The sequence below is a fragment of the Streptomyces rimosus genome (assembly GCF_008704655.1).
Lineage (GTDB): Bacteria > Actinomycetota > Actinomycetes > Streptomycetales > Streptomycetaceae > Streptomyces > Streptomyces rimosus.
The window spans coordinates 746,045-803,215 of sequence record NZ_CP023688.1 but is presented as its reverse complement, the minus strand read 5'-3'; the positions used below and the strand labels follow the sequence as shown (position 1 = coordinate 803,215).

Sequence of the window (57,171 nt, the reverse complement as noted above, 5' to 3'; positions counted from 1 at the left end):
CGACTGTCCGAGGCGGGAAAGAGCCTGGCGCCCGTCTTCGGGGCCCTGTCCGCCTGGTCCGCCGGACAGCCCCTCGCGCAGGCCGCCCAGCACCCGGTCTGGGGACGCGCGAACGCCGTGACCGTTCCGACGAGGTGGGTCAGCAACCAGGCGCGCCTGCCCGCCCCGGCAGCGCCGGTGCGAGCGGGGAAGACCACCTGGCAGGGCCGTGACCTGTTTTCCCACGCCACGACGGCCCATCCGAAGACGGACCTCGCGGCGGGAGGTCCGCGCCGGTGACCGCCTCCTTCCCCACGGCCAAGCTCCGGGACACCGTCACCATGCTGTCCGCACCTGCCTTGATCCGCCTGATTGCCGAAATCGACGACAACGGTCCGATCCCGCCGCGGGGGATGGCCCGCACGTTCGCCGACCTCTCGGTGCACCAGCTGCGCCAGTCCACCGACGCGGCCCGCACCCTCGGTCTCGTCCGCGGGCGTCCGGGCGCCGGGCTGGGCCTGACCGTGGCAGGTGCGGAGCTCGCCGACGTCTACGACGTGTGCGCCCGGTGGGCCCGGCGCTACGCCTACCCGACCAGGGTTTCGGACTTCACCAGCCGCGTCCAGCACACCCTCAGCCTCCTGGCGGACACGCTCCACCACGCCACGGTCGTCAGGCCGCGGCGTGGCGACCAACAGCCCCGTGCGCAGGCCGACGCCGACCTGGCGCGACCGCGCGACCTGCTGCGGCAGTGGCTCGACGCGTACCCGCAGGCCGCCCGGCTCGCCACGGCCGAGCCGACCGCGTGACCGGACGCACCGCTGCCCGGCACTCCCGCCTCACCGCAGGACTGCTGCGCAGCATCTACCTGCCGCGCACGGCCGATGCCCTCGCGTTCGCCATGGCCACCCATGGCATTCCGCTGCTGGTCCTGGCCACCACCCGTTCCGCTGCGCTCACGGGACTGGCGTTCGCTTTGGAGTGGATACCGAGACTGGCCGTCTTCGGATGGGCCGGCGCGATAGTCGACCGGCGCGGGGCCGCCGTCGTCTTCTTCCTGGCCTCCCTCGGCCGTGCACTGACCGTCGCCATCGGAGCGGTCGTCCTTTTCCTCTGGCCGTCCGGCACCGTGGCGAGCGTCACGGTGATGACCCTCGCGACCATCACGGGGGTGCTCACCGAATGCAGCTACATCGCGGCCGAGACCGCTGGCGCCGCCGTCGGCCGCCGGGCAGGAACGCAGACCCACCGCGTTCAGGCCGTCCTGCTCGCGATCGACCAGACCGCGACGCTGGCCGGCCCGGCGGTCGCAGGCGTGCTGCTGCTAGCCGGCCCGCCCTGGATGCTCACCGTGATTACGGTGCTCTCGCTGCTCACCGCGCTGCTCGTGCTGCGCACCCCGCCGTCGCCCCGCACTCCAAAGAGCAGCACGGACGCAGGGCTGCTCACCGGCTGGCGTACCATCCGCTCGCTGCCCGCGCTGGGCTGGCTGGTTACCGGCCTGGCGCTCTCCAACCTCGCCGTCGGCTTCTTCCAAGCCGCCGGCCCCGTGATCGTCGTCAACCACTACGGGCAGTCCACCACCGCCGTCGGCCTGGTCTGGTCCGCCGCCGCAGCGTCCACCCTTCTGGCCGTCGCCGTCTGCCGGGTCGTGATCGACCGCCTCGGCCTGTGGCCGGTCGGTGCCGCCTGCGCCGCTGTTGCCTCGCTCACTTGCCTGGCCGCCGCCCAGGCCCCCGACTACCTCTCCTACCTGGTCCTCGTCGCGGTGCTGATGGCCGCAGACGGCGGCATGACGGTCGTCCTGCGCACGCTTCGCTCCCGCCTGATCCCCCCGGACCGGTTCGGCAGCACCTTGTCGGCGACCATCCTCATCCTCCTGCTGCCCTTTCCCGTCGCGGGCGTGCTCACCGCCCTCACACCGCCCGACGCCCTTGCGCACGTTCTCACCGGGTGCGCCGTACTGCAGGCCGTCGGCCTGACTCTCGCCTTCGTCCGCCTGCGTACCGACTCCGCCCTGCGCACCTGACCCGATGCTGTTGCCCCCAGCCTGTGGAGAAAACCCCGGGCCCCCTGCCAGCCCCGGAGCGATCCGTGCGAGGAATCGCACCATCACCGAGCAGTTCCTCGCCTTCGACGCCCAGAACCCGCACGTGTACCGCGAGCTGGAACGCATGACCGCCCGCCGACTCGCCGCCGGCGCCACCCGCATCGGCTTGGAGAACCTCTTCGAAGACCTGCGCCGACACCTCCCGTACGGCGTGGCCGGGCTGAACAACAACTTCACCGCCCTCTACGCCAGGCGGCTGATCACCGCGCACCCCGAGTGGGCCACCGCCTTCGAGCTGCGCCGCCGCGCCGCCTGAGTTCCTGCCCGTTCCTCCGCCCTGCCCCACCGATTCGGAGAAGCCCTTCTTGTCCGCACGCCCCCAGGTGCTCGTTGTCGACCCCGGTGACCAGAGCAATCGCGGCTACTGTCTGGAGCAGGTTGCCGCCTCCTACGACGTGGTCCTGCTCACCGGTGCCCAACCGTCGTGGGAGAAGCCGTACATCGTCGACCACGCCGTCGCCGACCTTCACGACAGCAGCGCCCTGCTCGCCGCCGGACGGGCCTTGGCGGCACGGCATGATCTCGCTGGTGTCGTCACCTGGTCGGAGTGGCATCTGGTTGCCACCGCTCGCCTCGCCCGGGCGCTCGGCCTGCCCGCGCACTCCGCCGAGGTGATGCGGGCCTGCCGCAACAAGGCCACCGCCCGCCACCTGTTCGCCCGCCACGGGGTACCGTCGGCCGCCGCGATGACGGCCCGGTTCCTGCCGGAGGCCGAACTGGCGGCAAGGACCGTCGGCTACCCCGCCGTGCTGAAACCCACGGCCTTCGCCGGGAGCATCGGGGTCATCCGTGTCGACCGGCCCGAAGAGCTGCCCACTGCCTTCGCGTTCGCCTCGGCCGGCGCGAGCCGGAGCCGGGAGGACACCGCCGTCCTGGTCGAGCAGTACCTCGACGGGCCGGAGATCTCGGTCGAGTGCGTCACCCACCACGGTGTGACCACCGCCGTCGCCGTCACCCGCAAAAGCCTGGGCCCGGCTCCCCGCTTCTCTGAGACGGGGCACACCGTCGACGCCGACGATCCCCTCCTGGCCCTGGTTGCCCCGGCCGCATCCGCCGCCATCAAAGCCCTGGGCATCACCGATGGCGTCCAGCACGTCGAGATCCGCCTGGTCGACGGCCGGCCCCGCTTGATCGAGGTCAACGCACGGCTCGGCGGCGACCTGATCGGCCACCTCGTCTGCCTCGCTACCGGCATCGACCTGCCGAAGGCCGCCGCCGACCTCGCCTGCGGCCACCGTCCGGACCTGACCCCGACCCGGCGAGGCGCCGCCGGTATCCGCATGCTCTACCCGGCCGCCTCCGGCACCCTCACCGAACAGCAGGTCAACCAGCTGTTCACCGCCCGCACCCCCTGGCTGGAGCAGCTGCAGTGGACCCGCCAGATCGGCGACCGGCTCCTCCTGCCGCCCGACGGCGACCTGTTCACCGCCAGAGCCGGGTTCTACATCGTCACCGGCCGCGACACCGCCGAAGTCAGCGCACGCCTCGACACGGCCGCCGGCGAGATCACCCTGACCACCCAGGCGGCCCGATGAGCCCCCAGCCCGACCCGCGCCACGACATCGACGGAGACGTCTACGTCTCCCCACGCCACCTCGCCAGCACCACGGGGACCGGCGACCCCGCCCTCGCCCCGCTCCTCGGCCTCGGCTGGGACCTTCAGCACGACGACCTCGGCAACGTCTACGTCCACGCCCCCGACCGACGGATACGCCTGGGCTACCTCCCCGAAGGCGAGGACGACGGGCTCTGGCGCATCAACGCCTACACGGATCCGTTCGGGCAGCCGACCTGGGGCGCCTGCTTCAACGACCGCTGCCCCACTGAGTTCGTCCACGCCTTCACCACCGCTCTGGCAGCGGCGTACGAACAGGGGCCGGACACCTGCCTCGCCAGGCCGGTTCCCGGGGCCGACGACCACGACCCCTTTCTCGCCGTCGTCCCTCTCCTCGCACAGGGCTGGCAGGTTGACCGCCCCCGCTGGGGAGTCTTCGCGGTCCAGGCGCCGGACGGCCATGCCGCACTGGAGTTCACCACCGGCGACCTCGATCCGGAAGCCGAACTGAGCACGCGCGACGCCCGCTGGCAGCTGTGGGCCGGGGAATCCGTCGACCGGCCCACCTGGTACGCGACCGCCAGCACCGATACCCCCGTCGCCCTGCTCACCGCCGTCACCCAGTGCGTTGCCGACCCGGCCCCGCTGCCCCGGTGGCGACAGGACACCTCCAGCTACATCCAGGGCATGGCCCAGCTCACCCCCATCCTCCCGTCGCAACCACCGGCCCCCACCCCGCTCGATGTCCAGCGGGCCGCCGCATCCCGCCGCCCGGCCGCGCTTCCCGCACCCAGCGTCCCGCGCTGGAGCACCACCAGCCGACCGGCTCTGCCCGGACCACGCCGATAACGCCAACGTGACCTCGACTGGAAAGCCCCATTGGCCTCTCTGCACGCCCCCGAGTTCTTCGCCGAACTATCCCTTCCCTTCACCGACAGCACTGTCGTGGGCAACACCTACTACGCCACTCCCACCCCCGGAACACCGCTGCGACTGCGGATCGAATTCACCCGCACCATCTACGCGGATACCTACGGCGGCCTGCGCCTGACGGTTCTCCACGCAGACCGGGGTGAGATCGACGCGGTGGCCCTCAGCTTCGCGGATCACGGCACCTTTCGCCGTCGCGACGAAGCCCACGGCACGCCCGCGAATACCAAGGGGTACGGCACATTCGACACATACCACCGCCCCGGCCAGCCACCGTGGGAGGGCGCCGTCACCAACGGCCTGCGCGATGCCATTGAGCAGTACACCGCCGTCTGGTTCCCCGGTGCGTGGACGACAGCCGCACCGCGCCGTACGGCTCACCAGACGCCCGCCCCGCTGACCACCCACAGAGGAGGCCGCTCCCGCTGAGCCCCGACCGCGCCGTCACACCCGGCAGCGGCCGGTGACCCAACCACCGCCCAGTACGAGGCTCGGCCGCACTCGCTGAACCCTCCATGCACCTCCGCCCGCCCACCATCGCCGGATCGCCCGTCCCAGGAGCCCGTTCTTGCACATCCATTCACCCCGCCGTACCACAGCGGCAGCCATCACCGTTGCCGCTGCTGTCGCAGGCCCCCTGGCCTGGGCTCCGGCCGCTGCGGCCCACGCTCCCGAGCCGACCTCGTCCGCCTCCGCACCCGCCGTACGGCACCTGCCCGAGACCGGCGGCGTGAAGATCTTCAAGAAGGACCCCGACGGGGGCCGGATGGCGGGGGCCGCGTTCACCCTGCTCGACGATGCCGGCAAGGAAGCCGCCAGCGGCCGTACGGACGCCGAGGGGCGACTGGCCTTCGAAGACCTTTCCACTGGCGTCTACCGGCTCAAGGAGACCGACAGCGGCAGCCCGCTGCACACCGTCGCCGCTGACCAGGACGTCATCGTCACCCCCGGCACCGCCGTGCCGCTGACGGTCATCGACCCGTTCAAGCCGGCGAACCTGACCGTGAAGAAGACCGACAAGAGCAGCGGCAAACCTCTTCCCGGAGCCATCGTCAACGTCACTCTGGTCGACAGCAGCGGTAAGACTGTCACGGTGACCACGGGCAAGGACGGCACCGCCACGGTCCAACTGCCCGTTACCACCCGAACCGGCACCCCCTACAAGATCACCGAATCCAAGGCCCCCTCGGGGTACGAGCTGGACAGCGCCCCAGCCAAGATCACCGCCAAGCCCGGGGCGTCGGAAACGGTCACCCTCGCCGACACCCCGAAGCGCCACCCGACCCCCACCCCCTCGCCGACCGAGACCGCCCCGACGCCGACGGCACCGGCCAAGCCCGCGCCGGAGCGGACGCCCGGGAAACAGAACCAGGCCACGCCGCGTCCCGAGGCGAGCGCTTCCGGCGCGGCGGCGCCGACGCCCTCCTCCGCAACCCCCACCCCGCAACAGGCAACTGGATCACTCGCCCACACCGGAGCCGATGCCACCCCCTGGCTCCTGGGGACCGCCGGGGTTCTGCTCGCCGGTGGCGCAGCCGTCGTCATCGCAGCCCGACGACGACGTTCGCAGGACGCCGCACCCACCGACGGCAGGTAAGCACCGAGACCCTCAGCCCCCGGCCGGAAGCCGTAAACAGCAGCGCACCGAGGCCCCAGAGAACGGAAGTTCTCTGGGGCCTCGGTGCGCTTTGAGCTGCCATCCTCGCTCCACACGCGCTGGCCTGAACGGGTGGCGGTGTCCACGCACGCGTAGCTTCGGCAGGCGTGGAGGCGGCGAGAGCAGTGCTCCGCTTCCGGTCAGCCCTGCGTGGGCCTTCGTACGCGGAGACCCCTTAGGGCTCGGCGTCCGTGGGCCGCAAAATCTCAGGACGCCGCGTGTGAGTCGGAAGCTGGTATCAGTTCGGACGGCAGAACCGGCGGCGGCCCACCCGCTTGATCGCTCCAGCTGCTTCCAGCCGTGCCAGGTGGTAGGCGACCGACGTTCTGTATCGAGTGACCGTTGTTGCTGCGGGTCGTTGCTCCATTCGTGGGACAGGGCCCGAGCGGTACGCAATGCTGGCAAGTGCATCGGTACGACACTGATCACGATGCCGATGGCTTGGAAGAGCTGTTACGAGATGTGACTCCGCGGCTGGTTTCGCGGCCCCGCGTAATAGCGGGGTTCGAAGGACAGCGGTTCTTCATCGGGCCGGGCGGTCTGCCGGACCTGCGGGTGAACGCGTGTCTCGGTTCCGCGAGGTGGCGGAATCTGGGGTGGCGCTCGTACCGGGACTACACGTACTCGCTCGGGGTGTGGCTGAACTCCTTGGTGACTGCCGGCGTCGAGTGGTGGGAGGCGCAGGAGGACGACGCCGACTGGCCCAAGCTCGTCTTTGCTCGCACGGCCCTGGTGCCTGCCGCGGGACGGCACGCCGTACCGCACCGGTCGAGCCGGCGATCAGCCGCGGTGCACCGGGTTGTCCGGGAGAAGTCCCGCTGCTTTCGTGTGGCGTGCGGATGAGGTGGGTGCGGGGTCAGGGCGGAGGGCGACGAGGGCTTGGCCGGTGTTCTTGCCGGTGCTCAGGCTCTGGAGGGCCTGATAGGCGTTGTCGATGCTGGGGGTGATGGTGGTGGGGCAGGTCAGGGCCCCGGTGGTGAGCCAGGTGGTCATGTCGGTGGCGAACTGCGGGAATTGCTGGGCGTAGTCGAAGACTTTCACGCCGGTGAGGTGGAGGGCTTTGCCGATGACGAGAGGGAAGTTGTCGGGCCAGCGGATGTCTCCTTGGGTGTATTGGGAGTGCAGGCCGCACAGCAGGATGCGTCCGTGGGGGTTGAGGGTGTCGAGGGCGGCGGCGAGGTGGTCGCCGCCGACGTTGTCGAAGTAGACGTCGATGCCGTCGGAGGCGGCGGCACGGAGCTGGTCGGTGAGGTCGCCCTGCCGGTAGTTGAGGACGGCATCGAAGCCGAGGGTGTCGGTGAGAGTGCGGGCCTTGTGAGGGCTGCCGGTGCTGCCGATGATGCGGGTGGCGCCGTAGAGGCGGGCGATCTGCCCGGCGATGGTGCCGACCGCGCCGGCCGCGGCGGAGACGAACACGGTGTCACCGTTGGTGATGTGCCCGCCGTCCTTGAGGGCGCCGTAGGCGGCCAGGCCATTGAGGCCCAGCGGACCGAGGTGCACCGTCGGGTCCAGCCCGGTGTCGGGAAGTTTTTCCACGGCGGCGGCGTCGGCAACGGCGTAGGTGCGCCAGGCCAAATCGTGGCGGACCAGGTCGCCGGGGGCGATGTCCTGGGTGCGGGAGGCAAGGACGGTGCCGATGGCAGGCCCGGTCATGGCCTCCCCGACGACGTAGGGCAGGTAGGAGGACGTCGGGTTGAGGGGGCCGCGGACGCCGCAGTACTGGGCGGCGGGGGTGGGCAGCATGCGGCCGAGCATGGAGGTGTGCACCGACATGTAGGCGTTGCGGATCAGCACCTGCCCCTCGGCGAGGTGCGGCAGCGGGCGCTGTTCGAGCCGGACGTGTGCGTCGCCCAGCAGATCGTCCGGACGGTGGTCGAGGATCCAGACGCTGGTGTGATCCGGCAGGCCAGCTTGCGCAGTGGGCTGGCCGTGCACGGGGGCTGCGTGGGGTGGTGGAGGCTGTTCTGACCGGGTGGTGTGGGCGCGTGCCGGGGCTGCTTCTGCGGCGGGGCGGGGTGTGGGGTGAGGCTGCGGGGCGGGTGTCGGTTCTGTGCTGGGGTGGTGGGGCAGGTGGTCGTTGAGGTGGTCGGCTAGTGCGGTGATGGTCGCTCGGGTGTGCAGGACGCTGCGGGGCAGCGGGATGCCCAGGGTCTGCTGGAGGCGGTTGCGCAGCCGGACGGTGATGAGGGAGTCCATGCCCAGGGCGGGCAGGGGGGTGTGCGCGTCGATGCGGTCGGGCGGGCAGTCCAGGAGTATGGCGGCCTGGTCGGTCAGGAGGTCTTGCAGCAGCTGGCGGCGTCGGCCGGGTGGGGCGTGCAGCAGTTTCTGGAGTGACGCGTCACCGCCGGTGGGGTCGTCGGTCTGGTGGGTGGATGAGGTGGTGGGCAGGAGGGGGCGAGGTAGGGGGAGGCGGTGACGGTGGGGTAGGGCGTGAGCCAGCGGGTGAGGTCGAGGGTGACGAAGCCGGTGTGGGTGCGGGCGTGGGTGAGCAGGAGTTCGAGTCCGGCCAGGGCGTCGTTGAGGGGGATGGTGGCAAAGCCGCGGTCGCCGAGGGTGCGGGCGCCGATGCCGGTCTCGGCCCAGGCGCCCCAGTTGATGCCCGTGGCGGGGAGGTTGGCGGCGGCGCGGTGGGTGATGAGGGCGTCGAGCCAGGCGGAGGCGGCGGCGTACGCACTCTGGCCGGGGGAGCCAAGGAGCGGGACGAAGGAGGAGAAGCCCACCCACCAGTCCAGGGCGAAAGAGGTGCTGGCCTGGTGCAGCAGCCACCCTCCTTGGGCCTTGGGGCGCCAGACCCGCTCCAGCAGATCTTCGGTGAGGCCGGTGGCGGTGGCGTCCTCGACCACGGCCGCGGCGTGGATGATGCCGCGCAGGGGGTGGCCGTGGCGTTCGGCGGTGTGCAGCAGGTGTTCGGCGGTGCCGGGCTCGGCCAGGTCGGCGCAGACCACTTCGATCCGTGTACCGGTGCGCCGCAGTCCGTCCAGAAGAGCGTTGGTGTGCTGGTCGGGTTGGGAGCGGCTGTTGAGGACGAGGGTGCCTGCGCCCTTGTCCGCCAGCCAGCGGGCCAGCACCTTGCCCAGGCCGCCGAGCCCGCCGCTGATCACGTAGGCGCCGTCGGGCCGGACGAGGGGAACGCGGTCGGGCGGCAGGTGGGCGGTGACGGTGCCGGTGGGCCACCGGTAGGCCGTAGACCTGCCGGAAGGGGCTTCGCGGGCCAGGTGCTCAAGGGGGAGCTGGGTGACGGGCAATAGCGGCAGTGCCCCCTGGACCAGGGCCTCGGCGATGTTCCCGAGCAGGGCTGCGACCGCACCGGGCGTCGCGCTCAGCAGCGCCGTGAGGTCCACCGCGCGCGCTGGCGTGCTCCCCGAGCCGTTGCGGGCCGCATGGGAGGTGGTGGCCAGGAGCTGGCCTGCCGGTGCCAGAAGGCGGTGGGCGTGAGGTTCGGGACGGGGGGTGGTGTCGATGATGATGTCCCACAGGCCGCTGCAGTTGGTGATCGCGGTCGTGGTGTGGACCTGGGCCTGGGCGGCGGTGGCCGTGTGCTGGGCGGCCTGGGCCAGGGGGCCGGGGCCGAGGATCAGGACGCGGTCGCCGGGCCGGATACGGGCCAGGTGGTGCAGGCCGTAGTGGGCGGTGAGGTAGGGCAGCAGCGAGCCGGCCAGCCTGGCGGCGTCCAGGTGGGCGGGCACCGGTATGCACCAGCGCTCGTCGACGGTCAGACGGCTGACCGGTTCCGCGTCGGCGAGGACGGCGGCCACCTGCTGCCCGGTGGCCAAGGTGGTCTGGGGACCGGTGGCCGTCACGGTGCCGGCGCAGGCGGACAGCGGTGGCGTGCCGGGGCCGGCACCGGGAGGGCAGGTGGTGTGTACGGCGATACTCACCTGGTGCTCTGCCGGCTCGGGAGGCGGCTCGGTGACAGTGAAGGCCACGGTGGCGCCGTGGGGTTCGGCGCGTACCGGCAGCTGGCCGGTCCGGCAGACGGTGGTGCGGCGCTCGGCCGGGCTCAGCGGCGCGGGGGCCAGGCGGGCGACGTAGCGCCGGCCGCCCCGCCAGGCCACCTCGTCCTCGGTGTCGTCGGCGAGCAGCTGGGCGGCGACAGTGCGGGCGGGGGTGAGGGTGTCGGTGTCGTAGAGGGCGGGGCGCAGTTCGGGGTGCTCGTACAGGAGGGTGCGCAGCGCCCCGCGCAGCCCGGCGTGGCCCAGTGCGATGGTGTCTTGTTCGCCGATGGCCTGGCCGTGGTGGCTGAGGATGTGCAGGCGGGCGGGCGGGTGGCCGTCGGCCAGGGCCTGCACGGCGGTGATGAGGCGGGCGGTGCGGCGGCGGGCCCGCTCCACGGCGCCGAGGCCGGCGCCGGTGTCCGGTTCCAGGACAACAACGGCGTCGGTGAACGGCGCCGGGCCCTGCTGCAGGGCTACGGCGAGGGCCTGGCGGGCCTGGTTGCCTTCTCCGTCCAGGGGCAGGGTGAGCCGGGCGCAGGCGGACGGGGGATGGCCGAGGGTGGCTTCGAGGTCACGGTGCCAGGGGTGGAGATCCTCGGTTTCGGTGATCAACAGCCAGGTGGCGTGCTGTCGGCTGCGGGAGGCGGCCATCGGCTGGGGCTGCCAGCGGTGCTGGATGAGGTAGTGCTGCAGGCGGCCGGCGATCGGATGCCTCGGGGTGTGGGCGAAACGGATGTGCTCGGCGCGGCCGACCACCATCCCTGCGGCATCCAGCAGCCGCAGCGAGCCGGTCACGGTGTGCTCGTCGAGGGCGTCGGCGCGGACGTGGCAGTACACGCCGGTGGCCGTGTCTCCGTGTACCTGCAGCTCGCCGATGCCCTGGGGGTAGGCGGTGCCCTCCGGCAGGGCGATGCGGCTGGTCCACAGGGCCAAGAGCGTCTGCAGACATCCGTCCAGCAGCACCGGGTGCCAGGCGAAGCCGTCGGTGTGCGGGCGGGCCGCGTCGGGGAGGGCCAGGCGGGCCAGGGCCTCGGGCCGCCTGGCATCCGGTGCCAGGTGCAGGCTCTGGACGGCGCGGAAGGCCGGCCCGTAGGCCACGGAGCAGGTAGCCGCCCAACTGCCCCACAGGCGTGTGGTATCCGCCTCGACGGGACAGGAGCGCCGCAGTTGTTCCACCGGCACGGGGGCGGGGCTCGTGCCCTCGGCGGCGGGGGCGAGGGCGGCCCCGGCGTGCGGCTCGAAGCCGTCACCGGCCCGCGCCATCACCCTCCATACGGCCGTACCGCCGTCCTCCTGCGCGCAGGAGGCCAGGTGCACCCGCTCACCGCCGAGCGACAGGAGCGCATCGAAGGTCACATCCCGCACACACACCTGCTGTACCGGCTTGGCGAAGGTGTGGGTGGCGGCGGTCAGGGCCATCTCGCACCAGACGGCCCCGGCCATCGCCGGCTCTCCGGCGGCTTGGTGGTCCTTGAGCCAGCCCTCGCGCTGCGGGTCGACGGTGGCCTGCCACAGGTGCCGCCGGGGCTGGACCGGGTCGAGGACGTGCACGCCCAGCAGCGGATGCTCCCCGAGCACGCTATGGGTGGTGGCGGGCCGGCCCTGGCTCAGCTCCGACGGTGCGATCCAGTGGTGCCGCTCCTCCCAGCAGGTCCCCGGAACGTCCACCAGCCGGCCCCTGACGTGTGTGCTCCAGGGCACGGGGAAACCGGCGCAGTGCACGGCGGCCAGGTGGGCGGCGACGTCCCGCTCCTCGTCCCCGTCCCGCCGCAGCGTGGGCACGACCACCGCCTCCCCGTCGCCGTGGGCGGCCAGCGTTTCGGTCAACGCGCCGGCCAGCAGCGGGTGGACGTTGACTTCGACGAACAGCCGGTGCCCTGCCGCCTGCGCGGCCTGGACGGCTGAGGCGAACCGCACCCGGCGGCGCTGGTTGTCCGCCCAGTACTCGGCATCCAGCCGCACCGGCGCACACGGATCTTCGGTGACGGTGCTGTAGAAGGCCAGGGACGGACGCCGCGGCTGCACATCGGCGAGTTGTTCGCGCAGCGGGGCCAGGACGGGATCCATGTGCGCGGAGTGGGAGGCCACCTCCACCGCCACCCGGGCGGCCTCCACCACCCCCTCTTGTTCCCACCGGTGCAGCAGCCGTTCGACCTGGCCCGCGTCCCCGGAGATCGCCGTGCTGGCCGGGGAGGCGACGACCGCCACCTCCACCTGGTCGCAGCCGCTTTGTGTCAGCGCCTGGGTCACCTCGTCAGCGGGCAGCCGGACCACCGCCATCGCCCCGCCACGCACCCGGGTGAGCAGCCGGGAGCGGCGGCAGATCACCTTCACCCCGTCCGGCAGGCTCAGCGCCCCGCAGGCCACCGCGGCGGCGACCTCGCCCATCGAGTGCCCGATGACGGCCGTCGGCACCACCCCCCGGGCCCGCCACAGGGCCGTCAGCGCCACCTGCAGGGCGAACAGCGTCGGCTGGACCCGCTCCACCCCGCTCACCACCGTGCCGGCGGCCAGCACCTCGCGCAGCGAGAAGCCGCTCTCCGCCTGCACCAGCGGCTCCAGCTCCTCCAAGGCGGCGGTGAACGCCGCATCCCGGCCCAACAAACCCTGGCCCATGCGGGCCCATTGCGAGCCGTGGCCGGAGTAGACGAACACCGCCCCACACTCCTGCGCCCCGGCCCGCCCAGTGGCGCAGTTGACTGCCGCTCGACCGGCGGCCAGTTGCCTGAGCCCGGTGGTCAGTTCGCTGCGGCCATCGGCCACCACAGCCGCCCGGTGCGCCCCGTGCGAGCGCCGCACCGCCAGCGTGTAGGCCACATCCCGCAGCGGCTGGCCGGCACCGTCCCCTTCCAGCCAGTCCGCCAGCCGCGCCGCGGTCTGGTGCAACGCACCCGGCGAAGCGGCACTCAGCACAAACGTCTGGTTCCGGGCCCCGGCCGTACGGTCCGTACCGGAAACCGGCGCGGCCTTTGCGGCGGGGGCTTCCTCGACGAGGACGTGCGCGTTCGTGCCGCCGACCCCGTAGGAGGAGACCGCCGCCAGCCGGGGCCGGCCCGGCACCGGCCAGTCGGCCGCCTGTGTCGGCACGAACAGCCGGCACCCGCCGGCATCGATCTCGGGATGCCACCGGGTGAAGTGCAAGCTGGCCGGCACCCGGCCCCGCTGCAGAGACACGACGGTCTTCAACAGCCCCACCACACCGGAGGCGGGCTCGGTGTGACCGATGTTCGTCTTCACCGACCCGATCGCGCACCGTCCGGGCCCCGTCCCGTAGACGTCCTTCAGCGCGGCGAACTCCCGCGGGTCGCCCACCGGGGTGCCGGTGCCGTGCGCCTCCACCATCCCCACCCGGCCGGCCTCCACCCCGGCGCGGCGCAGTGCCTCGGTGAACATCGCGGCCTGCGCCTGGGAGGAAGGCACCGTCAGCTGGTCGGAGCGGCCGTCCTGGTTGACGGCCGAGCCCCGCAGCACCGCCAGGACCCGGTCCCCGTCGTGCTGCGCGGCGGCCAGCAGCTTGAGGACGACCACTCCGCAGCCCTCGGCCCGCAGATAACCGTCGGCCCCCGCATCGAAGGCCCGGCACCGGCCGGTGGGCGAATACATCCGCCACCGGGCCGAAGCCGCACTGATCTCCGGTCCCAGGGCCGCCGAGACACCGCCCGCCACCGCCAGCGGACACTCTCCGGCCCGCAGCGCCTGGCACGCCAGGTGCACGGCCACCAGGGACGAGGAGCAGGCGGTATCGACCGCCAGGCTCGGGCCGTGCAGATCCAGCAGATAGGACAGCCGCCCGGCCCCCACCCCGTGCACCGCGCCGGAGAACCAGTACGCGTCCGCCTCCTGTGGACGCCGGTGCCCCCGCAGCAGGTTGTCCATCGAATACATCCCCGCGAACACACCCGCCCGCGAACCCCGCAGCCTCTCCAGCGGAATCCCGGCGTGCTCCAGCGCCTCCCAGGCCACCATCAGCAGCAGACGGTGCTGCGGATCCAGCCAGTCCGCCTCCTGCCCCGACATCCCGAACGCCTGCGGATCGAAGGCGCCGATATCCCCCGCAAGCCACCCGCCAACCCGCATCACCGCCGCGACCTGCTCCGGCAGCACGCGCCCCAGCGCCTGCGCGTCCCACCGGTCCTTGGGCACCGGACCGACGGTCTCCCGACCCTCCTCCAGCAACCGCCACAACGCGCCCAGCGAGTCCACACCACCCGGCAGACGACACGAAGCCCCGATCACGGCAACCGGCTCGGCCGGTCCGGACGGGCTGTCACAGCATTCGAGCATCATTCCCCCGGGTGGCGCGAACTCACTCTCACACAGACCAGCGGAACACCCCGAGCCCCGCTGGCCGCGACAGGCACTTAACCTTCTGCCCATCCCGACAGGACAAGCCGAACGGCCTCACACCGGCAACCGCTCGCAAGCCCCTGCGCGCACGCTCACAGCAAAGCAGCGCACGGTGCCGTCTGATGCGAAACCGGCGGACGAAATCCCGCCGAACGCATCATTGGTTACTCGGGAAAACGCCGCCACACGTGTTCCACCGTTTCGTTGTCGGTCATCTCCGCCACGGCCAGCAGAGACGTCCCGTTCAGATCACGGAACTTCCCGGTCGTGCTGCGCGCGTGCAGAACGCCCTCGAAACGCACCGATCCCCCGCGCACGACCCCAGAGGCACTGCCCGTCAGGACCAGCTGGTCACCGCCCTGCGTTGCCTGCACTACGATCTTGACGGTTGCCGTCTCGGTCCCGTCGGCCAACCGCACCGACTCGTGAGTCGCGATATCGGTCACCCGGTGGCCGTCCACCTCGCCCCCGCCTGCGGCCGAATACTCCAACCGCACGGTATCGTTTTGCACATCTGTAACACGAGTCGCGTTGACCTTGTTGGTGATACGGCCTACCACGTCACTGGGCACGCCTCGCCCCTTCCTCTAGGGCCGGTTTTTATAAGCATGGTAAGGACGGGCAGCGAAAACCAGCAGAGAACATTCCGGCCACCTTTCGGTGCCGCTGAAAAATTCCAGCAGTTACCGCATAACCCACGTAAAGGCCGATTCGTTGCGGAATCGAGACGGCTGGAGGCAAAAGGAAAGGTTGAATCGGAGCGGAATTCACCGCCGAACCACTGCGTGCCGGTAACGACAGACCGAGCACCAGCACACCGCAACGGACTGCGCATCCGGCCGCACCCGGTCACCACAGCCTGGACCGCACCGCTCCCGAGCCTGCCCGGAACCTCGAGCGGGAGGCGTCCGGCCGTTGCGGGCAGCGGACCGCCCCTCGCGGCGCCCCCACCCTAGCCAGAACCGGACGAACCCTCTGGGCTGTGGCGACGCCGGCCCCGTCGTGCCCGGCCGCCGCTACCCCGACTGGCCCCTCGAAGACCCCGCCGGTCAAGGCGTCGACGCCGTACGCCCCATCCGCGACGGGATCAGGGCTCGCGTCGAAGCCCTCATCGCCGAGATCGACGCCAGGGCAGCCAGATAATCGCAGGCAACCCCGAGATCCCGGGACATCATCGCTCTGCCCTCATTGGATGCGCCATTGCCAGCGTCCGGTTGCCCCGCGGTGCCAAATCCCGAGGGCAGCCTCCTAACGCCCAAGGAAGAACCAAGGCGCCCCATCCGCGCAACTGTCAACGGGCCCAGTCCCGGGGCAACGCCTCTGTTGCATGAGGACGTTGCGGATCCATCCCGCTGAGCAGCGCGGACGCGGCCTCCGAGGAGCAGCATGCTCGTCAGCCCACTGGCGGGATAACCGAGGAGGAGCTGGACAGGCCGACCTGCCGTCCGATCTCGCGGATCGACGGTGCCTCTCCGTACTCGGCAATCCACTCGCTGATGCACCGCAGGATGCCCAGTTGCCGCTCGGTGAGGTGATCCCTCATACCGCCTGCCTTGCCTGTCGGCTCCGGGCCTGTCGCCGCAGCTGCACACGGGCTGCCGAAGAACTTCCCGGGAAGGCGGACCAGAACGGATGCCAGAGCACCACAGTCGACAGGCGAAGGAGGTCGCGACGCAGCGCCGTGGTGTGCCGCGGATGCGAGGCGGCGAGCGCCTCGTAGGTGCGATGCAAGGCTTGCTGCGCTTCCAGGAGATCGTCGGGGTAGGAGTTGAGCACCATGGCCGAGATTCAATCACGTGTTCGATTTTGAGTGCACGCCACCGTCGAGTGATGCCTCCACCTTCCTGTGATCCGCCTACCCGACCACACTTCCAGCGGAACCGTCCGGACGGCCAAACGCCTCGATTGAAATGGCAAAGGACAGTTCGCCGGGAGCAGACGGGAAAGATCGCCAAAGGACTGGTGGAAGTCGCAGGGGCATGTCAACGTAGACGACCTTCCCTGAAAACCCCAGGTCAGAGAGGTGATGCCGTGGCAGTGGATGCCCTGCAACCTGGGTTTGCCACGACCCGCGAAGCCCTTCGGCTCCGCTCCTGGAGGCTCGGTCCCGGTCAGCCGATGCGGGTGATCGACCAGTTCGCAGAGGCCGAGTTCACGCACGTCGTGGATGACCGTGCCGATGTCCACATCAACAGCCGTGATGGTCGGTTCTACCTCGGTTGGTTCCCCAACGGACGGCCCGGCGGAGCCGATGAGGACTGGGTGAAGGACGAAGGGTGGGTGATCGCCGTCACCGGCACGGCGAGTGCTCCTGGCTACAAGATGTCCTTCGGGACCGAGACGCCGGCCGATATCGTCGCCGCCGCCGTGGCACGCGTGCTGGAGACTTCCCGGCGCCAGTAGCGCTCCGGCTTGAGCCGGAAGTCCTTCGCCGAAGGGCACTTTTTGCATCCGGTGGCAGCGCAGGCCGCCCCTCATCGCGCTCCCTCATACAAGGAGGATGATTGTCTGTGCCTCATACGGAGTTGACTGTCGGCGATCTCATTGACCTGTTGTCCGCCTGCGATCGAGGCGCTCCGGTGCGACAGGCGATGAACCCGTTCTTCCCGATGGCGCACCGCGTGGAGCGGGTTGTCCAGGCCACCGACGAGACCGGCCTGCCTGTTGTCTACCTCGCCGAGGGCCGGGACGCGGACACGCAGCTCGGACACCTGCCGCCGGAGGTCGCTGTCGAACTGGCCTGGCAATCTCCGGTCCAGGCTCCCCCGCGTCGGCCGCGCCGCAGCGCCGGCGGCAAGTAGAACCACACCGAGTCTTTGGAGGCGCCCCTGCATCCCGAGTTCCCACCCGACCCGCCCCTCCCGCACGGAGCCCCGCCCGCGTACTGGGTCGGCCCCCGGCATCTGGCCGGTGATGACGGACGGCTTTACGACGCCGTCGCCGATACGCTCGCCGGCCTGGGCTGGACGAGCCTGACGATCGTCCGCGGACGGCAGGTGCCGGATGAGGCACCGCAGGACCGCCAGGTCCTGCGCAGCACTGTCCTGCACATCAGCCCCGACACCCTTCGCTGGGCCCAGTGGGTCCTGGCGGACGAGCCGTTCCACCTGGGGGAGCTGCCGATCGCCTGGCAGGTCTCCGCTCGCGCGGACACGAGCAGTCCGCTCGCGCAGTGGTCCGCCTACTTCACCCCCGACGTCCCGGGGGAGGCCCTGGCCGACTTCCTGGTCGCGCTCGACGCCCGCGACCAGCCTGCTGCCCCGATGGGCGGCCCCGAGCTGGTCCTCGACGCGGTGACCGCGCACGGCTGGTTCCGTGACATCGACCAGCCGCATGCGGGAGCGATGGATTCGACTTTCGCCTCGCACATCAGCCTCGGCGAGGTGCCACCCCTCATCCAGGACGCCGACCCGCGCGTCCTGGCGGCGGAGACCGATGAGGCGGGCCCGACCGGGTGGCAGGCGTGGGCCGAGCCGGTGCCGGGGGCACCGTGCCTGTGGGCCGCGTCCTTCGGTCCCAGCGTGCCACACGATCTTGTGGCGTGCTTCGCCACCACGCTCAGCTCCACCGCGCCGGTCCTGCGCCGTGTGCTGCCCGAAAGCACCCGGGAGCGACTCCTGCGCGCACCGGCCGGCTAACGATGGCCGACTCGTGCGCTCCCTTGAGGCTGGGGATAGCGCTCGGCCGCTTTTTGCCTTCCCGTCACCTATGAAGCCCGGCCCCCCCCGAGAGGGAGCCGGGCTTCATACTGCCCAGCGTGGGGCGCCCAGGCGAAGATGGTTGTGGCCGCGCGAACCGAAATCCTCCTCGCCGGCATTCCTCAGCCCCGTAAGCTGGCCTGTTCTGCCTACACAAGCGGAGCAGTTGCAAACGTGAGCGAGTCCGGAGGGCCGTGGCGACCAACGGAGCATGGAGCCACCATCGGCCACACGTCTGCCTGGATGGCGCACCGGAAGGTAGCGCTCGACCTGCACCGGATGCTAAGCGAGGACGATAAGGACCACGCGCTCATCGATGCCCCGTACACGGTCATGGCCCTTCGCCACGTTCTCCGTGGTGTCGAAATGGCCCGTACACATGTGAAGGCCGAGGCAGCAAAGGCACTGTTGCGCGAAGCGCTCACCACATTCGACCGTGCCGTACCGGGTGGCAAGAAGGCACGAGATGTCATCGAGCACTTCGACGAATACGCCATGGGTGTCCGGTCTCTGTGAAGGTGGCGAGACTCGGATCGATCATGGCGAATCGACTGAGTCGCGGGTGGGCGTTACGGCTAGGCCGTTTCCTTCGGATCATCTGGCTGACCAGATGAAGATGGCGGCGAGGTGGAGTCCGGCGAGGTAGATGGTCGAGGTCTTGTCGTAGCGGGTGGCCAGGCCACGCCACTGCTTGAGTCGGTTGGTTGGGTAGGCCGCGCGACGAGGTGCCTGCCATGTGCAGGCCCTTTTCCGCACGGCCCCCCTCCGAACCCGCCGTACGAGTTTCCCCGTAACGGGCTCTCCAGTGACCTATTTCGTGACGCTACCGGTTGGCTTTCCTGAGTGGATCCTGTCATGGCAGCCGATGCAGACAACCAGAGTCTTGCGCCGTTTCTTCACCATGACCTGATGCCATTCGGTAGGCGGCTCTACCCTGTCGAGGTCAGCGAGTTTTCGGATGTGGTGCACCCGCACGTCTTCCGACGTCCCGCATAGCTCGCACTTCCCCTTCAAGAGCCGGGTAATCAGCTCTTTTCTGGGGTGGGGGTTGGCCGATTTACGGTCCGTGAGGACCGCTGCCTTCTGTCGCGTCAGTGAGATTCCGCCGAATCGTGCGACCAGTGGCTTCCTGCCTGGGCTGCGGGGGACCTTGGCTTCGAAGCATGTGCGGGGCCCATTCGGTGTCTCGATCTTGGCCTTGTAGCGGGCCGCCATCTTGGACACCGTCGAGCGATGCTTCGCTGCCAGTGTCTTGAGCAACGAGGTTTCCATGGCCCAACGCAGCCGATGCAATCGGCATACGTTGCCGGCCAGGAGGTAGTACTGGACGATGCCCCGGTATTCGGCCCCGTAGATGTTGACGATGGTGTAGTCGTCGTCGTTCAAGAGTTGGGGTCGGTGCGCGGGTTTTCCGCGGCTGAGGTATAGGGCTGCCTTGTCTCGGATCACCTTTGCTGGCACACGTAGAGCAATCGAACCGTTAGCCGTCCTGCGGCCTCTGGTTGCCTGCCTGTCGTTGTGTTGCACGGTGATCTCGTATCCGAGGAACGATGCCGTGCCCTTACGGGCATGGGTGATCAGTGTCTTCTCTGGCGATAATTCCAACTTGAGGTCTTCGCGAAGGAATACCGCGAGCTGCCGTTTGATCTCCTCGGCCTCGGATCTCGGCCCGATGAACCCAAGAAGGGTGTCATCGGCGTATCGCGCATAGCGCAGTCTCCGGAAGCCCGGATCGTTCGGATCCACGCTGGGGATACTGCGTTGCTGCTTGCGAAGAGACCGGACTTCGGCCCGGTCTCCCCGCCTGCGAGCGCGTGCGATCGCGTTGACCACCTCCAGGTAGGCAGGGTTGCGCGCCCTGCTTCGCCCTCGGGTGTTGTGCGGAATCAGAACCTTCTCGACAAAGCTGTCCAGTCGGTGCAGGTAGATATTGGACAGCAGCGGAGAGAGTACTCCGCCTTGAGGTGCCCCGCTGAGCGTGGCTCCCCAGGTCCAGTCCTCCATGTAACCGGCCTCAAGCATGTTGCGCACGAGCCGAAGAAACCGGCCATCGTGAATCCGTTCTGCCAGCGTCTCGATGACGACTTGATGATCGATCGAACCGAAGCAGTCAGAGATATCACCTTCGATGAACCAGGTCGTACCCGTCCAGGTATTGCCCACCTCCGTCAAGGCGGTGTGACAGCCCCGTTTGGGTCGGAACCCGTGGGACCGGTCGGAGAACTGCGGCTCGAAGAATGCCTCCAGAAGGAGACGCATCACCTCGCCGACGAGCTTGTCCGACCAGGTCGGCAGTCCAAGCGGCCGGGTCTTCCCATTCTTCTTGGGAATGTGGACTCGCTTTACTGGGCTGAACCGGTAGCGCTCGTGGCGCATCGCATCAATGATGCGACCTACCTTGCCCAGCGACATGCCGTCCACGGTTTCTTGCGAGACTCCCGGCGTCATCGCCCCTTTATTGGAGTAGATGCGGCCGTAAGCCACCAGGTACAACTGCGGGTTGAACATTTGCCGATACAGCTCACTACACGGCAGACCACGTCTGCCGCGCTCACGAAGGATGCCTAACACCGTGTCGGCACTCTGCATTTCGCATACCTCCCGGTCTCATTCGCATCCAGTCACCTGTGTCCCTTCGCCCTGCGAGCGGCTTTCCCGCTCTCCTCGGCAGGTCGTTACTCCTGCGACTACTACGGGCACTCCGTCGCCCTAGGGTTCGCACCCCGTAGGCGATCCCACGTTCGTCCTTGTTGTACGTCATAGCGTGACGTAGGCGCCCCACTCATCTCCTTCAATGCCCTCAGTGGGCATCGCCCCATGTCGCGGAAGGTATGTCGGCCATGCATCAAAGCCGTCACAGGACATGGCATCGGTTTCAGTAGCCTTTCCGATGGATGCGAACTTTCATCGACTGGAGATTGGGGTTCAGGCAATCCAGCTTTCGCCTTATCACGCGGGCCCCTCAGCGCACCGTCCCTGGCAACTGAGCCCGCTCGCTGATTCTCTGGCATGCTCTGGTCCCCTTCACCTTTCGGATCCAGGTGAGCCATCAGGCCCAGGAATATCCCTCCAATTCCTCCCGGCTGTGCCGGGGATACAACAAGACGCCTCGTGGCGCACATGCACCGCTCGACGACGTTGCGCTGTTTGTAGGCCTCGTGGTCGAAGGCCGGTGGACGACCGCCGCGGCTGCCGAGCCGTTTGCGGTTGGCGGCCTGGTCGGCGGGTTGCGGGATCACCGTCCGGATGCCGCGGCGCCTTAAGGTGACGGCGGATCGCGCGGGACGAGTACGCCTTGTCCGCCAGGACCACGGCCGGTGCCGTGCGTGGTCTGCCTGCCGGCCGGGGCACTCTGATCCGGGCCATGACCTGCTCGAAGGCGGGTGCGTCACCGGCCTGTCCCGCCGTGACGAGGAACGCGAGGGGCCGGCACCGGCCGTCGGCGGCGAGATGGATCTTCGTGGTCAGTCCGCCGCGGGAGCGTCCGAGGGCATGGTCGGCCGGCTCGCCGGCCGGGGCCCCTTTTGACGGGCCCCGGCGGCGTGCTGGTGGGCACGGACGATCGTGGAGTCGACCGCGACGACCCAGTCGAGGTCGCCTTCGGTGTCGGCCTGCGCGAGCAGGGCGGTGAACACCTTTTCCCGGGTGCCGTCGGCCGCCCACCTCCGCAGCCGGTTGTGAGCCCCCTTCCACGAACCGAAGCGTTCGGGCAGGTCCGTCCACGGCGTGCCGGTGCGGTACTTGAACGCGATCGCGTCGATCACCTGCCGGTGATCCCGCCACCGGCCACCCCGCCGGGGTGCCCGGTCCGGCAGCAACGGCTCGATCCGCGCCCACTGGGCGTCAGTCAACGACACACCCGGACCAACGATCAGATGATCCGAAGGAAACGGCCTAGGTGTCGTTGAGATCGTTATGGCTGTGCGTGAGGGTTTGAGCCGCCCTGATGCTGCGGAGGGAGGCACGCAGTCGACGACCGTCGTCGGTGTCGGGGATCTTGATCCGCTCGGGGTCCATGGCGGTGAGCCTGGCGAGGGATTCGCCTGGATCGTCGCCACGTAGGTGCGCGATATGCACGCTGTACGAAGCCTTGTACAGCGCCTGCGAGATACCGCGGGTGAAGGACGCGACGAAAGGGGCCAGTGCCGCCAGCAGCTCCGGGATCGGATCTGCCGCTCCGCTGGCCCGCCGCCGGCGGTACGCCTTCTGACGGCATTTCGCATCGCAGTACGCAGAATCCGCACGCCCAGCCGTAACGGTCTCGCCGCAGGCGCCACAGGGGCGGCCTGAACCGCGACCGCCGTTACGCTTCCGCGTGAGGGACGTGCGGCAGGCCCGAGAGCACGTCACCCCCCGTATCAGCGCCTCCGCCCCACGCACCACGACCAGGCCGCATCCAGCGACGCACGCTTGGGGTGGGAGAGCCGCGCCCCTCCCGGCCAAGCCCCACCACTCAACGGACTCGGTCCGCCGTGCAGAGGCTGCCCGGGTCCGGCCCGTCGCCGGGTCCGGGCGCCCCAGCTCGTAGCACGTCTGGCAGATCAGGAAGCGGTCGAATCTCTGGCGGCGGCCCCGCCGCCAGACGCCGTCGACCAGATAGGCCGTACCGCGCAGGAGGTCAGCGCCGCACATCACGCAGAGCTGAGAGGAACCTTCACGCGTACCCATAACGATCTCAACGACCGGCACGCCTAGCCGTAACGCCCACCCGCGACTCAGCCGATTCGCCGTGATCGATCCGAGTCTCGCCACTTTCACAGAGACCGGACAATGGGGGTCGGCAACCTGCAGCAGCCTCGGGCCCGATCCGCCAGGGACCGAAAGCCGAACGACATCCTGTCCGAGCAATACAACCATCGGCTGGAGTGGGACCGGAACGGCGATGAGCGTCGTCCGGTGTACATAGCCGGGCCGTACACCGTCGATCTCTTGGCAGCCGAGGACGCCGCCTTCCGGCTGGTATGCGACACATACGAGGCCCTGCGTATCGACGAGGGAAATCCCGTCCCGCGTGGCTGGACGTACGAGGTGCAACGAGGCGCGACACGGGGCTGACGACAGATCCATCGGGGGCGCCGTGCAGGTCTATGGCTCCCGCCTCCTCGGAGGTGGCGCGGTGCCCCCACCCGGAGAGCGGCCGGAGGCACCGACCAACGGCGCGTCAGCGAGTTGCCGTCGCCTTGGCGAGAGCCTTGCCGAGGTACTGGTCGACGAGGGCCGGTGAACCGGACACCACCACCAGTGTGCCACCGTCACGGACCGCGGCCTGCTTCACCACGGTGTCGCGCCCGCCGGCAGAGAAGGTCATCACCTGGCTCCACCGCTCGTCGCCGACCCGGGGCGAGACCACCTTCTGGGTGGCGATGTCGACCGTGGTGCCGCCCACGAGGACCTGATACTTCGGGCAGCCGGTCATGGCCTTGAAGATCCGGTTGGTGCCGTTGGAGAGCTTGCCGGCGGAGTCGCTGTACAGCTCGTCGGAGACCTCCGAGTCGCTCGCGTCGCCGTAGGTGAAGGTGACCTTCGCGCGGCGGGGGAAGTCGAGCGAGCCTCCCATGGCCGCGTCACCGCCGAGACCGTTGAGGGCGGGACATCCCAGGACGGTGACGTCGTCGTGCCGGGCGGGCCGCTCGGGCTTACGGGCATATCCGGCGCCGAGGTCGCTCACGTCGAGCAGGCGCTCCTCCAGCGCGGCCGAAGACAGCGGAGCAGCATTCCGGCCAGGACCAGCCGACTTCTTGCTCTGCGTGGAGGGCGGGGAGACGGGTTTGGCCTCGGTGGTGTTGGTGGAGCAGGCGGGCAGGGCGAGGACGGTAATGGCGGTGAGGCCGAGGGCGGCGACGCGAACGCGCATGGTGGAACTGACCCCTGGTGCTTGACGACGGGTGGTCAGTACGGGCCCGCGGGCCCGGTGGGTCGTAGGGGTTGGGGGTCAGTGGCCGAGGTGGCGCAGGCAGTCCTCGAAGGTGGCGTGCGTCGCGTCCGCGGGGCCGGCGTGCCGGTTGTACCAGGCGGTGTTGAGACGCGGCTCAGGCTGCTGGTGGCCCGCCCGGCAGCGCAGCCAGATCTGATCGCGGGTGGACAGGACGAGCCAGTCCCGGTACGCCCCGCACCCGGTGCAGGCGACCATCTCGCCGTCCAGGACGATCGGCTGCGCCCAGGGCATCATCCGGCCGTCGAGCTGGTCGTGGCTGGGGACGCGCAGCTCCGGCGGGAGGAAGTCGTCCACCAGCGCGGCCGGCTCAGCGGGCTGCAGCTCGGCCCGCACCCGCTCGACCTCCGGCGGCACCTGGCCCTCCAGCCGCGCCCACATCTCGAAGGACCGACGCTGCATCTCACTGGACTCCGCCCTCCGGCGGCGGCGCATTCGTCCGAACACCTCGCACCCTCCCTCACCTCGTCCTGCACGCATCATGATCGTGCCCTAGTTCCCTGGCCTGCTTCAATTCACTAGGCCCACAGTCACGGCCGCCCGCGCCGGCGCCCCGACCGCCCCGGTGCCCGCTGTCCGGCCCGGTACGCCGAGGACTGCGGCGCGTGGGCGTCGGCCAACTCGTCGCTGGTGTCGGCGGGCAGGCCCGCGGTGCGCCGCAGCCGCCACACGAGGACGTCGCTGACGGAGTCCGCCGTGTCCAGTTCCCGTCGCCCGGCGGCGTGCGCGAGGAGGGCTGCCGGGGCGTGGCCGGCGGCCTCGGCATCGGCGAGAGTCGCGGCGAGCGCGTACCACCCAGGCTCGGTGAGGACCCGTTCGGCCAGCGCCGGAACGGCTGCGCGCAGCACCGCCGTCTGCCGCTGGACCACGGGGCGGCCCAGGCGTCGGCCACGCTGATAGAGCACGCCGAGGGGTTGGGCCGCGGCTGCCTGGTAGGCCAAGCGCAGGTGTTCGGCGGCCTGGCGGGCCGCGGCTGCCTGCTGGGCGTGCCCCTTCTTCGCATGCCAGTGCACGGCGGCGGTGATGACGAAGAACAGCATGTCGATCGCCATCGCGGTCGTCGCACCGTCTTCACCGCGTCCCAGAGCCGGGCCGCTGTGGACGAGGTCCCGGGCGGCCTGCCGCAGGCCCCGGTCGCGCCCGCGCTCCGCCCGGATGTGGGATCGGGAGGCGCGTTCGAATGCGAAGGCGGCATCGCGCAGGTCGCGGCGGGTGCTGGCGGGGGAGGTCTTCGCGAGTGCGTCCAGGACCTCGCCGGCCGCCGCGACGTGAGCGGAGACGACGGCGTCGTCACCGTGCTCAATGAACATGACCGCGGTCCAGGCGGCCGATGCGGCCCGCCGGCGTGCGCTGGAGGGACTTTTCGGAGCAGTGTGGTGGGGAGCATCTGGCGCAACGTGCTGGTGGTGGGCACCGGCGGACCAGCGTTCTCGAATCCTGGGCAGCGACAGGTCCGGAGCGAGGCGCGCGCCGGGGTAGAACACGGGCTCATTGTCCTTGTTGCGGTCGTCGGGCAGGGCGACCTTGTAGCCGAGCAGGTCGCCTGAGGGGGCAGCGCGCTTGCGGATCAGGAGGCCGGCGGCGGCCAGCCGGTCGAAGAATTCGCCTTCGCTCTGCGCACCGGCCACCGCCTGGCGTACGGTCTCGCGCAGTTCTTCCCGCGCGGTGTGCTCACGGCCCTGTCGCTCGGCCTTGTGCCGCTCGGCTCTGGTCGGGCGTTTCGCGGCGGTGCCGTCGCCCTTGTTCAGACGGCGCAGCCCCAGTTCGGCTTCGAGGGCACGGGCCTGGGCCTGCACGCGGGCGGCGTCATGGTCGAGGTCGGGCTTGTAGCCGTCCTCGCGGACGAGGGTGGCGACGATGTGGATGTGGTCGTCCGCATGCCGGACGGCCGCCCACCGGCACCCCGCACCCTGCTCGGGGTCGTCGATGCCGGCGGCGGCGACCATGCGGCGGGCGACGTCGCCCCACTCCTCGTCCGTCAGGACCCGGTCCTCGGCGCCGTTGCGGACGGAGAGGTGCCACACGTGCTTGTTCGGCCGCTTTGCCTGGTCGATATTCTCAACGGGCTGGTCCAGGAGTTGCTGTAGCTGCTTGAGGGTGGCGGCGGCGTCGCGGCCGGGGTCGGGAGCGTTGTGGTCCCAGGAGGCGACCAGGTGCGGGTCGGTGTGCTCCTCGACCTTGCCCGGCCCGTAGAGGTAATAGAGGAGGCCGATGGTGCGCTGTCCGCGCTTTTGGATCCGGGGGATCATGCTGCTGTCCTCAACCGATCAATCAACTGGTGGCGACGCCTGCCTCCCACATGCGACGAGAACCGGCGCAGCCATGGAGCGTGACGGGTTCACGGCCGTGGCGGTTGCCGGCCTGCGCGTGCCTTCGCAGCGCTTCCACGGCCTGGCTTCGACGGTCATTCGCGGCCTCGGATGCTCGGGCGACTGCCTGCCCACGACGGAGCAACGGGGCGTCCATGATCTGCACGCCATAGCCATGGGGTCGGCGGGAGCGGAGCGGTCACTGCTGCTCCAGCAGGTGGTCGGTGGCCGCCTGTACCCGGATCACAGCGCGTTGGACCGCGGTGACGACCGCGTCGATCTCCGTCGGCTGGCCTCCGGAGTTGATGGCACGGGCTACCTGGTTGAGGTTGTTGCCGACCTGCCCGAGGTGCCGGCGGGCGGCGAACAGTTCGGCGACGAGCTCGCGGTGGCCGGCGACGGCTGCGGCGGTGTTGTCGAGGTCGTGCGCGGCAGCGAGGCCGCTGCGGGCAAGGAAGGCGGGCAGGCTCGTACGAGTCGCGCTTGCCGCGGCATCGAGCAGGGCCCTTTCATCGTGGTTCAGGCGGACGCTGCACACGTAACTACGTTTGCGTTCGGGCGGCTTCGGTGCGCGCTTGCGCGCGGTCTTCTTTGCGTCGCGGCGCTTGCGTGGCGACGGCTTCTCCTCCGGCTTCGGTCCGCCCTCGGTCGCTGCCCCGCGGACCAGCACCCCCCGGTGCTGGTCCGCACCCGCCACCCCCGGGGCGGGTTCTGGCCAGGACACCTTCCCCGACGGGGAAGAGTGTCTTGGCCGATAACTTGCTCGTCGCCCTGGGACCGAGTTGTAGACGTCGGCAGGTTGCGGAGTGGAGGGGGAATCGCTCGGGTTCGTCACTGCCCACCGTCCTGCCCCTGGTGGACGATCTCCAGGACATCGAGAACGAATACGAACGCATCCTCGGCGTCGGTCAGGTGATGGACCTGCTCGCCGGCGGTGATCTGGACGAACCACTGCCCCTCGGGGCCGTCGGCCGCGGCACGGATCAACCTGAACCGGAGGAAGGTGTGCAGGAATGCCCAACCCAGGGAGTTCTCGAACTGATCGGGCGCGGCTGCATACGTCATGGTGATCTCCTTCGTCGAAAGAGGGGTGGCCCGGCACAGTGCCGGGCCACCCATAGCGGGTCAGGGCTATGACCTGCTGCTTTGCAGGGGATCATCCGCACTCGGGGCAGCGCCCGACGTGGCCGCTGAGTGCCCGGGCCATCCGTGCCTTCGCCGACGCGGCGTGCTTTGCGCTGGACTTCGCCGCCGGCCTTCCGGCATGCCGTGCGGAGTGAGCGGTCAGAAAGCCGATCTCCCGCTCGTACTCCTCGCGGAGGGTCGCGAATCGCGGGCAGGTCTTCATCGGGTGGTGCTCCTTGCCTTGGTAGTGCTTGCGTCGCTCCGCAGCTGCTGCAGAACGAGGCTCAGCCGGTCATTCCGGCCGCCTTTGAGGCCCTCGCGCCGGAGAATTTCCCGCAGCTGGACGCGGGTGACGGCCTCGTTGCCGTCCCGTTCGAGCAGGGCCGGGACGTGGGGACGGACCTGCTGGACGAGCTGCTCCACGGACTGCTCCGGGCCGCGCGGCGGACGCTGTGTCTGCGGGCTACGGGACCGGCCGCCATGCTTGCTTTTGGCCCTTGCGGTCGGCTTCCGTCTTAGGGGGGCTTTGTGTCCCCGGTCCCCGGCGGGTCCGGTCCCCGTGTCGGTGTCGTTCGGTCCCCGGTCCCCGGCGGGTCCGGTCCCCGCCTCGGTGGCCTCCGGCCCCCGGCGCCTTTCCTGGGCGTGAGTAGGCGCTTCGGCCGCAGGGTGCCCGCTCCCCGCGAAGCCACCGAGGTCCTCGTTGACCCTCAGCTTGACCGTCTCGGTCCCCGAGCTGCAGCCCCCGGCCCCCGTCTCGATCCCCGGAATGTGGTCCCCGGTCCCGGCGTCGTGATCCCCGGCCCTGGGGACCGGTCCCTCCTCCTGGCGTGGTCCCTGGTCCCCGACCGGTCGGGTGTCAGCGTGCGGATTGTCGACGGGGACCGTGGTGCTGTCCTGTGGCGAGGGGGGCGTGGCGGTCGTCGTGCTGACGTGGTGCGAGGGCCAGGGGGAGGGCAAGGGGACCGTGGCGAGTGCGAGCGCGTGCCGGCGGGCGGCGAGCTGGTCGAGCAGCTCGCCGCGCTGGACGGGGTCGGTGCCGACCGCGGCCCGGCCGATCGCTTTCGACAGGCGCCGCGCGAGTCGCCTGCTGTGCCAGCCGTGCTGTTCGGGGGTGCGTTCGGCGAGGCGGGCAGCGAGGGCGACGGCGCGGGCGGTGGCCCGGTCGCGGGTGATCTGTGCGGCGTCGCGGTCCCGGGCGGCGATGCCGAGGCGGGACAGCAGCCGCTCGCGCGCCTCTCGTCCCAGGGTGGCGATGAGGCCGTGGGAAGCAGCACCTGGGGTGTGCAGGCGCAGTTCGATGCCCATGGCCTGGTGCCAGAGGACAGCGGCCATGATCGGGCCGACGATAGCGCGGACTGTGCCGCCGACGGGGCCGCTTTCGGCGTATGCGGGGATCACCTGTACGCCGGTGATGCCCCAGACCAGGGTGCCCGGCAGCCCCGGCGCTCCCTGGACGGCCAGGTTCTGCCGGGCCATCAGTGCCATGGCGAAGAGGGCGAGTTCCGCGACACCGAACAGGGCTGCGCGCTCGGCGGTACCGGCCATGGCGAGGTAGTCGGCGGCGAAGGCCCAGCTGGTGTCGGCGCTGTAGGCGGTGCAGCCGAGCGCGGCGAGCGCGGCGGCCTTGACCGCCGGGCTGCCGAAACGTTTCTGCGGACGTGCTTTCCGGCGCCGGATCGCCCGGCCGGTCAAGACCAGGGCGAGGGCGGTGACGGGGACGCCGATGGCGAGGAGAAGGGGGATGGCCGGTGCGGCACCGAGGGACAGGAGGGTCATGCGGCCTTTCCGAAGGGGGCGTGCGTCGAGGCCGACGCCACCGGACGGGACATTGGCTGCCCCGCGGCGGACGTGGTGGGCGCGGGCCGACTGGTCGCCGGGGTGGTGTGCTTCCTCTTTGTCTTGCGCCTGGGCACACCGAGGGTCCGGTCGCGGTCGAAGACCTTGTTGGCGGCCTGCCGCAGCAGGTCCCGGGCGTGTTTGTGGCTGATCTGCAGGGCGCCGGCGAGCCGGTCGGGGCGCCAGCCTCGGACGTAGGCGTGGTCGATGACGACCTGGCGCTCGGACTCGGTCAGATGCACGTCGCGCCCGTTAAAGAACGCGATCACGCGGCTGTAGTCGAGGCGCTGGGGCAGCCCGTCGTGCCAGGGGCGCCGCTCGGCTTCGGTCAGCCCGCCCCAGACGCCCTCCCTGAGGACGTTCTCCAAGGCGTAGTTGAGGCAGTCGCGGCGGACCGGGCACTGGCCGCACATCTCCTTCGCCTCGGCGATGGCCTCGTGATCCCGAGGCAGTGGGAAGAAGGTGGCGTCGGCGTCCTCGGGGTCCATGCCGTGGCATACCCCGCGGGTGTGCCAGCTGGTGTCGCCGATGCTGCGCAGGCCGGTGGCCGGCGCGTCGTAGGTGGTGATGTGGCGCAAGGTGGTCTCCGATGTGCTGCCGCGTCGGCCGCTCGGGGGCCGGCGGCGGACGGACGCGGCGTCGGGGGCCGGCTGCGGCGCAGGATGGGCGCCGCAGCCGGGACGGGGCGGGGTGCCGGTGCACCGGACGGGTGCACCGGCGGGCGGGCGGCTCAGGCCAGCGCGGGCTGCTGGGCCTGCTCGCTCTCCTGGGCCTGCCGGGCGGCGGCGAGGTCGAAGCGGCCCGGGTGCGGTTTGGCACGCGGGGCGGTTCCGTGTGCTGCGCCGTCGGGGCCGATCCGCCGGCTGCGGCACGGCTCGCCAGCTTGCGCCAGGCACCACTCGCACCGGACGGTGAGCGCGTCGGGCTGGCCCTCGGCGACGGCCGCCTCTCGTGCTGCGCGGGCGGGCCGGTAGGGCGCGAGGGCGGTGCGGGCCTCCGGCGGGATGCAGGAGCCGACCTGCCGTAGCCGCACCTGCAGTTCCGGGTCGTTGCGACCGCTGGTGATGGCCCGGTACTGCGCGGGCTGAGCGCTGCCGGTGGCCACGGCACGCCGGGTGCCGGCCAGCTCGGCGGTCCAGGCCGCCTGGTCGTCCGGGTCGGCGGACGGGGCCGGATCGGTGTGCCGGGCCAGGCGGTCGCGCCGGTAGTTCTCCCAGGGGCGGGCGATGTCCGCGGGCAGGATCGGGTACGGCGAGACCCGGATGTGCTGCCGGGCGGCGACGCGGGCGTCCCAGCCGTTGGGCGTGACCATCGGCACGTCCCCGAGCAGGTCGTGCCACTGGGCGAGCTGGTCGCGGGCCTCGCCCTCGACGCGGATGGTGCGGGGGTCGAGCCGGCCGATGTAGGCCAGCAGGGCGGCGATCTCGCGGCGGTCCACGGTGTGGCTACTCCGTTCCGGTCGGCTCTTCGAGGGCGGCGAGCAGAGCTGCGGTGTGGGCTTCGGCGCGGGTCATGCCGCCCGGCTTGGCCAGGCCGTTGCCGGGCACGGCGTAGAGGTTCGGGCGGCCCGGGGCGTGCTCCCGGGCGACCCAGGAGCGCCAGTCGGCAGCCCAGGCTCCTGCCGAGCGGGGCTTCCAGTCGGCGCGGTGCACCCGCCACTTCGCGTCAGCGGCGGCCAGGCCCTCCTCGCCGAGGCGGTCGAGGTGTCCCTGCTGGCGGGCCCAGGCGTGGGTGGCGGGGTCGACCTGCCACTCGCCAGCCGAGACGAGGCCGGTACTGCTACTGCTGTACCTACGGTTCACCTTCGGTTCACTACGGTTCTGGGGGCCGGATTCCGCTACCCCGCTGTGCCGGTTCCCGGTAGGTCGGTGTGCCGGTTTCCGCTGGGAGGTACCGGTTTCCGGACCGGCCGGATTCCGGACCGTGCCGGAGGAATCCGGTACCTCACGTGGGCGGATGCCGTACCGCCGCAGGGCCGAGATCTGAAGCGTCAGGCCGGGCTCGGACTCGTCCGTCGAGACGTTGCTGTCGTCGGCTTCCTGCTCCCTCGCGGCCTGTGCCATGGCCACCGCGGCCAGAGGCAGGCGGTAGACCGTGCTGCGCTGCGGACCGGTCAGATCGTCGAGCTGCTCCAGCTCGCCGCCGTCGAGCAGCCGATCGAGAGCGTCGCGCACTGTGGACCTGGAGGCGTTCGTGCGCTCGGACAGGCTGGTCAAGGAGGCCCAGGCGATGCACTGCTCGTCGGCCACCCGGTCCGCGATCGACAGCAGGATCAAGCGCGCGGTTCCCCGGCTGGAGCTGTGCTCCCACACCCACTCGCGGGCATCGCTGCTCATCGGCCACTCCCGCCCACGAGGCGGGACTGGCCGTTCGCCGAAGCCAGGGCGGTGTGCTCCGGCGCGGTACGGAAAGGCGCCGAGGTGTAGGTGGCTGCCGCGCAGGCCAGGCCGTCGGGCCTTTCGCGCAGGGCAGGAGGCATGCAACAATCTCCTCTGCAGTACTCCCACGCTGAAGCGCCCGGTGGTAAGGGATCAGCGTGGTGAAGGTGGGCAATCTCCGCCCTTCCCGGGGCGGGTTATGCCGTTCGGCGTTCGGTGTCCGGGAGTTCCCGCTCTCGGACGCCGCCGCTGTATACGAATCTGTACGTCTGGTTGGTGCCTGCCGCGCTCCTCACGTTCGTCCCGCCGCCCGGGCAGTGGCCCGGACGACGACGAACATACGCACGCACCCGCGTCAAGATCCAGAGTTGGTACTTAACCTCTGTACTGGTTGCAGAGGGTGACCAGTGAGACGCGGGTAGCCACAGGACTGCGCCGAGCCGTCGAAGGTGGCCTTCACTGCGCCCTCCCGAGTCCGATGCTTCAACGTCCCTAGAAAACGAACGATCGCCATGATTCAAGCCAAGCGGCGCAGAGTCGTCAACGGAGATTGTTTGCCCGATTTTGCCCGTATAAGCATCTCTGTGTGATGCGACGTTGCCGGTGGTCTGCGGGGACGCAAGTCGCCCGCAGCGTAAGGGGAATCAGGTATTCCGGTGGACCTTCGGTGAACACCGGTGACCGTGGTCTAGGCCGGCAGCCTGAGCGGGAACGAAAAGCGGCACACATTTGCCGCTTCCTCGATTTGATCTTGAAAAGTGGGGCGAGGGTGTCCGATTCGCTCGCGAACGCACCAGATCTCCAAGGATTGTTCGCGGATAGGCAGGTTGTTCTTGTCTTCCTGTGGCCCGTAGGACCGATGGCCAAGATCACCTCAATATTGCGTATGGTCTAGGGCGGAGATGACAGGGCGGGGGCCGGCCATTGTGAGCTGACCCTCTTTTTTCATGCCCGAAAGCAGGCATCTCCAGAGGCAAGACGAAGGAATGAGGAAGGGTCATGGCCGTGAAGGAACCGGACCCCGACGGCGCCGCCCAGGCTTCTTCGGAACAGGGCGCTGGGCAGCTTGCCGGACAGTTCATGGGATTCGGCGCCCTGCTGCGAAGGTGGCGTAAGACCGCTGGCGTCACGCAAGCGCTGGCCGCTAAGTCCCTGGGAATGGGGGTGCGCACATACCGGAAGATCGAACGAGGCGCCACTCCGCCACGATTTACCCAGTCTCAGTGTGATTCGCTGGCTGCTTTGTTCGCACTGGACCGTGACGAACGCCACGCATTGTTGCTGTATAACGTCGGCACGTCCCTCACCACGTCGAGCGCCGAGGGCCGCCCCGAGCTGCGGCGGGCGCTGCGCTTGCTGATCGACCAGCAGATGCCCAGCCCGACGTACCTCTGCGACCGCTACTGGAACATCATCAGCTTCAACACGGCCATGGCAGAGTGGTGGCCGTGGGTCATGGAGCCCGGCGCCAACCTCATACGCTGGGCGCTGACCGATCCCGAAGCCCGGGCCCAGTATCACGACTGGCACCAGCACGCCGCGGCCTACGTGAAGATGCTCAAGTTCGCGGAAGCCACCAACGAGAACGACGCCGAGCTTCGCCAGCTGATCGACGACGTGAAGAAGAACCCCGATGTGCGGCACATCTGGGAGACTGAGAACGAGCTGGGCGAGACTCGCGACGGCCACGTCTTCCGCATGAACGTGCCGGCCCTGGGCTGGGAGACTGTCGAGGTCGTCAGCCACGTCGTGTACCCGGCGAGCATGCCTGACTGCCGCTTCGTCGTGATCACCTGGGTCGAGGACGACCGCGCCGACGACGAGCACGACGCCCTCGGCGGCGCCCGCAACGCCTGGGCTGAGACCTCAGCTGCTGAAAGAGTCCAAGCCGTGCCGGCCCGGGATCGGACGAGCGAGGGACGGGCCGATGCAGCACGCCAGCGCCACGCGCATTCGCTCACTGCCCGTCTCATCCTGGACACAGCAGAGGAGGCAGCGGCCCTCGCGGGGGAGGATGGAATCCCGTTGCCTGTCCTCAGCCGCCTGATAGGCCCGGATAGCCGCCTGACGCTGTCGCCGAGCAATCATTCGGTCATCTGGGCGATCGAAGAGGCGCCGGGCGAGTGGGCGGTCACCGAGGTCGACGCGAGTGCGGTGATCGCCCGCATGCCGCAGGCAGCCCTTATCTCCGAGGCACGTGACGAAGTGAAACTGCTCACGCGCTGGGCCCTGCCAGCCGCCCCGGATGCAGCCATCGAGCACATACAGCAACTGCTTCCGCAACTGCAGCAGCGGATCCTGCTGCTGCGTGAGGTGTGGCGGGACCTGTACGAACAGGACAACCTACTGCCGTACGTCTGAGATCCGCCGAACGAATGACAGCGGCCTTCGGCTCGATGGGGCGGGCGCGTAGCAGCCCATCGGGCCGGAGGCCGCCCGGCGAGTCACCGCGACAAGCTGGCGTCGACGAGGTCTTCCGTGGCGTGTCTTCTTGAACGGCTGGGCTTAACACGTGACCGTAAGCCTCTTCGGCGGCGAAGGGGAGTAGGGCTATTAGCCTTACGGTGGTCAACTTTCCCCTTCCGTAAGGCGGAACGCGCTCGGCATTATTCGCGCAACTCAGGTAATCGTCGAAGGGATGAGCGGCTCAGTGCAGGAAAGGGCGATCAAGACACGGGAGGCCATCCTCCGGGCGGCATCTGAGCTATTCGACGAGTACGGCTACTCTGCGGCGAGCATCAGCAAGATCATGAAACGTGCGGAGGTCACGGCGGGGGCGATGTACTTCCACTTCTCGTCCAAAAGTAATCTGGCTCACGCAGTGATGACCGAGCAGGGCGAAGATCTAGAATTGCCGCCCGGCAAGGACGGCCTGCAACGGCTCATCGACATCACCCTGTACCTCGCAGACGAACTGCAAAGCAACCCGAAACTTCGAGCTGGGGTCCGTCTTGCTATCGAACAAGGGGACTGGGGAAGCCGAGACGATTCCGCCTACCGCTACTGGGCAGAGATGTTCGCCGTACAGCTGCGCGCAGCCCGGAATCGAGGGGAACTGCTGCCGGAGGTGGACGAGGAGGAAGTGGCCTGGCTGCTGGTCAGTTCCTACTCCGGCACACAGCTCCTCTCCCACATATCTGTCGGCCGGGCCGACTTGCACCATCGAGTGACCACCCTTTGGCGCTACCTTCTGCCCGGAATCGCGGCCCCAGCTGTCAAGTTGCGCCTGAGCTTCACCGCGCGCTGCGACCGGGCTGCCTGAGAACAGAGCGTCCCCTGCACAGCGTACGGGCCGGTCACCCAACGGCTTGCGTCTCGTGGCCTGATCGGGTCTCGGCCAGACCTGGACCAGGCCGGCTAAGGTCCGTTCTGTGCGAGCAACAGGTCCTGAGCTGGTGGAGCCGGACTGCGTCGCTGCGGTTGGGGCTGCTGCGCTATCTCCGCGAACCGCACGTGTACACGATGACAGCGGCCATGCTGCGCGAGGGCGAGCAGTTCGCGATGCCAGCACAGTGGCGTGAGCTTCGCGTGGAGGAGCAGACCGACCGCCTGGTCAGCGCGGAGGCGCGTCGTGTTTCCAATGCCTGGCTGTTCGCCCTGGCGGCGCCCGTCCTCGAGGCGGTGCGCGCGGTGATCGACCAACCGGTCGCGTTGCTGTTGCTGCCCACTGTCCTGCCGGCGCTCAGCGGCATGATCGTGTTCGCGCGGGCCCGCCAGACTCGCCCTACACCGTGCCGAGGCCCACCAGGCCGCCGCCGTGGGGTGAGGTCAGGCCCATCTCGTGAGGTCGAAGACAGCATCGCAGTGAGGGTCGTTGGCGTCGGTGACTCGGTGAGCGGCCAGAGTCAGTTTGTCGTTGGGGTTGAGGATGGCGATGAGTTTGGTCGAGGCCCACCACCCCACGTTGCGCGGCCCTGAAGTCTCCGTATCTGTTGTTGACAGGTCGACTGCGATCAGGCGGCCGTCGTGCAGAAGGTAGACGCGTACGACGCCAAGACTGTAGAGGTCGAAGCCCGCTAGCGTGTATAGCTCGGGAGCGGCGGATGCGGTGACCTCATGCCACAGGGGGTCACCGGCCAGGTCGCTGATGACGTAGTCCAGAGAATCCTCTGGCATGACCTCGATGTCATCCGGTAGCAGCCCAGCCTCGGCCAAGGTGGTCGTGTCGATGATCTGCTGTCTGGCAGCAGTTTCTAGGGTCTCGCGCCTGTCGTGCAGCCATCGGGCAATGTGACGCAGCGCTCCCACGTACCACCATGTGCCGAGAAGATCGCTCCTGTCGGCGGAGCGGGTCGGCAGCTCGATCCATACGCCTGTCGACTCGGCAATGCCTGCCCGGATGCGGATCCGGTCGTCGTCAAGGCGGACCAACCCAAGGATGTGTAAGTCAGTTCCTGGAAAGGGGACGCCGATGAACCGGCGGAGCGTCAGCAGGACGCGGATGAAGTGTTCGTCCATGGGGCCACACTCCCACTTCCCGGCCTGCTGACGCCCGTCCCTAGGTGCTAGAGATCATTGATCCAGTCAGGGCAGAGCGTCTGTCCGCGGCAGAAGGCGGTGACTGTCCCTATGGGGCGCCCGTCCGGAGTCCTCACGCCGCCTGGGCCGGTCCGTCCGCGCTCGGCGACACTGGTCCTCGTCAGGCGGACGTGCAGTTCACCTTGAACCAGGGCCGCGGCGGGTCGTAGGCGACACCGTTTGCCTGCCGGCCCGTGGCTGAGGGCAGCGGGACACCCTCCGCGGCTGCCTTCTGTACGCCGAAGATCCGGACGTACTCGTCATTCGAGTAGACCTTGATGTCGGGTGGGACGGTGGTGTGCTCCGCTGCGGCATGAGCCGTACCCGGTATCAGCACACCCGCTAAGCAGGCTGCCGCCGCGCCAGCAAGCGCGGCTCCTCTGAACGTTCTGCGCACGCGAACTCCAGCTTCATCGGGCGGCAGTCGGCTATGAGTAGCCACTGCCGCAGCTTGAGTCGTACGGGATGATAGTACGTGAGTTCGATTACTTGCGGCTCGGGAATCACGGGCTCGACCCGCGGAAGCAGGGGACAAGGGCCGAAAGCTGACATGGCCCCTGCTCCTGATGAGGGCCTGTGAGGGGGAGCGACCGGTCCGTTCGGTGAGTGGCCCTGTGGCCAGCGAACCTTCCGGCGGTGCGCGTCTGGCGTAGACGGGGAGAGGTGCCCAGAGCGCGTGATGCCGACGTAATCTCGATGTTTTGTGAAGGGGTGACGCCTCGCCCGGCCGAGCACGAGACCGGCCGCCATGTCACTCCGCTGCCCGACCTGCAAGTTCGCCTGTGACCAGCCCCTGCTGATGATCCCGACATGGCAAGGCTTTGCGCTGGGGACGCCATGGTCCGGTCCGTGTCAAACGGGAGCGCAGCCCGACGGCGGCCCGGCTCCCCTTCCCCGGGAGGCGGTGGACGTCAGGTACGTGGTCCAGGGCCGTTCTGGTCACCGTTGATCGTGCAGGCCACAGGCAGCACGGCGAAAGCTGTTGTGCCTTTCAGTCAAATGCCTATCCACTTCCTGAGCGAGCTCGTTGCCCAGAGGCCAGCCGAAACTGCCCGGCTGTGTCGGATCGGCCGACCACGCAGGCGGAGGAACGCGGCTGGCATCCTTGACCATGACGGTCACCGTCCCGGGCCCGGCCCACAGCCCGAAGCCGGTCATCGCGCCGGTATGCCGCACCGCATTGGCGACCCGTTCCTTCCTGTCCCGCCTCGGCGAACTCGCTTCGCCAGCCAGTTTCTTGCTGTCGACCTCGCCTCGCAGGCGGTGCATCAGCCCGTCGGTGTACTCCCGGCGAGTGGCGAGCAGGGCCTCGACCATCACGAGGCGGAACAGCGGCCGGGTGGGCAGCGGGAGGCCGGGGACGGCTTCCCACGATGGGGCGGCGGTTTCGGCGAGCTCCGCGATCCGGACGCCAAGCGCGTCGTGGTCGGGCCCAGCTTCCTGACGAACCTCACAACTCGGCGTCCCGGGTGCCTGCGGCGTGCTGAAGAGATGCGCTCCGATCAGAGTACGGAGGAGCCGAGGAACGGCATGGTGGGCTTCTCGTCGGGGCGTGGACGGAGAGGTAGGCGGGCACGGCGTGCAGCCGTTGGTGCGTATGCGGATGTGCTCGTAGAAGTAGGTGCTGGGCTGGCGCGGCAGCGACCGGTGGGCCGCTGATGCCGACGGCATGGCGTGAATGCTCAACCGGGTATCTCGAATTCGGTGTGGTGTGGGACGGGTGATGCGAGAGACGCCGGGGGAGCCCGCGCCCGGGGCGGCACGGGTTTCCTGGGCTGCAGGTGCGGCGCTGGGGAGCGGCGGTTGGGGGCGCCGTGTGGGTAGCACGTGCACGTGCCTTCCGTGGCCTGATTTGCGCCATTGACCCGGTGGTGCCCCTTGTGTGTCCTAAGGTGTCCCGCGTCCCGGCTGCCGCCGGTTGTCGCTCTTTTCGCCGGGAGTGCTCGTGGGTTATGTACGGCTGCTGCGGCGTCGCCGGGTGCTGGCGTTGTGGGGTGCGCAGGCGTTGTCGGTACTGGGGGACCGGCTGTACGCGATGGCGGTGATGTGGGTCGCGTGGCAGGAGTCCGGGGCTGCGGCGATGGGCCTGGTGGCGGTGGCCGAGTCGCTGCCGTACATCGTGCTCGGGACGATGGGCCGGGCGGCGGTGGCGCGGTGCGCGTCGCTGCGGGTGCTGGCCGTGCTGGATGTAGTGCGGGCGCTGCTGGTGGTCCTGTTGCCGCTGGCGTGGGCGGGGTGGGGAGTATCGGGGTTGCTGGGAGCGGCGCTGCTGCTGGGGGCCGCCGGGGCGCTGTTCGATCCGAACCTTGGTGCGCTGGTGCCCGACCTGGTGCGGCCGGGTGAGGTGCAGGCGGTGGTAGGGCTGATGGACCTGTCGGGGCGGCTGGCGCGGATCGCCGGGCCCGGGGCGGCCGGGCTGCTGCTGGCCGTGGTGCCGCAGGCGGCGCTGTTCTGGGCGGACGGGGCGACGTTCGCGGTGTCCGCGGTCGTGCTGGCGCTGCTGGGGCGGCGGCGTACGGACGCCGTTGTGCGGAAGGCCGCCGCGGCGGCGGGGACGGTGCGGGTGTCGGCGTGGCAGCTGCTGCGGGCGCATCCGCCGACGGCGGCCGCCATCGCGGTGCACGGGGTCGGGATCGGGGCGGGCGCTGTGGCGATGGCGATGCCCGCGCTGCTGGCCGTGGCGGTCGGTGGCGGGCCGGGGGCGTATGGGGCGGTGCTGGCGGCCACCGGCGCCGGGGCGCTCGCCGCGAACGGGGTGGCGGGCAACGTGCGGATGAAGGGGAGCGCGCCGGTGCGCTACTGCGCGGCGTGGGGGGCGGCGGGGCTGCTGCTGGCCGCGACGGCGGCCGCCCCGTCCCTGCCGTACCTGCTGGTTGTGGCGGCGCTGTCCGGGGCCGTCGCACCGTTCTTGCAGATCACGCTGGCCGCGCATCTGGCCGCGCATCTGGCGGCGCATCCGGCCCCCGAGCGGCTGCGGTTGATGACGGTGGACCTAACGGTCATCCGCACGAGCGGAACGGTGGCGATGCTGGTGGTGCCGGCGCTGGCGGCCGCCGATCCGCGGGCGGGTTTCGTGGCGGGCGGGCTGGTGACGGCGGTGGCGGCCACCCTAGGGGTGGCCGCCACCTGGTGGGCCCGCTCGCGTGCTTCCCGCCCCCAGGAAGCGGTACGCGAGTTGGCCCGGTGAGTGTCCGCCCCGCAGGTCAGGAAGCAGGGCGGACACGCCTGTTCAGTCACGCGGTGGAGAAGGGCTCCGGTACGCGGGACCAGTGGGTGATGGTGATGTCCTTGTCCGTCAGACCGATGCGGTCGTAGATCCGGCGGTGCAGATAGCCGAAGGCGGCCTCACGCCGGTCGTCGAAGAAGCCGTGGTCGTACCAGGCGACACCGAGCCGTACCCAGCCGCCGCCGGCGGCGTTGTCCGGCTCCGGCTCGAAGTACGTCGCCTGCCAGTCCCAGAGCATCAGCTCCTCCGGGCGCGAGCGCAGCCGCTCGTCGGAGCTCCGCAGCTCCTCGATGCAGTTGCGGGCGATGTCCTCGGTGGCGCACTAGAACGTGCAGTCGCTGCGCAGCAGCGGCTGCTTGTCACCGCGCCGTGCGGCGTCGGTGTCCTCGCCGTCCAGCACGCGCACGCTGAGCGACGCGCCGCGCCCTTCGGCGTACTCCTTGAGGATGCTCACGATGTGCTCTCCTCTCGTGTCCCTTGGTGGGGTTACCAGCCCGTCCCGCTGACCGGGACCAGGCCGGGGCTTAAGCCGTCGCGTATCCGGATGCCGTCGGGCGCGACGAAGTGGACGCTGAGCGCGACCCGGACGAGGCCGCTCTGGTTGGTGGTGGAGCAGTGCGGCAGCCGGATGTCCATCAGCACGCCCTGCCCTGCGAGGAGGGCCACCGATGCGGTGGATGCGCCGTTCGGTAGGTCGGTGCTGGGCGACCGGTAGCCGTTCACGTGCGTGCCGGGGGCGACGACCAGGCAGCCGGAGGCCGGGGTGGTGTCGGTCAGCGCCAGCCAGGCGGCCACCGACCGGTCGGTGGCCAGTTGCAGGCGGTCGTTGATGCCGTCCTGGTGCCAGGGCGCCGCGAAGGTGCTGCCCGGCCACTTCAGGACGAGGCCGCTGTGCTCGACGGCGACTCGCGGGCCGATGGCCGCGCACACCTGATCCAGGAGTTGGGGGGAGCGCACGATGGCCTGCGCCTCCGGCAGTCGTGGTGCGGATTGCGGACGATCTCCGTGCGTGTGCTGCGGTAGCGCTCGGTCAGCCGGTGGCACAGGGTCCGCGCCTCGCCCCAGCGGATGGCGCGCCATCCGTACGGGCTCACCGGCCCTTGCCCGCCGGTCACCGCGCCCGCTCGGCGGGTGCAGGGCCGAGGAGAAGGTCGGCCAGAGCCTGCGGGGGCGGTTGAGGAGGTCGGCGAGGGCGTCGTGGTCCCAGCGGGTCACCACGTAGTGGTGATCGGATTCGTCCTCGGAGTCCACCACTTCGCAGTCGTAGACGGCCGGGAGCAGGTGGCGGCTGGCGCACACCCAGTCGACGCGGGTGGCGGGCCCGTGCGTGACGCTTGCGGGCATGGTCGGTGCCAGGCCCGCCCTGCGGCCTTGCGCCTGGGCCAGGTGCTGGGCCACATCGACCACGCCGGCCTTTTCCAGGATGGCGTGTGGCTCCTGGTCCATGATGTCGGTGCCGTCCGGGCCGCGGCGGCTGCGGTGGGCCCGGTGCGGCTCGTCAACGATGTCCTGCACGTTCGGCAGCGGCACGTCGCCGGGCGTGGCCTGGTGCGGGTAGCTGTTGCCGTCGATGCCAGCGATCATGTACGCTTTGCGGCGGCTGCCGTCGGGCATCCGGATCGTCTTGTCGTTGAAGGACGACAGCCATCCGGCCTCCATCTGCCGTTGCGCCGGGGAGACGTAGTTGCAGTGCCCGGCGACGGCGATGAAGGGGCTGGACTTGCGGCCGGCGGAGTTGAGCTGGAGGCCCACGGCGGTCGGCGGCAGGTGCATGACCGCATCCGGATTGGGATATTCCGCGACGGGCGTGAACAGGCGCATGTCGGCGAAGACGGCGGTGGCGGACCGCTCGCCGAGCCAGCCGCGCATCCCCAGCCCGACCTCGGGGTCCTCCGCCTCGTACATCACGGCTTTGGCGTGGTCGGCCGCCCCGGGCATCTCCTGGCGCCACACCAGCGCCGGGTTGTACTGGCGCAGGCGGCGCAGCACCCTCAGCCGTTCGGCCCGGTCGCCGAATCCGTTCTGTTCGAAGTTGAAGCTGATCATGGTGATGTGGCTGGTCATCGAGTTCTCCTGTGAAGGTAGGGCCAGCAAGACGTTGGCTGACAGCGGATGTGGTCCCGCCCCGTCTTTGCCGCCGGGCGGGGCGGGATCGCGGGTATCACCAGCCCGTGCCGCTGACCGGGTCCACCTTGGGGGTGGAGCCGTCGCGCATTTGAATGCCTTCGGGGGTGACGTAGCGGATGCTGAGGCCGATACGGACGCCGCGGACGCGGTTCGAGCCGGAGCGGTGCAGCAGCCGCACGTCCATCAGCACGCCCTGCCCCGCCGTGCAGGTCAGGGGGGTGCCCACGAGACCGTCGGGAACGTCGGCGGCCTGGGCGCGGCCGCGTGAGGCGCCGGTGTCGTCCTCCAGGTGGTAGGGCAGGTAGCCCCGGCGTTGTGAGCAGGGCACCACGTACAGGCACCCCGACCCTGGCGGGGCGTTGGTCAGGGCCAGCCACGCCGATACCGACCGCTGGGGGTCCAGCTCGATCCGGTCGTCGATCCCGTCCTGGTGCCAGGGCACCTCGAAGTCCTGTCCCGGCCACTTGATGACCAGGAAGGTGTTCTCCACCGCCACGTCGGGGCCGATGGCGGCCTGGACCGGTTCGAGGAGTCCCGGTGCGCGCACGAGGTCCTTCGCCCATGCCTGGGAGCGGTGCGGGTTGCGGGCGATCTCCGTGCGCGGGCCCAGATGCTCGTCCAGCACCGCGTGGGCCGCGGCGACCGGGTCACCCCAGTGGATTTCGCGCAGTCCCTTCGGGCCCAGCGGCCCGTTACGGCCGCTCATCGCTGCACCAGTTCACCGCGGTGCAGCTCGAACGTCCACTCGCTGGCGCGGGCGCGCCGGGCCCAGCGGATGCGCTTGACCATGTAGTCCTGGCAGTGGGCCTCCAGTTCGTCATCCGTGAAGAACTGGTAGTCATCGAGTTCGGGCGACTCACCGGCCCCGGAGGGCGCGGGCAGCCGGATCGTCGTATCGGCGGGGACGGTGCCGAAGTCGAGAACGAAGTTGTAGCCCAGGGCCCGGCCCTCTTCCTGCTCGGTCGGCGGTTTGGCGTCGATGCGGTCGATGACCAGCAGCCGGCCGGGTGCGAGCAGCAGACCCGTTTCTTCGTGGACTTCGCGCACGGCCGCGTCCTCGTACGCCTCGTTTTCCAAGGCGTGTCCGCCGACGAGCTGGTAGGAGTGCTCGGGCTCTTTGACGTAGGTGGGCCGTACGGCCAGGACCCGGCCGTCAGCGTCGGTCAGCAGTCCCTGCCCGCCGATGCGGACCGGGGGCGGGTCGGCGATGTCGTATCCCTGATGCATGGGGCCTCCTATTGGTGGGTGTGCGTGCGCTCGGGCCGGATGGCACCGGGGCGCAGGGAGATGCGGGGGTCGGCCAGCACGGCGGCGAGGTGGGCGGAGATGGCGAGGTCGGGAAGGTTGCCTTCGACAAAGCCCCACTGGCCGGCGGGGTTGACATCGACCAGCCACCACTGGGCCTGCGCATCGACGAGCAGGTCCAGGGCGGCGTACTCCAGGTGGAGGCGGCTCATCAGCCGCACCGTGCCGTAGCGGACCTCGTCGGGCACGTCGATGTAGTCGTAGACCAGCTCGTCGTAGTGGGCCCGGAAATCCGTGGAATGGGCCGGTGCCGTCAGCCGCGCGGCGAACGGCTCCCCGTGGACCATGATGAGCCGCACCTCGTACATCGCGTTGATCCGCCGCTGGAACTGGTGCGCTGCCGCGGCCACGTTCTCGCCGAGGTCGCCGGGCTCGACCGCGCTGGTGAACAGCGCGCGCGGCCCGTCGGCGGTTTCGACCGCCGGTGACACGAGCGACTTGCATACCGCCTGGCCGAAATCGTCCACGGCACGGCGGGCGTCGGCGACATCGTTGCCGATCCAGACCGGGGGAACGCGCAGCCCGGCGGCCGCCGCCTGGGCCAGGGCGTAGGGCTTGTTCTGCGCCGCGTCCGTGTGGTCGGGGTGGTTGACGTGCAGGCAGCCGAGGGCGGCCAGGGTGCCGGCCAGCCCGGCGGCCGCCTCCCGGCTCAGCCACTCGGCCTCGCCCTCGTCCGCTCCGTCGGGCCTGATGCGGGGGCTGGAGGGGTGCCACCACAGCACGGCGCCGATGTCCTCCAGCCGTACGCGGCGCCCGTCCGCCTCCAGCGTGCCCACGATGCGCCCGCCGGCCAGCTGGGCGGCGAGGGTCACCCGCTCGGGGAAGCTGGCCAGGTCGAAGCGCAGCACCGGGGCGCCGAGGGCGTGCAGGTCCTGGACGACGCCGTTGAGCGAGGCGTCGGCGTCGCGGGCGACCACGCAGACCGGGCGGGGACGCCCGGCCTGGTGGACGAGGTCTTCTACCACCACGAGTCCATCCCGTCCGGGCGGTCGGCCTTCTCGTGCGGGCCGAGGTGGCCGGTCGCCATGATGGTGCTGACCGGGCTGCTGACGACCGGCGCGCCGGTGTCGTCCACGACGAGCTGACGCGCCGGGTCGTAGCGGTGCTGCGGTGCCGTGGCGCCGCCGGTGCCCGGGAGCAGCGGGGTCAGGTGGCTGAGCACGTACGGCCGGGCGGCCGGAGCGGGCAGGGCAGTGGGCAAGACGTTCTCCTCGGTGTGGGTGTTGGGCCGGGCGGGCCCGGCCGGTGGGGTGCTGGAGGGGCTCGGGGGAACGCCTCCAGCACCCCGGCGTCGTCGTGGCGCGCATCTGCTGCCCGCTACGACGGGACCTGTGCGAAGACGCCGCCGGCAGGAGAGCGACGGGTCCGCGGACAGGGCGGGGGCCGCGATCTGCGGCGCCCGGGACGCGGAACCGCCTCCGCGTCCTTCCGCGCGGTGACGGGGAGGCCCCGCGCGGAAGTTGATGGGCCTCAGGGTCTGAGGCGGGTGGCAGCGTCCGGCGGCGGCACGTCGCTCGCCACGTAGGCGTGCAGGCGCGGCGCGGGCCCGGTGCGGCGGCGCAGCAGGAAGGGGCGGAACTCGTCCTGCGTGGGATGCAGTTCCAGCACGTGAAGGTCCGCGAACTTCCGGGCCAGCACCTCGTCGCACAGGGCCGTGAACACGTACTTCAGGTGCGAGGCGTAGTGCTGGCTGAGCCACCACGTCAGCCAGCGGCCGGGCGCGTCGTGGGCGTCGGGGTCGGTGTACATGTCGTGCAGCCACAGGGACTCGCTGTCGGGGTCCTGATGCCACTGGAGGTTCACCGTGGGGTCGATCGAGGTGACCGCGGCGCCCCGCAGCATCGACCCCTCGTGCAGGACCCAGACCTGCGCCCCCGCGGCGGCCCCGCTTCCCAGGTGGCTGACGACCGGAGGCTCTACCAGGTCGGTCGCGAGCCCGTGGTGGCGCATCCAGTTCGTGCGCGCCTTCACCATGGCTTTGACCGCCTGACGGTGAGAGGGCTGGCCCAGGCTGATGCGGTAGCGCGGCGGGCGGGCCGGCTCCGGGCTTTCCGCAGCGAAGTCCTCGTGAATGGTGAGGGGCATCGTCTACACCTCCGCGACGCCGGAGGTGACGGACGAGAGGTTGCGCGGATCGACCTTGCCCCCGCTGCGCTGCACCTTCAGGGCGTGCTGGATGCGGCGTGCGGCGAGCCCGCAGTGCTCGGCCACCGCATCGGCGGCCAGCCACCGGTAGTGGTCCAGGCCGCCGCCCAGGATGATCCGCCGGTGCTGCGGCACCCGGCCGCAGTACCGCACCCGGTGGCGGTAGGCGGGCGTGCGGGTCTGCGGATCAGCGGGGGCCCATTCGGTGGCGAGCAGCCGGCCGACGTTGACCTCCAGCCCGGTGGCGGTCTTGATCGCGGCCGCCAGCCCGATCCAGCCGTTATCGTCTGCGTCGGGCGTGACGCCCGGCAGATCGTAGACGCCTCCGGGCGCGTCTTTGTGGTGCACCACCAGGACCTCGTCGCGGGGGTTGAGCAGCACCCCGGAGTAGACGGTCCGGGGAGGTGGGAGCGGGGGCATCGCTTCTCCGTTGTCAGTCAGATGCCGGCCGGTGCGGACGGCATCGGGTGGGGGCATGTCAGACCGCGGGTTTCAGGGGACGCCGCGAGGCGCCGACGAGCCGGGCGCGGTCGCGGAAGGCGTTGATGGCTGCCTCCTGGACCGCCGCCTGGCACGGGAGGCAGCCGTAGAGCGCGACGTTGAGGGCCCACTTGGTGACCACGCGCCGCCCGTCGGGCCAGTGGCGTACGGCGGTCACCACCGAGGTGTCCTCGCCGATCCGGTCCACGACAACGCCGATGGCCTCGCACAGCGAACACGCCGCGCTGCCGAACCCGGCCCGCGCCCGTTCGTGCATCCGCTGGCGGTGCCGCTGGCACAGGAACAGCGGCAGGTGCAGCCCATAGAAGTCGCCCGGCCCGACGAAGACGGCGGGGTTGGCGGCGGTCGGCTCGCACCCGCGCCAGCAGCGCCCGTCCAGCATCGCTTCGACGTTCATACGGCGCCCCTCGTCAGGGTGACCACCGGCGTGCTGAGGGGGGCGGCCCCGTCCTTCTCCACGGTGCAGCCGATCGACAAGGTGGTGCACACCCCGCGCTCGGTGACCGAGACGCTGATGCCGGTGCAGTCCGCGGTCAGGCGACGGGCGTAGTCCAGCCGGACGGCGGCCTCGTTCAGGGCGTCGAAGAACAGGCCCGCCGGGTGCCCCGGGCGCAGCTTCAGCCACGTGACGTGGCTGTGGAGCCAGTTGACCGCGTGGATGGCGTTCTCCACCCGGCCGCCCGCGTGCTCCTGCGCGCTTCCGGGCCCGGACACGCTGCGCGACACCCACCACGCGAGGATCGGCTCCGCCTCCGTACGGCGGCGCTCTCCCCAGTCGATCGTGACGTAGTCGCCATCCGGTGCCGCGCCCGGTGCGTCATCGCCGAGACCGCGGGCGCGTAAGGCGTACCGACGCCAGCGGGGGACGGGCCGGCCGCCCCAGTTGAAGCCGGTCATCACGTAACCGCTCCCGCCAGGGTCAGCAGACGGTGCGGCGCGGTGACCTGCCCGTCCGGACGGAGTTCGCCCATGTCCTCGAACGTCAGTACGCCATTGCAGCGGAGTGCCCAGCCCTGCTCGGGATGCGTTGCCACGATGTGGGCCGCTTCCCGGTCCGGCGCTTCGGCGGGCGGGCACGGCGGCTGATGCTGGCACGATGAACGGCGGCTGCGCTGGTTGTCGGTCGGGGGCATGTCCTGGTCCTCTGGTCAGGCAGCGGGGGCTCGCCGCGGAGGCGAGCGGGAAGGGGGTCGTTCCGGCAGCGGCCGGAACGGTTCGGCATGGGCTTACGCGGGCTGCCCCACGGCAGCCTCGGCCAGGTCGAGCAGCGGGGGTACCGCAGCCAGCAGATCCGCCGACCTGACCCGGTCGGCTGCCCGCAGGCGGCGGACCCAGTCGAGGAAGGCGCGGATCTCCGGGCGTGCAGGGTCCTCCCTCGCCAGAGCCTTGAAGTGGCGCTCGGCGAAGGGGGCGAGAGTGGTCAGCGAGGCCCACAGCACCTTGCGCACCTGGCGCCAGCTGAAGTGGTCGATGTCGTGCAGGTCGAGCTGTCCCAGGTACACGGTCGCCTCGTTGATGCGCGCCGCGTCGTAGGCCCGAGCCCGCCGTTCGCGGTGGTCGCTGATGCGGAGGAGAGGCAGGGTGCAGTTGATCCGTTTGCCGGTGCTCCACCGGGTGAAGCGCCAGGTCCCCCCGTGGTACGCCGTTGCGTTGCGTACGAGCAGCAATCCACGCCCGTCCTCGTGAGTGTCCGGGCTGTCCGCGGATGCGCAGGGCAGCCGCGGCAGCCTCGGGCAGCCGTCGGCCACCGCCACGTCGATCGCCGACTCGTACGAGGAGAGGGTGAGGATGACATCGCGGCCCGGGGAACCGTGGAGGAACGCGTTGGCGACCAACTCGCTGATCACGATCTCCGTATCCGTGACCAGCTCGTCCCGGGCGCCCCACCGCCGAAGCTGCGCGGCCCCGTCCAGGCGCATGTCCCGAACCTGCCGAGCATCCACCCGGGGCAGCCGGGTGCCGGCCGCTCGCTCGGTGGGCCGGTAGGTAATCGCTGTGAAGTCGAGGGGGCGGCTCGCGGCAAGGGCCGACGAGTACGAGCGCTCGTTGAGGAGCGGGTCACCATTCACAAGGGCCGATTCGCTGAGCTGCACGCCTCGGTGCAAAGTACCGAGACCGCAGGCGTCATTTCTTCCAGCAGCCATCACTGCTCGCTCGCCTCCTGGACGCTTCTGGGGGAGAAGCTGGCCGATCGGCTTCCAAGACTGGTGAGGAGCAGGGAGGATGCCTACACCCATTGGGTTACCCCAAGTGGGTAGACTGACCGGTCAGTTGAGAATCGGTAGGAGCCGGGCCCGTGGCCAGCCTGAACGACATCCCCCGTGAGCTTCCTTCGGCGCTGCTGCGCAGCACGGAATTCATCGAAGCGTGTCGGGTGCGCGACTTCGGACGCATCTTTCAGCTCATGTATCGCAAGGCGGGTATCCCTCAAGGCCGTATCGCGGTTCTCTGCGACCTGACGCCCGGCCGGGTGGGCGATGTCGTTCAAGGCCGTCGGGGGATTTCGAGCATCGACGTAATCGAGCGCATCTCTGACGGCCTGCGCATCCCCGGAGCCCTGCTTGGTCTGGCACACAGACCATGGGAACTGCCGTCGCAGGTTGTCGTTCAGCCACCGTCGCCTGCCCCTTCAGGCGAAGAGCCAGTACGGACGACTCGCCGATCAACCGACCTGGACGATGTGCTGGCCGTCACTGACGAAGCCGATGTCACGCCGTCTACCGTCTCTGCCCTACGGTCGTTCATCACGGACTACTGGCGGCAGGACGACGCTCACGGAGGCGCCCTCCTCCGACCGGCCGTTGTTGGACAGCTGCGCCACGTTCAGCGTCTGCTGCGGCGCGGCGACGCGCACAGCCTGAAGGCCGATCTCCAGGCGATCGAGGCTGAACTGGCGCGCTTGGCCGGCTGGGCCTATTTCGACGCCCGGCAGTACAGCAAGGCACAGGCATACTTCACCGAGGCGCTAGCGAGCGCGCGGGACTCTGGCGACCGGCAATTCGTCGCCAACGTGCTTTCCTGCATGAGCTTGCAGGCCACCTACGAGGAAGAGCCGAACGAAGCGGTATCGCTCGCTCAAGCGGCCCAGGACGCCGCCCGCGACACACCCGACTCCGCACTCGTCATGTCGATGCTCTACATGCGTGAAGCCTTTGCACAAGCCGTTCTGCGGGACGGGGCCGCTTGCCAACGAGCCGTGTCGCGCGCAAACCGGCACTTCGAACACGCCAACGGCAAGGAAGCCCCGGCCTGGGTACGCTACTTCGACGAGACCAAGCTGATCGTGGACACCGGCATTGCCTTCGCTCAGCTCGGGAAGCCCCAGGAGGCCGAACCGCTCATCGCCGAGGGCCTACGCCGAGAGAACGACGCCCAGCAGCGCGGCAATCAGCAACGCGGCCGGGCGTTTCACGCGTTCTGGCTCGCCTCGACTCAGCTCCGGCGCGGCGACCTCTCCCAGGCGTGCGACGCGGCCACCATGGCGCTCGACTTGGCCAGCGCCATCAACTCGCCGCGCGTCACCGCCCACGTGCGCGACTTCCATGCGCAGCTACGTCCGTACGCCCGGGAGGCGCCCGTCATCGCCTTCGAGGCGCACATGCGGAAGATGCTGACCTAGCTCCCCCCGCCGGTCACCTCGTCCAGCAGCAGGTAGAGCACTCCGACCAGGGAGCCACTGCTCACGATCTCCTTGCGGTCGATCATGCCCTTGAGATCAGCGAGGGGAATCCACTCGACCCGATCGGACTCGTTCAGCTCGGTGGGCGGCCCGACGTACTCAGCAGCCTCAGCCCGGAAGACATGGTGCTCGGAGTCCGTGATCCCATTGGCAGGCTGGGCATAGATGAGCGGCTTGACTCCTTCGACGCGCCATCCGGTCTCTTCCCGTGCTTCGCGGATGGCTGCCTGCTCGGGAGTCTCGCCTTCCTCTATGAGGCCCATCGGAAGCTCCCAGGCCCACGTGTCCGTGATGAAACGGTGTCGCCACATCATGAGCACCCGCTTCTGGTCGTCCATGATCGCGGCGACGGCCAGATGACGCATCCGCACCACGTGGTGTTCCCAGCGGCGGCCGTCCGGCTGCTGGACATCAACGAGCCACAGATTGACCCACGGGTTTTCGTAGATCGGCCGCTCACCATGGATGTGCCACTGCATGCTTCCTGCCCCTCTCAACCGTGTGGTCCCAGCATCTCAGGAGGCCGAGGGGCGAGGCCCGCCCGCCGCAGGGGTTTGGCGAACTAGCAACTGCGGCGACTGAGAAGTGCTTCAACAGCGGGCAGTGATCAGTCAGGTTCGGGCGAGCAACGCGGCGGCCTTCTCCGACAGTTCTTGTGCCTCGGTTACGTCGGTGTACCGGGCCAGGCGCAGGCGCATGTCCTCGGCCGCTTCCCGTACCCGTACGGACTGGACGCCGTCGGCCACCTGCACGAACTCCGACCACGCTGCCAGCGCGCCGTCGAGGTTGCGCTGGCGCAGGTGGATCGCTCCGAGGTGGCCGAGGACGTTGGCGCGGGTGCGGCGACGGTCGAGGCCGTAGAGCTTAAGTGCCTGCTGGAGCTGGCTACTGGCGCCGGTGAGGTCGCCCATCTTGGAGAGGATCATGCCGGAGGCGTAGGCCCAGCGGCCGATGGTGAAGTGGGAGGCCCACGAGTCGCCGGTCGGTGCGGAGGCGGTGCGTTCGATGCTGTTCTGCGAGGCGGCCAGGGTGCGGGTGGCGAGCCGGTGGTCGCCGTCGAGGGCGACCGCCTCGGCCAGGGTGGTCTGGTAGTAGGCCCTGGCCCGCGGGTCGGGCAGGTCCTTGGCGCTGTTCATGCACTGCTCGGCCAGGGCCACTGCGCGGGCGCGGTGCCTTGGGCCCATCGCGAGGACTTGGACGGCCGTGCCGCGCAGTGCGGTGGCCGCGAGTTCCGGCTCGCCGGCTTCCACGGCCAGGCGGTGGGCCTGCTCGAAGTAGGGGATGGCCTCGCGCGGGTCGTCGCTGTGGTCCTGTGTCATCCAGCCGATCAGGTGGGTGAGCTGTGAGGCGGCGGCGTAGAGCTGGCGGCCGGTCGCCTCGTCGAAGCGGCCTTTGAGCCACGGCCCAGCATTGTGCTGGAGGTAGCTGAGGGCGAGGTGGCGCACGTGGCCGCCGCCGTATTCGGCAGCGAGGTCTCCCAGGGTCTGGACCATGGTCAGTACGGCCTGCACGTCGCTGTGGCCGACACGTACGGCGTCGGCGGAGGCGTTGCGCACGCGGCGGGTGATGGCGTCGGGGTCGGGGAGTCCGATGGTGGAAAGGGCGGTGCCGCCGGAGGCGGTCAGGAAATTCCGACGGTCCACGTCGCTGTCGCTCCTCCCGAGAGCCAGTACTGCATCCACCGTATCGACGTGCCCGGCGGCGCCGGCACTGTCGTTCTCGTCGGGTAAGCCACCCAGGTTGAGGACCTGTTGCACGTAGGGCCGCCAGTAGGTGGGGGTGCGCTCGCCGGCCATCAGCTTGCGGGCGTACTGCCGTCCCATACCCCCGGGGCCTCGGCCCGCGGCGATGCCCAGCTCGCGGGCAAGCTTGGCCGGGCCCCAGCCGCGCTGCTCGCATTCACGGCGGATGAGGTACGCGATACACCGTTTGTCCTCTGCGGCTGCCACCGGGCCCTCCTCGGGGTTACGCGGGACTACGCGGGGTTACGCCGCGGGTTCTTGCCTCCTACTTGGCCCGCCGGTTAGCTGATTACACCTGCTGAAAGCGCGTCCTGCCCACCGAAGTGTGGGGCACCACGCCCGTCCAGTCGCATGCTTCCTCATTCCCGTGAGCAGAGTCGGCCGGGCGTGGCGGCAGGTGCACGACAGCACGGGACAGGCCCCATGCCACATCGCACAGGAGGTGCGCAGTGAACGACTTCCTGCCCCCGCCGAAGCGCGGGAACCGCGTCGAGAAGCTGTTCACGACCAAGGTTCTCCGCCGGATTCAGTCTCCGGCCGAGACCCACGAGTACAAGAAGGAAAGCGGTTCGTCCGACGGCGCCATGACCTACGACACCACCAAGGTGTGACGTCCTCACTCTGATCACCCCGGGGCACGGCCAAGGGCCGTGCCCCGGCGCTTCTGGAGGCACTGTGATCAAGCTGCGTCTTGCCCCCTACGCCGATGACTCCATGTGGTCGTGGACCGGAGACCGCTACTGCACCCCGGACAGGTGCAGCGAGGTAACCCCCTACACGCACCCCATGGTGGAACATCTCGCCGTGACCGACAGGCACCGCACAATGATCGTCGTCCGCGAACGGGTCACCGGGCGGCTTCCCTGCGAGCCCGAGCCCCGCACCGTCAGCCCCACCGAGTACGGCACCGCACGGCACCTCGCCGGGCAGTGGCCGGCCGACTACGTCCTCGTGGAGACCACACCGCATTCCCCGGCCCTCATCACCGCTGGCGCGTGCCGGACTACCCCGCTCTACCTGGCACACGACGACATGAGCCTTTACGGCTCCTGGGACATGGCCGACCTGAGCAACCACATCACCGGCCTCAACCCCCGTGAAATCGCGCGCCTGCTGATCTACCGCCCCCGCTACAGCGACGACACCCCTTTCCGCGGAATCCACCGGATCACCGAGCGAGCGACCGCTCATTACGGCGGACACCTCTACCTGCGCTACCCCGAACCCGCCCTGCACAGCGGCCCCCGCGACCTCGCGCCGGACGCCGACGTGCTCGGCGCGTTCGTCGAGACCATGGACGACGCCATGGACCTGCGTCCGCTGGACCCCGCCAAGACCGTCTTCCACCTGACGGGAGGATTCGACTCCGGCACCCTGGCCACCCGTGCCGCCGAACGCTTCCCCGGGCAGCTCAGCACCTCGGCGCTCCTGATCGGCGGCCCCGGCCGCGAGCAGCAGATCCGCCGACGAAAAGAGATCCGCTCCGCCGTGCCCTTCGCCGACCGCGACGACCTGCTCGACGCCATGGTGCATACCCCGCTGCACCCCGAATGCGTCCGGGTGCGCGGCGCCCTGATCAGCCCCTACGAAGAACCGCTCCACCACCCCTTCACCCGCATGACAAAGACCCTGAGCGCCCGCGGCGCAGACACCGTGGTCACCGGGCTATGCGGAGACGAAATGGTGGCACTCTCACAAGCGGAGTACCCGCACAAGGCCATGGGCGATCTGAGAGACATCCCCCTCCTCCCGTGGATCGGCAAGCGCGCGTCTGCCGCTCTGGAGTTTGCAGACGATGGGATCGCCCCGCCGGCCGTCGTCAACTCCATGAGCCTCCTGTCACTGGAGACGACCGCCCCCGTCCTCCTCCGCGAGGGAATTTGGCCGGTCCACCCCTTCGCCGATCCCAGCATGATCCAACTCGGCGAGTGGCTGCCGATGGACTGGCGCGAACTCAAGCAACTCCAACGGCGCCGACTCGCCGCGCTCGGCCTGAGCGAAGATGTCACCCAACCGGCAGAGCGCGAGTCCTTCGCCGAAGTGGTCCAACACGCTCTGACCACCTACGGCCGGCCGCTCTTCGCCCGGATGCTGCACGAGGGATCAGCCCTGTTCGATGATGGGCTCGTGAACCCTGACGGACTCCGGCAGGCAGTACGACGACTCAGCGAAGGGACGTACCGCGAGGACGGCGACGCACAGCTCCTCCAGGTCATCAACCTCCACCTAGCAACCCAGGCGTTCTTGTAATCCGCGCGGGGGTTCTGTCCCACGACCGAACGCGCAACCCCCGCGCCCAAGGCGCAATCGTGGGAGGCTGCCACAGCCCCTCGACGATGCGGAGTCACAGATGTTCGCCATGCGCCCGGCTACCTCGGCTGACACCCCTGCCATTGCCGCCATGATCCATTCCCGTTCCACATGGCTCGAAACGCGCGACATGCCGACATGGCGCGACAGCGCGGACAACCTTGCCGCGCAGGCCGAAAACTCCCACGGCACGATGTGGGTGCTCGAAGATCACGACAACTCCCGCATCGTCGGTTGCACCACCATGCAGGAGGAGACCCCGCCATGGGGGTGGACCCTCGAAGAACTCGCCGAACCCGCGTACTACCTCTTCACCACCGTGACGGACCCCGCTTACCGTGAGCACAAGCCCGGAACCTTGATCGCCCTATGGGCCGTGGACCACGCCGCACGCCAAGGGAAAGAGTGGGTGAGGCGCGGCTGCATGTTCCCGGGCCTGGTCCGCTACTACAAGACTCAAGGGTTCACCCTGCTGCACGAGGTGCAACGCACGCACAACCGCGTGTACCTCATGGCACGCCGTGCTGAACGACTCCCCGAGCTGGAGACGCTGTTCAAAGACCCGTCTCGGTTGACCGCATTCTTCTCGCACCTGGCGCCCCCGCTTCCGTGAAGCACGCGTCCCCCGAAGGACCGAGCTGCCCAGGTGATCGTGGCCACCGAACTGCTTCGGTCCGCCCACCGCGGCGACCACCCGCAACTCGTACCGCCGTTGCGGGCGGTCATCAAGAAGGTCAGCGAAACGCTCTAGGCGTGGAGGCGTTGGGGGACTTCGGGGTTCCCTCCACCGGACACTCGTGCGATCTTGTGCCCATGGCCGTGCACAACATCATCGGCGAAGGCGCCCGCCTCAACGGCGTGACCATCCAGGCAGGGAACATAGCCAACTGGGCCCCGCCCCTCCGAGACCCACAGGAAACCGCTGCCAGGTTGGCCGACCTGGCAGCCGAGTCCGGCCCCCGCCTGGCTCTCACCACAGCGGGAGAGGCCAAAGCGCTGATGCGCCTCATGACCGTGATCGGCGACACGCAACCGGAGCTGGCCGAAGTGGCAGATGCCCTGCCATGGACGCGGCGGCGTCGTAGGCGGGGCTGCCTTCGAGCGCGCCGCGGCGCTGGTTATACCGCTGCGTCGTGCGCGGGTCCTTGTGGTCGGCCCAATGCTGGATCTTCTCCGGGCGGGCGCCGGGCCGGTCGTAGGCGTGGGTGATCGTGGAGTGCTTCAAGGAGTGCGGGCTGAGCTTCTTCTGCGGCAGACCGGCCCGCTTCGCGGTGGCCCGGATCGCACGCCACTGCGACGCCTGGTCGAGCCGCTTGCCGGTGCTGGTGCAGAAGATGAAGCCCTCCGTGCGGTCCCCGACGAGGACACGGATTGCGTGCCAGACGAACGGCGGCACGGCCTTGGTGACCCAGGTGCCGCCCTTGATCTGTACCTCCAGGGTGTGGTGGCCCTTGTCGTAGCCCAGCTTCTCGATCCGCGCGCCGAGCGCGGCGTCGATGCGCAGGCACAGGTGGTACAGCACCAGGATTAGGACGTACAGCCGGAACGCCGTACGACGGCACGGATGCTCGTGCCGGGCGGTGCGCGCGAGCGTGACGTACTCGGCTTCGGTCAGGCTCTCGGTGCGGGTGAACAGCGGGTCCATGGCCGGGTACAGGACCCCGTCAAAGGGGTTGCTGTCCATCATCTCCTTGGGCAGGACCCGGGTCTGGAGGACGAACTTGTAGAACGAGGAGTTGGCGGAGAGCACGTTGTGCCGGGTGGCATCGTCGCGCGGTGGTCCCTCCGGCACGCGCCGACCGCCGCGCCAGACGAGGGTGGGCAGCGTCTTGAGGTGGCTGGCGAAGGCGTCGGCGACCAGGAACGTGAGGGCGAGCGGATGCACGTCGCGCTCCCGCAGGTAGCCCTCCAGGATCTTGAAGTTCTGCGCGTACGTCTTGCGGGTGCCGTCCGAGCGCTGGTGGGCGATCCAGGCCGCAGCGAGGGTGGGCAGCGCATCGCGTTCGCCGTAGACGTCGGCCAGGTACGCGTACAGGCGCCGGGCGTGCGGCGGCCAGTCGTCACGCGGGTCGCCGGTCAGCCGGGCGAGGCTCGCACGGGCGGAGCGTTCCGCGCCATCCGCCGCGTACGCGTCGGGCCCCTCGGCGGGAACGAGCGTCACCGCGCGGCTTCTGCGGGGGCGAAGGAGGAGACCCAGGCGGCGAAACTCGGGCCCGGCTGCGCTGTGTTCACCGTGGGAACGCCGGGAGAGATGCCGACCTCGGCGCTAGTCCAGGTACGGTGGGCCCGGTGCGGTTCCGTACGGCCGCACAACGTGGGCTTTCTTCCAGGCGTTTGGGACTTTTCCACGTGAACCCCTCGATCTCTGCCGCAGCTTGACGGTAATCCAGGCTGGGACGCGAGAGGCTACAGGAAAAGCGTAATTTTCCTGTATGCATGGGCCTGGCCAGTACCTCCGCCCGGCAGAACCGCCTCGCAGGACCATCGCGTTGCTCTACTCGCAGACTACGACCCCGTTCCCCGGAGGAAGAGAGTCCGCGGGTCCCTTCCGGCGGTGCGCAGATGGAGGGTCGCATGTCAGGCTTCCCGGCGCATCAGCAGCCGCGTTGGACCGGCTCCGCGCCGGCGTCCTCGCACACCGCAAAACGCCAACCGGGGCACGTTGGTGGATCTTGCCCCGCAGGCGGGGACCGGGGAAGAGAGCCGGTGCGGTGTTCGGGCCGGACGAGCGATGCCCTGATACCCACGCCCGGCGACGCGCTCGAACTGCTGCTGGCTGGCGACGAACGGTTCGTCGCGCGTCGGCCTGCTGGCTGCGGCTGCTGACCGCCTCGGCAGACAAGGCCGGCGGAAAGCTGTGGGCGGCCACTGCCGACGCCGCGCAGCGTGCCGCCCGCAGTACATCGGCGGTGCTGCAGTGCACGACACCGACGACACCGCTTTCTGCCCTCCTCGTGGTGGACATCGCTGCGCACGGGCCCGGAAAGTCCGCCGCCGTCTCCATGGACCGGGTAGCGGTACGCCAGGCGTGGTTGATCGGGCCGGGGCACGCTTCACTGGCCTGCTCCGCAGATCACCGGATGGGCAGCGACTGAAAGCCGGCTCTACCGCCGGATGACGTCGCCGCGGTGTTCCGCGGCAACTTTGCGGTGTTGGCTGGCGACAGTACGACGGGCAGGGCGCCAGTGCCCGGCTTTCTCGCTGCCCGATCGCGCCGCGTGGGCCAGTGGCCGACCCATTCGCTCACGGCAGACGAGAAAGAACCACAAAGGACTGGAACTCTCTCCGGGGCTATGTGAACGTACAACACCCCGGAAGAACAGGGCTCACCAGCAGCTCGCCGGGCTATATGTGAGGAGTTTGTTCCGCTGACTCGTGCTCTCCGGCCTGTTCGAGTTTCCTCAGATGCGAGGCAGTTCGCTGGTCGAAGGGCCTCGGAGCATCGGGCAATTGAACGTTTAACGGTTGATGGCAAGCGAGGATGTGTCCCAGGGCTGGGAGCGCAAAATAGCCGACGATTGCCGGTTAGCCAAACCGGCGATCATCGCGACCATTGAGGAGTCCGCAGCGGCTCCATCGCGGTGGAACAGCGGACGCGGTGGACCGAGCTAACACACATTTGGTTGCGGAGGTAACGTCCTGTCAGGAGCGTGAGACAAGGAGCGCATGCTTCGCACTCGGTTCCGGCTTGGCCCACCACCCTGCACGATTGCGCCTATTCGGTGGCGTCTTGGAATGAAGGAAATGTTCGTGGTTCGTCCCCCTGCGCTGAAACTTGCTGAGGTATTGGCCGAGATTCGTATGAGCCCGTCGGCGTTCTACCGCCT

Annotated in this window: 55 protein-coding genes and 3 pseudogenes (2 of these 58 only partly in view); 21 read left to right on the top strand and 37 right to left on the bottom strand. The window is 69.6% G+C overall.

All coding sequences use genetic code 11. The annotated features are described in order from the left end of the window. The 8 genes from CP984_RS03150 to CP984_RS03115 all read left to right on the top strand — a co-directional run. Positions 1-279, top strand: the final stretch of a protein-coding gene (locus CP984_RS03150) for a winged helix-turn-helix transcriptional regulator (RefSeq protein WP_003979430.1). Its footprint begins 555 nt before the window's first position; 279 of the gene's 834 nt are visible here — the last part of the coding sequence; the start codon falls outside the window, past its left edge; the stop codon is at positions 277-279. After that, positions 276-788 carry a hypothetical protein gene (locus CP984_RS03145; protein ID WP_003979429.1) on the top strand — a complete coding sequence of 171 codons (513 nt, stop codon included), beginning with the start codon at positions 276-278 and terminating at the stop codon, positions 786-788. The genes CP984_RS03150 and CP984_RS03145 overlap by 4 nt, the downstream gene beginning before the upstream one ends. Further along, positions 785-2,008, top strand: coding sequence for an MFS transporter (locus CP984_RS03140; RefSeq protein WP_003979428.1), 1,224 nt, complete (start codon positions 785-787; stop codon positions 2,006-2,008). The genes CP984_RS03145 and CP984_RS03140 overlap by 4 nt, the downstream gene beginning before the upstream one ends. A 4-nt stretch (positions 2,009-2,012) precedes the next feature. Further along, the gene (locus CP984_RS03135; protein WP_086026173.1) at positions 2,013-2,345 is read left to right on the top strand and encodes a hypothetical protein; all 333 of its coding nucleotides are present in this window, start codon (positions 2,013-2,015) and stop codon (positions 2,343-2,345) included. Between the two features lie 49 nt (positions 2,346-2,394). Beyond that, positions 2,395-3,624 (top strand): ATP-grasp domain-containing protein, encoded by a 1,230-nt coding sequence (locus CP984_RS03130; RefSeq protein WP_003979426.1) that lies wholly within the window; start codon positions 2,395-2,397, stop codon positions 3,622-3,624. Beyond that, positions 3,621-4,493 carry a DUF317 domain-containing protein gene (locus CP984_RS03125; protein ID WP_003979425.1) on the top strand — a complete coding sequence of 291 codons (873 nt, stop codon included), beginning with the start codon at positions 3,621-3,623 and terminating at the stop codon, positions 4,491-4,493. Before CP984_RS03130 ends, CP984_RS03125 begins: the two co-directional genes overlap by 4 nt. Before the next feature lie 30 nt (positions 4,494-4,523). After that, a complete protein-coding gene (locus CP984_RS03120) occupies positions 4,524-5,003 on the top strand; it encodes a hypothetical protein (RefSeq protein ID WP_003979424.1) in 480 nt (159 codons plus the stop codon). A 139-nt stretch (positions 5,004-5,142) separates the two neighbouring features. Continuing rightward, positions 5,143-6,171, top strand: a complete 1,029-nt coding sequence (locus CP984_RS03115) for an MSCRAMM family protein (RefSeq protein ID WP_030181339.1) — start codon at positions 5,143-5,145, stop codon at positions 6,169-6,171. 840 nt (positions 6,172-7,011) lie between these two features. Here CP984_RS03115 and CP984_RS03110 read toward each other — a convergent pair. From CP984_RS03110 to CP984_RS03100, 3 genes are all read right to left on the bottom strand, one after another. Further along, positions 7,012-8,487: a zinc-binding dehydrogenase gene (locus tag CP984_RS03110; protein WP_398667572.1), complete on the bottom strand. Its 1,476-nt coding sequence runs from the start codon at positions 8,485-8,487 to the stop codon at positions 7,012-7,014. Between the two features lie 14 nt (positions 8,488-8,501). Continuing rightward, a complete protein-coding gene (locus tag CP984_RS41865) occupies positions 8,502-14,450 on the bottom strand; it encodes a type I polyketide synthase (RefSeq protein ID WP_226048598.1) in 5,949 nt (1,982 codons plus the stop codon). A 227-nt stretch (positions 14,451-14,677) separates the two neighbouring features. Next, the gene (locus CP984_RS03100) at positions 14,678-15,085 is read right to left on the bottom strand and encodes a hypothetical protein (RefSeq protein ID WP_032920101.1); all 408 of its coding nucleotides are present in this window, start codon (positions 15,083-15,085) and stop codon (positions 14,678-14,680) included. A gap of 403 nt (positions 15,086-15,488) precedes the next feature. On the opposite strand from CP984_RS03100, the pseudogene CP984_RS41860 reads away from it, so the two are divergent. Continuing rightward, positions 15,489-15,656 (top strand): annotated as a pseudogene (locus tag CP984_RS41860) (phosphotyrosine protein phosphatase); the annotation flags it as partial. A gap of 250 nt (positions 15,657-15,906) precedes the next feature. Here the strand turns inward: CP984_RS41860 and CP984_RS03090 are convergent. Together CP984_RS03090 and CP984_RS03085 are read right to left on the bottom strand one after the other, a co-directional pair. After that, positions 15,907-16,056, bottom strand: a complete 150-nt coding sequence (locus CP984_RS03090) for a LexA family protein (protein WP_003979420.1) — start codon at positions 16,054-16,056, stop codon at positions 15,907-15,909. After that, on the bottom strand, positions 16,053-16,292 hold the full coding sequence (locus CP984_RS03085) for a hypothetical protein (protein WP_032920099.1): 240 nt from the start codon (positions 16,290-16,292) through the stop codon (positions 16,053-16,055). The genes CP984_RS03090 and CP984_RS03085 overlap by 4 nt, the downstream gene beginning before the upstream one ends. A gap of 252 nt (positions 16,293-16,544) precedes the next feature. On the opposite strand from CP984_RS03085, the gene CP984_RS03080 reads away from it, so the two are divergent. The 4 genes from CP984_RS03080 to CP984_RS03065 all read left to right on the top strand — a co-directional run bounded on the left by CP984_RS03080 (position 16,545) and on the right by CP984_RS03065 (position 18,727). Next, positions 16,545-16,916, top strand: a complete 372-nt coding sequence (locus CP984_RS03080) for a DUF317 domain-containing protein (protein WP_032920097.1) — start codon at positions 16,545-16,547, stop codon at positions 16,914-16,916. 107 nt (positions 16,917-17,023) lie between these two features. Further along, complete coding sequence (locus tag CP984_RS03075) at positions 17,024-17,314, top strand: hypothetical protein (RefSeq protein ID WP_003979418.1); 291 nt, start codon at positions 17,024-17,026, stop codon at positions 17,312-17,314. Between the two features lie 15 nt (positions 17,315-17,329). Continuing rightward, positions 17,330-18,151, top strand: coding sequence for a DUF317 domain-containing protein (locus CP984_RS03070; protein ID WP_003979417.1), 822 nt, complete (start codon positions 17,330-17,332; stop codon positions 18,149-18,151). Between the two features lie 234 nt (positions 18,152-18,385). Then, entirely contained in the window at positions 18,386-18,727 is a 342-nt protein-coding gene (locus tag CP984_RS03065; RefSeq protein ID WP_030181351.1) for a hypothetical protein, read from the top strand. A gap of 78 nt (positions 18,728-18,805) precedes the next feature. On the opposite strand, the pseudogene CP984_RS42920 reads toward CP984_RS03065, so the two are convergent. The 14 genes and pseudogenes from CP984_RS42920 to CP984_RS41090 form a co-directional block, all read right to left on the bottom strand. Next, positions 18,806-18,913, bottom strand: a pseudogene (locus tag CP984_RS42920) (IS5/IS1182 family transposase); the annotation flags it as partial. 108 nt (positions 18,914-19,021) lie between these two features. Beyond that, the gene (locus CP984_RS03060; protein WP_003979414.1) at positions 19,022-20,800 is read right to left on the bottom strand and encodes a reverse transcriptase/maturase family protein; all 1,779 of its coding nucleotides are present in this window, start codon (positions 20,798-20,800) and stop codon (positions 19,022-19,024) included. 533 nt (positions 20,801-21,333) lie between these two features. Continuing rightward, positions 21,334-22,083, bottom strand: a pseudogene (locus CP984_RS03055) (IS5 family transposase); the annotation flags it as partial. 1,289 nt (positions 22,084-23,372) lie between these two features. Continuing rightward, positions 23,373-24,065 carry a hypothetical protein gene (locus tag CP984_RS03040; protein WP_003979410.1) on the bottom strand — a complete coding sequence of 231 codons (693 nt, stop codon included), beginning with the start codon at positions 24,063-24,065 and terminating at the stop codon, positions 23,373-23,375. Between the two features lie 78 nt (positions 24,066-24,143). After that, entirely contained in the window at positions 24,144-24,545 is a 402-nt protein-coding gene (locus CP984_RS03035) for a hypothetical protein (protein WP_003979409.1), read from the bottom strand. Positions 24,546-24,673: 128 nt separating this feature from the next. Then, complete coding sequence (locus tag CP984_RS03030; RefSeq protein WP_030181361.1) at positions 24,674-26,392, bottom strand: relaxase/mobilization nuclease domain-containing protein; 1,719 nt, start codon at positions 26,390-26,392, stop codon at positions 24,674-24,676. A 259-nt stretch (positions 26,393-26,651) separates the two neighbouring features. Further along, positions 26,652-27,122 carry a plasmid mobilization protein gene (locus CP984_RS03025; RefSeq protein WP_100246461.1) on the bottom strand — a complete coding sequence of 157 codons (471 nt, stop codon included), beginning with the start codon at positions 27,120-27,122 and terminating at the stop codon, positions 26,652-26,654. Between the two features lie 161 nt (positions 27,123-27,283). After that, positions 27,284-27,517: a hypothetical protein gene (locus CP984_RS03020; protein WP_003979406.1), complete on the bottom strand. Its 234-nt coding sequence runs from the start codon at positions 27,515-27,517 to the stop codon at positions 27,284-27,286. Between the two features lie 91 nt (positions 27,518-27,608). Further along, complete coding sequence (locus tag CP984_RS41855; RefSeq protein WP_003979405.1) at positions 27,609-27,800, bottom strand: hypothetical protein; 192 nt, start codon at positions 27,798-27,800, stop codon at positions 27,609-27,611. Continuing rightward, positions 27,797-29,353: a collagen-like domain-containing protein gene (locus tag CP984_RS03010; protein ID WP_003979404.1), complete on the bottom strand. Its 1,557-nt coding sequence runs from the start codon at positions 29,351-29,353 to the stop codon at positions 27,797-27,799. The genes CP984_RS41855 and CP984_RS03010 overlap by 4 nt, the downstream gene beginning before the upstream one ends. Beyond that, a complete protein-coding gene (locus tag CP984_RS03005; RefSeq protein ID WP_003979403.1) occupies positions 29,350-29,991 on the bottom strand; it encodes a WhiB family transcriptional regulator in 642 nt (213 codons plus the stop codon). The genes CP984_RS03010 and CP984_RS03005 overlap by 4 nt, the downstream gene beginning before the upstream one ends. A 152-nt stretch (positions 29,992-30,143) precedes the next feature. Then, positions 30,144-30,851 (bottom strand): zinc finger domain-containing protein, encoded by a 708-nt coding sequence (locus CP984_RS03000; protein ID WP_003979402.1) that lies wholly within the window; start codon positions 30,849-30,851, stop codon positions 30,144-30,146. A gap of 7 nt (positions 30,852-30,858) precedes the next feature. Further along, positions 30,859-31,749 carry a helix-turn-helix domain-containing protein gene (locus CP984_RS02995; RefSeq protein ID WP_003979401.1) on the bottom strand — a complete coding sequence of 297 codons (891 nt, stop codon included), beginning with the start codon at positions 31,747-31,749 and terminating at the stop codon, positions 30,859-30,861. Beyond that, on the bottom strand, positions 31,746-31,892 hold the full coding sequence (locus CP984_RS41090; RefSeq protein ID WP_156100269.1) for a hypothetical protein: 147 nt from the start codon (positions 31,890-31,892) through the stop codon (positions 31,746-31,748). The genes CP984_RS02995 and CP984_RS41090 overlap by 4 nt, the downstream gene beginning before the upstream one ends. A gap of 898 nt (positions 31,893-32,790) precedes the next feature. On the opposite strand from CP984_RS41090, the gene CP984_RS02990 reads away from it, so the two are divergent. Next, a complete protein-coding gene (locus CP984_RS02990) occupies positions 32,791-34,152 on the top strand; it encodes a helix-turn-helix transcriptional regulator (protein WP_003979400.1) in 1,362 nt (453 codons plus the stop codon). A 277-nt stretch (positions 34,153-34,429) separates the two neighbouring features. Beyond that, the gene (locus tag CP984_RS02985; protein ID WP_003979399.1) at positions 34,430-35,053 is read left to right on the top strand and encodes a ScbR family autoregulator-binding transcription factor; all 624 of its coding nucleotides are present in this window, start codon (positions 34,430-34,432) and stop codon (positions 35,051-35,053) included. A 506-nt stretch (positions 35,054-35,559) separates the two neighbouring features. Here CP984_RS02985 and CP984_RS02980 read toward each other — a convergent pair. Together CP984_RS02980 and CP984_RS02975 are read right to left on the bottom strand one after the other, a co-directional pair. After that, on the bottom strand, positions 35,560-36,249 hold the full coding sequence (locus CP984_RS02980; RefSeq protein WP_003979398.1) for a hypothetical protein: 690 nt from the start codon (positions 36,247-36,249) through the stop codon (positions 35,560-35,562). Positions 36,250-37,248: 999 nt separating this feature from the next. After that, on the bottom strand, positions 37,249-37,980 hold the full coding sequence (locus CP984_RS02975) for an ATP-binding protein (protein WP_139679683.1): 732 nt from the start codon (positions 37,978-37,980) through the stop codon (positions 37,249-37,251). A 274-nt stretch (positions 37,981-38,254) separates the two neighbouring features. On the opposite strand from CP984_RS02975, the gene CP984_RS02970 reads away from it, so the two are divergent. Beyond that, complete coding sequence (locus CP984_RS02970; protein WP_030181366.1) at positions 38,255-39,496, top strand: MFS transporter; 1,242 nt, start codon at positions 38,255-38,257, stop codon at positions 39,494-39,496. Positions 39,497-39,542: 46 nt separating this feature from the next. On the opposite strand, the gene CP984_RS02965 is transcribed toward CP984_RS02970, so the two are convergent. The 13 genes from CP984_RS02965 to CP984_RS02915 form a co-directional block, all read right to left on the bottom strand. Further along, positions 39,543-39,773, bottom strand: a complete 231-nt coding sequence (locus tag CP984_RS02965) for a hypothetical protein (protein ID WP_003979393.1) — start codon at positions 39,771-39,773, stop codon at positions 39,543-39,545. Positions 39,774-39,857: 84 nt separating this feature from the next. Further along, positions 39,858-39,989 carry a hypothetical protein gene (locus CP984_RS42565; protein WP_255304206.1) on the bottom strand — a complete coding sequence of 44 codons (132 nt, stop codon included), beginning with the start codon at positions 39,987-39,989 and terminating at the stop codon, positions 39,858-39,860. A gap of 32 nt (positions 39,990-40,021) precedes the next feature. Then, a complete protein-coding gene (locus CP984_RS02960) occupies positions 40,022-41,599 on the bottom strand; it encodes a phytanoyl-CoA dioxygenase family protein (RefSeq protein WP_003979392.1) in 1,578 nt (525 codons plus the stop codon). 97 nt (positions 41,600-41,696) lie between these two features. Then, on the bottom strand, positions 41,697-42,368 hold the full coding sequence (locus CP984_RS02955) for a phytanoyl-CoA dioxygenase family protein (RefSeq protein ID WP_003979391.1): 672 nt from the start codon (positions 42,366-42,368) through the stop codon (positions 41,697-41,699). After that, positions 42,365-42,889 (bottom strand): NUDIX domain-containing protein, encoded by a 525-nt coding sequence (locus CP984_RS41085; protein ID WP_003979390.1) that lies wholly within the window; start codon positions 42,887-42,889, stop codon positions 42,365-42,367. The genes CP984_RS02955 and CP984_RS41085 overlap by 4 nt, the downstream gene beginning before the upstream one ends. 8 nt (positions 42,890-42,897) lie before the next feature. Continuing rightward, complete coding sequence (locus tag CP984_RS41080) at positions 42,898-43,935, bottom strand: MvdC/MvdD family ATP grasp protein (RefSeq protein ID WP_003979389.1); 1,038 nt, start codon at positions 43,933-43,935, stop codon at positions 42,898-42,900. Beyond that, a complete protein-coding gene (gene tgmA / locus CP984_RS02945) occupies positions 43,926-44,168 on the bottom strand; it encodes a putative ATP-grasp-modified RiPP (RefSeq protein ID WP_003979388.1) in 243 nt (80 codons plus the stop codon). Before tgmA ends, CP984_RS41080 begins: the two co-directional genes overlap by 10 nt. 269 nt (positions 44,169-44,437) lie before the next feature. Then, positions 44,438-45,052: a hypothetical protein gene (locus CP984_RS02940; protein ID WP_003979387.1), complete on the bottom strand. Its 615-nt coding sequence runs from the start codon at positions 45,050-45,052 to the stop codon at positions 44,438-44,440. Between the two features lie 3 nt (positions 45,053-45,055). After that, positions 45,056-45,532, bottom strand: coding sequence for an NUDIX hydrolase (locus CP984_RS02935; RefSeq protein ID WP_003979386.1), 477 nt, complete (start codon positions 45,530-45,532; stop codon positions 45,056-45,058). 58 nt (positions 45,533-45,590) lie between these two features. Continuing rightward, a complete protein-coding gene (locus tag CP984_RS02930; protein WP_003979385.1) occupies positions 45,591-46,010 on the bottom strand; it encodes a hypothetical protein in 420 nt (139 codons plus the stop codon). Then, on the bottom strand, positions 46,007-46,510 hold the full coding sequence (locus tag CP984_RS02925; RefSeq protein WP_003979384.1) for a hypothetical protein: 504 nt from the start codon (positions 46,508-46,510) through the stop codon (positions 46,007-46,009). Before CP984_RS02925 ends, CP984_RS02930 begins: the two co-directional genes overlap by 4 nt. Continuing rightward, positions 46,510-46,746, bottom strand: a complete 237-nt coding sequence (locus CP984_RS02920) for a DUF5999 family protein (protein ID WP_003979383.1) — start codon at positions 46,744-46,746, stop codon at positions 46,510-46,512. The genes CP984_RS02925 and CP984_RS02920 overlap by 1 nt, the downstream gene beginning before the upstream one ends. 93 nt (positions 46,747-46,839) lie before the next feature. Then, positions 46,840-47,757, bottom strand: coding sequence for an ATP-binding protein (locus CP984_RS02915; RefSeq protein WP_226048597.1), 918 nt, complete (start codon positions 47,755-47,757; stop codon positions 46,840-46,842). Positions 47,758-47,909: 152 nt separating this feature from the next. On the opposite strand from CP984_RS02915, the gene CP984_RS02910 reads away from it, so the two are divergent. Beyond that, complete coding sequence (locus tag CP984_RS02910) at positions 47,910-49,232, top strand: hypothetical protein (protein ID WP_030181388.1); 1,323 nt, start codon at positions 47,910-47,912, stop codon at positions 49,230-49,232. Here CP984_RS02910 and CP984_RS02905 read toward each other — a convergent pair. Both CP984_RS02905 and CP984_RS02900 read right to left on the bottom strand, forming a co-directional pair. Then, a complete protein-coding gene (locus CP984_RS02905) occupies positions 49,229-49,771 on the bottom strand; it encodes an NUDIX hydrolase (protein WP_003979381.1) in 543 nt (180 codons plus the stop codon). The genes CP984_RS02910 and CP984_RS02905 overlap by 4 nt on opposite strands. Before the next feature lie 132 nt (positions 49,772-49,903). Further along, positions 49,904-51,241 (bottom strand): tetratricopeptide repeat protein, encoded by a 1,338-nt coding sequence (locus CP984_RS02900; protein WP_003979380.1) that lies wholly within the window; start codon positions 51,239-51,241, stop codon positions 49,904-49,906. Positions 51,242-51,483: 242 nt separating this feature from the next. On the opposite strand from CP984_RS02900, the gene CP984_RS41075 reads away from it, so the two are divergent. The 3 genes from CP984_RS41075 to CP984_RS02890 all read left to right on the top strand — a co-directional run bounded on the left by CP984_RS41075 (position 51,484) and on the right by CP984_RS02890 (position 53,957). After that, entirely contained in the window at positions 51,484-51,645 is a 162-nt protein-coding gene (locus CP984_RS41075; protein ID WP_003979379.1) for a hypothetical protein, read from the top strand. A gap of 64 nt (positions 51,646-51,709) precedes the next feature. Continuing rightward, a complete protein-coding gene (locus CP984_RS02895) occupies positions 51,710-53,284 on the top strand; it encodes an asparagine synthetase B family protein (RefSeq protein ID WP_003979378.1) in 1,575 nt (524 codons plus the stop codon). Positions 53,285-53,384: 100 nt separating this feature from the next. Then, entirely contained in the window at positions 53,385-53,957 is a 573-nt protein-coding gene (locus CP984_RS02890; protein ID WP_003979377.1) for a GNAT family N-acetyltransferase, read from the top strand. A gap of 393 nt (positions 53,958-54,350) precedes the next feature. Here CP984_RS02890 and CP984_RS02885 read toward each other — a convergent pair whose 3' ends face one another. Further along, positions 54,351-55,505, bottom strand: coding sequence for a tyrosine-type recombinase/integrase (locus tag CP984_RS02885; RefSeq protein ID WP_003979376.1), 1,155 nt, complete (start codon positions 55,503-55,505; stop codon positions 54,351-54,353). A 1,589-nt stretch (positions 55,506-57,094) separates the two neighbouring features. Between CP984_RS02885 and CP984_RS02880 the strand changes: the two genes are divergently transcribed. Further along, positions 57,095-57,171, top strand: the 5' end (the start) of a protein-coding gene (locus tag CP984_RS02880; protein ID WP_003979375.1) for a helix-turn-helix transcriptional regulator. 121 nt of this gene lie beyond the right edge of the window; only the first 77 of its 198 coding nucleotides appear in the window; its start codon is at positions 57,095-57,097; its stop codon lies off the right edge, out of view.

Coding starts and splice junctions, on each gene's coding strand:
- CP984_RS03135 (WP_086026173.1), top strand. CDS start 2,013: ATGCTGTTGCCCCCAGCCTGTGGAGAAAACCCCGGGCCCCCTGCCAGC.
- CP984_RS03125 (WP_003979425.1), top strand. CDS start 3,621: ATGAGCCCCCAGCCCGACCCGCGCCACGACATCGACGGAGACGTCTAC.
- CP984_RS41865 (WP_226048598.1), bottom strand. CDS start 14,450: ATGCTCGAATGCTGTGACAGCCCGTCCGGACCGGCCGAGCCGGTTGCC.
- CP984_RS03090 (WP_003979420.1), bottom strand. CDS start 16,056: ATGAGGGATCACCTCACCGAGCGGCAACTGGGCATCCTGCGGTGCATC.
- CP984_RS03085 (WP_032920099.1), bottom strand. CDS start 16,292: ATGGTGCTCAACTCCTACCCCGACGATCTCCTGGAAGCGCAGCAAGCC.
- CP984_RS03060 (WP_003979414.1), bottom strand. CDS start 20,800: ATGCAGAGTGCCGACACGGTGTTAGGCATCCTTCGTGAGCGCGGCAGA.
- CP984_RS03040 (WP_003979410.1), bottom strand. CDS start 24,065: ATGCGCGTTCGCGTCGCCGCCCTCGGCCTCACCGCCATTACCGTCCTC.
- CP984_RS03035 (WP_003979409.1), bottom strand. CDS start 24,545: ATGCAGCGTCGGTCCTTCGAGATGTGGGCGCGGCTGGAGGGCCAGGTG.
- CP984_RS03030 (WP_030181361.1), bottom strand. CDS start 26,392: ATGATCCCCCGGATCCAAAAGCGCGGACAGCGCACCATCGGCCTCCTC.
- CP984_RS03020 (WP_003979406.1), bottom strand. CDS start 27,517: ATGACGTATGCAGCCGCGCCCGATCAGTTCGAGAACTCCCTGGGTTGG.
- CP984_RS41855 (WP_003979405.1), bottom strand. CDS start 27,800: ATGAAGACCTGCCCGCGATTCGCGACCCTCCGCGAGGAGTACGAGCGG.
- CP984_RS03010 (WP_003979404.1), bottom strand. CDS start 29,353: ATGACCCTCCTGTCCCTCGGTGCCGCACCGGCCATCCCCCTTCTCCTC.
- CP984_RS02995 (WP_003979401.1), bottom strand. CDS start 31,749: ATGAGCAGCGATGCCCGCGAGTGGGTGTGGGAGCACAGCTCCAGCCGG.
- CP984_RS41090 (WP_156100269.1), bottom strand. CDS start 31,892: ATGCCTCCTGCCCTGCGCGAAAGGCCCGACGGCCTGGCCTGCGCGGCA.
- CP984_RS02990 (WP_003979400.1), top strand. CDS start 32,791: ATGGCCGTGAAGGAACCGGACCCCGACGGCGCCGCCCAGGCTTCTTCG.
- CP984_RS02985 (WP_003979399.1), top strand. CDS start 34,430: ATGAGCGGCTCAGTGCAGGAAAGGGCGATCAAGACACGGGAGGCCATC.
- CP984_RS02980 (WP_003979398.1), bottom strand. CDS start 36,249: ATGGACGAACACTTCATCCGCGTCCTGCTGACGCTCCGCCGGTTCATC.
- CP984_RS02975 (WP_139679683.1), bottom strand. CDS start 37,980: ATGCCGTCGGCATCAGCGGCCCACCGGTCGCTGCCGCGCCAGCCCAGC.
- CP984_RS02965 (WP_003979393.1), bottom strand. CDS start 39,773: ATGCTCTGGGACTGGCAGGCGACGTACTTCGAGCCGGAGCCGGACAAC.
- CP984_RS02960 (WP_003979392.1), bottom strand. CDS start 41,599: ATGACCAGCCACATCACCATGATCAGCTTCAACTTCGAACAGAACGGA.
- CP984_RS02955 (WP_003979391.1), bottom strand. CDS start 42,368: ATGAGCGGCCGTAACGGGCCGCTGGGCCCGAAGGGACTGCGCGAAATC.
- CP984_RS41085 (WP_003979390.1), bottom strand. CDS start 42,889: ATGCATCAGGGATACGACATCGCCGACCCGCCCCCGGTCCGCATCGGC.
- CP984_RS02940 (WP_003979387.1), bottom strand. CDS start 45,052: ATGCCCCTCACCATTCACGAGGACTTCGCTGCGGAAAGCCCGGAGCCG.
- CP984_RS02935 (WP_003979386.1), bottom strand. CDS start 45,532: ATGCCCCCGCTCCCACCTCCCCGGACCGTCTACTCCGGGGTGCTGCTC.
- CP984_RS02930 (WP_003979385.1), bottom strand. CDS start 46,010: ATGAACGTCGAAGCGATGCTGGACGGGCGCTGCTGGCGCGGGTGCGAG.
- CP984_RS02925 (WP_003979384.1), bottom strand. CDS start 46,510: ATGACCGGCTTCAACTGGGGCGGCCGGCCCGTCCCCCGCTGGCGTCGG.
- CP984_RS02920 (WP_003979383.1), bottom strand. CDS start 46,746: ATGCCCCCGACCGACAACCAGCGCAGCCGCCGTTCATCGTGCCAGCAT.
- CP984_RS02915 (WP_226048597.1), bottom strand. CDS start 47,757: ATGGCTGCTGGAAGAAATGACGCCTGCGGTCTCGGTACTTTGCACCGA.
- CP984_RS02905 (WP_003979381.1), bottom strand. CDS start 49,771: ATGCAGTGGCACATCCATGGTGAGCGGCCGATCTACGAAAACCCGTGG.
- CP984_RS02890 (WP_003979377.1), top strand. CDS start 53,385: ATGTTCGCCATGCGCCCGGCTACCTCGGCTGACACCCCTGCCATTGCC.